This is a genomic window from Microbacterium sp. W4I4 (assembly GCF_030816235.1).
Taxonomy (GTDB): domain Bacteria; phylum Actinomycetota; class Actinomycetes; order Actinomycetales; family Microbacteriaceae; genus Microbacterium.
The window spans coordinates 1,935,414-1,993,084 of the sequence record NZ_JAUSXT010000001.1; the positions used below are offsets into that span (position 1 = coordinate 1,935,414).

Annotated in this window: 39 protein-coding genes and 2 pseudogenes (2 of these 41 cut by a window edge); 7 read left to right on the forward strand and 34 right to left on the reverse strand. The window is 68.7% G+C overall.

Annotated elements, in window-relative coordinates; translation table 11 throughout:
• Positions 1-578: the end of an aldehyde dehydrogenase family protein gene (locus tag QF046_RS09160; RefSeq protein ID WP_373425756.1), read on the forward strand. Its footprint begins 1,204 nt before the window's first position; only the last 578 of its 1,782 coding nucleotides appear in the window; its start codon lies beyond the left edge, outside the window; it ends in the stop codon at positions 576-578.
• 82 nt (positions 579-660) lie between these two features.
• Here QF046_RS09160 and pip read toward each other — a convergent pair whose 3' ends face one another.
• The gene (pip, locus tag QF046_RS09165; protein ID WP_307368857.1) at positions 661-1,629 is read right to left on the reverse strand and encodes a prolyl aminopeptidase; all 969 of its coding nucleotides are present in this window, start codon (positions 1,627-1,629) and stop codon (positions 661-663) included.
• A gap of 84 nt (positions 1,630-1,713) precedes the next feature.
• A complete protein-coding gene (locus QF046_RS09170) occupies positions 1,714-2,592 on the reverse strand; it encodes a neutral zinc metallopeptidase (RefSeq protein ID WP_307368862.1) in 879 nt (292 codons plus the stop codon).
• A gap of 52 nt (positions 2,593-2,644) precedes the next feature.
• Here QF046_RS09170 and QF046_RS09175 point away from each other — a divergent pair, with 52 nt between their 5' ends.
• Positions 2,645-3,628: a malate dehydrogenase gene (locus QF046_RS09175; protein WP_307368865.1), complete on the forward strand. Its 984-nt coding sequence runs from the start codon at positions 2,645-2,647 to the stop codon at positions 3,626-3,628.
• Positions 3,629-3,699: 71 nt separating this feature from the next.
• Positions 3,700-4,158, forward strand: coding sequence for a recombinase family protein (locus QF046_RS09180; protein ID WP_307368867.1), 459 nt, complete (start codon positions 3,700-3,702; stop codon positions 4,156-4,158).
• A gap of 109 nt (positions 4,159-4,267) precedes the next feature.
• Here QF046_RS09180 and QF046_RS09185 read toward each other — a convergent pair whose 3' ends face one another.
• From QF046_RS09185 to eccCa, 3 genes are all read right to left on the reverse strand, one after another.
• Positions 4,268-4,558 carry a WXG100 family type VII secretion target gene (locus tag QF046_RS09185; protein ID WP_307368870.1) on the reverse strand — a complete coding sequence of 97 codons (291 nt, stop codon included), beginning with the start codon at positions 4,556-4,558 and terminating at the stop codon, positions 4,268-4,270.
• A gap of 19 nt (positions 4,559-4,577) precedes the next feature.
• Entirely contained in the window at positions 4,578-4,895 is a 318-nt protein-coding gene (locus QF046_RS09190; protein ID WP_307368873.1) for a WXG100 family type VII secretion target, read from the reverse strand.
• Positions 4,896-5,040: 145 nt separating this feature from the next.
• Positions 5,041-9,045: a type VII secretion protein EccCa gene (gene eccCa, locus QF046_RS09195; RefSeq protein WP_307368876.1), complete on the reverse strand. Its 4,005-nt coding sequence runs from the start codon at positions 9,043-9,045 to the stop codon at positions 5,041-5,043.
• Between the two features lie 84 nt (positions 9,046-9,129).
• Between eccCa and QF046_RS09200 the strand changes: the two genes are divergently transcribed.
• Together QF046_RS09200 and QF046_RS09205 are read left to right on the forward strand one after the other, a co-directional pair.
• Positions 9,130-10,467, forward strand: coding sequence for a hypothetical protein (locus QF046_RS09200; RefSeq protein ID WP_307368879.1), 1,338 nt, complete (start codon positions 9,130-9,132; stop codon positions 10,465-10,467).
• Positions 10,464-11,951: an FHA domain-containing protein gene (locus tag QF046_RS09205; protein ID WP_307368882.1), complete on the forward strand. Its 1,488-nt coding sequence runs from the start codon at positions 10,464-10,466 to the stop codon at positions 11,949-11,951. Before QF046_RS09200 ends, QF046_RS09205 begins: the two co-directional genes overlap by 4 nt.
• A gap of 101 nt (positions 11,952-12,052) precedes the next feature.
• Here QF046_RS09205 and QF046_RS09210 read toward each other — a convergent pair whose 3' ends face one another.
• From QF046_RS09210 to QF046_RS09340, 27 genes and pseudogenes are all read right to left on the reverse strand, one after another.
• Positions 12,053-13,423 carry a hypothetical protein gene (locus tag QF046_RS09210; protein ID WP_307368885.1) on the reverse strand — a complete coding sequence of 457 codons (1,371 nt, stop codon included), beginning with the start codon at positions 13,421-13,423 and terminating at the stop codon, positions 12,053-12,055.
• Between the two features lie 12 nt (positions 13,424-13,435).
• On the reverse strand, positions 13,436-13,825 hold the full coding sequence (locus QF046_RS09215) for a hypothetical protein (RefSeq protein WP_307368892.1): 390 nt from the start codon (positions 13,823-13,825) through the stop codon (positions 13,436-13,438).
• Between the two features lie 92 nt (positions 13,826-13,917).
• Positions 13,918-14,655 carry a DUF2510 domain-containing protein gene (locus QF046_RS09220; RefSeq protein WP_307368894.1) on the reverse strand — a complete coding sequence of 246 codons (738 nt, stop codon included), beginning with the start codon at positions 14,653-14,655 and terminating at the stop codon, positions 13,918-13,920.
• 115 nt (positions 14,656-14,770) lie between these two features.
• On the reverse strand, positions 14,771-15,520 hold the full coding sequence (locus QF046_RS09225) for a hypothetical protein (RefSeq protein WP_307368897.1): 750 nt from the start codon (positions 15,518-15,520) through the stop codon (positions 14,771-14,773).
• Between the two features lie 2 nt (positions 15,521-15,522).
• Positions 15,523-16,314, reverse strand: coding sequence for a hypothetical protein (locus QF046_RS09230; RefSeq protein WP_307368900.1), 792 nt, complete (start codon positions 16,312-16,314; stop codon positions 15,523-15,525).
• A gap of 33 nt (positions 16,315-16,347) precedes the next feature.
• Entirely contained in the window at positions 16,348-18,204 is a 1,857-nt protein-coding gene (locus QF046_RS09235; RefSeq protein ID WP_307368902.1) for a type VII secretion target, read from the reverse strand.
• A gap of 16 nt (positions 18,205-18,220) precedes the next feature.
• Complete coding sequence (locus tag QF046_RS09240) at positions 18,221-18,961, reverse strand: hypothetical protein (protein WP_307368905.1); 741 nt, start codon at positions 18,959-18,961, stop codon at positions 18,221-18,223.
• Between the two features lie 92 nt (positions 18,962-19,053).
• Complete coding sequence (locus tag QF046_RS09245; protein ID WP_307368908.1) at positions 19,054-20,331, reverse strand: S8 family serine peptidase; 1,278 nt, start codon at positions 20,329-20,331, stop codon at positions 19,054-19,056.
• Positions 20,328-21,644 carry a type VII secretion protein EccB gene (gene eccB / locus QF046_RS09250; RefSeq protein WP_307368912.1) on the reverse strand — a complete coding sequence of 439 codons (1,317 nt, stop codon included), beginning with the start codon at positions 21,642-21,644 and terminating at the stop codon, positions 20,328-20,330. Before eccB ends, QF046_RS09245 begins: the two co-directional genes overlap by 4 nt.
• 3 nt (positions 21,645-21,647) lie before the next feature.
• A complete protein-coding gene (eccD, locus tag QF046_RS09255) occupies positions 21,648-23,000 on the reverse strand; it encodes a type VII secretion integral membrane protein EccD (protein WP_307368916.1) in 1,353 nt (450 codons plus the stop codon).
• A gap of 82 nt (positions 23,001-23,082) precedes the next feature.
• On the reverse strand, positions 23,083-23,790 hold the full coding sequence (locus tag QF046_RS09260) for a hypothetical protein (protein WP_373425682.1): 708 nt from the start codon (positions 23,788-23,790) through the stop codon (positions 23,083-23,085).
• Complete coding sequence (locus QF046_RS09265) at positions 23,790-25,445, reverse strand: serine/threonine-protein kinase (RefSeq protein ID WP_307368919.1); 1,656 nt, start codon at positions 25,443-25,445, stop codon at positions 23,790-23,792. Before QF046_RS09265 ends, QF046_RS09260 begins: the two co-directional genes overlap by 1 nt.
• Entirely contained in the window at positions 25,442-26,884 is a 1,443-nt protein-coding gene (locus QF046_RS09270) for an FHA domain-containing protein (RefSeq protein WP_307368922.1), read from the reverse strand. Before QF046_RS09270 ends, QF046_RS09265 begins: the two co-directional genes overlap by 4 nt.
• Positions 26,881-27,699 carry a PP2C family serine/threonine-protein phosphatase gene (locus tag QF046_RS09275; RefSeq protein WP_307368924.1) on the reverse strand — a complete coding sequence of 273 codons (819 nt, stop codon included), beginning with the start codon at positions 27,697-27,699 and terminating at the stop codon, positions 26,881-26,883. Before QF046_RS09275 ends, QF046_RS09270 begins: the two co-directional genes overlap by 4 nt.
• Entirely contained in the window at positions 27,696-29,120 is a 1,425-nt protein-coding gene (locus tag QF046_RS09280) for an RDD family protein (RefSeq protein ID WP_307368928.1), read from the reverse strand. Before QF046_RS09280 ends, QF046_RS09275 begins: the two co-directional genes overlap by 4 nt.
• The gene (locus QF046_RS09285; protein WP_307368931.1) at positions 29,117-31,510 is read right to left on the reverse strand and encodes a transglutaminaseTgpA domain-containing protein; all 2,394 of its coding nucleotides are present in this window, start codon (positions 31,508-31,510) and stop codon (positions 29,117-29,119) included. Before QF046_RS09285 ends, QF046_RS09280 begins: the two co-directional genes overlap by 4 nt.
• Entirely contained in the window at positions 31,507-32,766 is a 1,260-nt protein-coding gene (locus QF046_RS09290; RefSeq protein ID WP_307372793.1) for a DUF58 domain-containing protein, read from the reverse strand. Before QF046_RS09290 ends, QF046_RS09285 begins: the two co-directional genes overlap by 4 nt.
• A pseudogene (locus QF046_RS09295) lies at positions 32,766-33,738 on the reverse strand (AAA family ATPase). The gene QF046_RS09290 and the pseudogene QF046_RS09295 overlap by 1 nt, the downstream one beginning before the upstream one ends.
• 59 nt (positions 33,739-33,797) lie before the next feature.
• Complete coding sequence (locus tag QF046_RS09300) at positions 33,798-39,890, reverse strand: Ig-like domain-containing protein (RefSeq protein ID WP_307368939.1); 6,093 nt, start codon at positions 39,888-39,890, stop codon at positions 33,798-33,800.
• A 150-nt stretch (positions 39,891-40,040) separates the two neighbouring features.
• Positions 40,041-46,160, reverse strand: coding sequence for an Ig-like domain-containing protein (locus QF046_RS09305; protein ID WP_307368942.1), 6,120 nt, complete (start codon positions 46,158-46,160; stop codon positions 40,041-40,043).
• A gap of 105 nt (positions 46,161-46,265) precedes the next feature.
• Complete coding sequence (locus tag QF046_RS09310) at positions 46,266-46,844, reverse strand: DNA-3-methyladenine glycosylase I (RefSeq protein ID WP_307368945.1); 579 nt, start codon at positions 46,842-46,844, stop codon at positions 46,266-46,268.
• Positions 46,841-47,239: a cupin domain-containing protein gene (locus QF046_RS09315; RefSeq protein WP_307368946.1), complete on the reverse strand. Its 399-nt coding sequence runs from the start codon at positions 47,237-47,239 to the stop codon at positions 46,841-46,843. Before QF046_RS09315 ends, QF046_RS09310 begins: the two co-directional genes overlap by 4 nt.
• Positions 47,240-47,346: 107 nt before the next feature.
• A pseudogene (locus QF046_RS09320) lies at positions 47,347-49,420 on the reverse strand (acyl-CoA dehydrogenase).
• Positions 49,421-49,768: 348 nt separating this feature from the next.
• A complete protein-coding gene (locus tag QF046_RS09325) occupies positions 49,769-51,202 on the reverse strand; it encodes an MFS transporter (RefSeq protein WP_307368948.1) in 1,434 nt (477 codons plus the stop codon).
• Between the two features lie 78 nt (positions 51,203-51,280).
• A complete protein-coding gene (locus tag QF046_RS09330; RefSeq protein ID WP_307368952.1) occupies positions 51,281-52,093 on the reverse strand; it encodes a MetQ/NlpA family ABC transporter substrate-binding protein in 813 nt (270 codons plus the stop codon).
• Positions 52,094-52,137: 44 nt separating this feature from the next.
• Positions 52,138-52,809, reverse strand: coding sequence for a methionine ABC transporter permease (locus QF046_RS09335; RefSeq protein WP_307368955.1), 672 nt, complete (start codon positions 52,807-52,809; stop codon positions 52,138-52,140).
• A complete protein-coding gene (locus QF046_RS09340; protein WP_307368958.1) occupies positions 52,806-53,579 on the reverse strand; it encodes a methionine ABC transporter ATP-binding protein in 774 nt (257 codons plus the stop codon). The genes QF046_RS09335 and QF046_RS09340 overlap by 4 nt, the downstream gene beginning before the upstream one ends.
• A gap of 86 nt (positions 53,580-53,665) precedes the next feature.
• On the opposite strand from QF046_RS09340, the gene QF046_RS09345 reads away from it, so the two are divergent.
• Positions 53,666-54,082, forward strand: a complete 417-nt coding sequence (locus QF046_RS09345) for an OsmC family protein (RefSeq protein WP_307368961.1) — start codon at positions 53,666-53,668, stop codon at positions 54,080-54,082.
• A 499-nt stretch (positions 54,083-54,581) separates the two neighbouring features.
• On the opposite strand, the gene recQ is transcribed toward QF046_RS09345, so the two are convergent.
• On the reverse strand, positions 54,582-56,648 hold the full coding sequence (recQ, locus tag QF046_RS09350; protein ID WP_307368964.1) for a DNA helicase RecQ: 2,067 nt from the start codon (positions 56,646-56,648) through the stop codon (positions 54,582-54,584).
• Positions 56,649-56,736: 88 nt separating this feature from the next.
• On the opposite strand from recQ, the gene QF046_RS09355 reads away from it, so the two are divergent.
• Positions 56,737-57,033 (forward strand): GNAT family N-acetyltransferase, encoded by a 297-nt coding sequence (locus QF046_RS09355; RefSeq protein WP_307368968.1) that lies wholly within the window; start codon positions 56,737-56,739, stop codon positions 57,031-57,033.
• 84 nt (positions 57,034-57,117) lie between these two features.
• On the opposite strand, the gene QF046_RS09360 is transcribed toward QF046_RS09355, so the two are convergent.
• A protein-coding gene (locus QF046_RS09360) for a S8 family serine peptidase (protein ID WP_307368972.1) crosses the window boundary here: on the reverse strand, positions 57,118-57,671 show its final stretch. Its footprint extends 2,479 nt past the window's final position; the window shows 554 of its 3,033 coding nt (coding positions 2,480-3,033); its start codon lies off the right edge, out of view; its stop codon occupies positions 57,118-57,120.

Sequence of the window (57,671 nt, forward strand, 5' to 3'; positions counted from 1 at the left end):
AGATCGAGTCGGGCGAGGATGCCGCCGCCCTGCAGACAACGGAGTACTTCGCGCCCGTGCTGGGCGTCGTCGAGGCCCCCGGGATCGGTCAGACATTCCTGGACGCCGCCGTCGCGCACGCCAACGATGAACTGCAGGGCACCCTCGGCGCCAACGTCATCATCGACCCCGCAACACAGCGGTCACTGGGCGCGGGGTTCGAAAGGGCGATCGCCGAGCTGCGCTACGGGTCGATCGCGATCAACGCATGGACCGCGGTCGGTTTCATCACGCCGACGCTGACCTGGGGCGCGTTCCCCGGCAACACGATCGACGATGTCGGCAGCGGCATCGGGGTCGTGCACAACGCCCTGCTGCTCGATCACGTGGAGCGCTCCGTGGTGCGCGGCCCGTTCCGGCCGTTCCCGCGCTCGCTGCCGGTGCTCAACGGCGGCGGCCGGATGACGATCCTGCCCACACCGCCGTGGTTCGTCACGGCGCGCACGGGCGCGAAGGTCAGCGAGGGCCTGACGCGCTTCCGCGCCGACGGCGGCATCCTCAGCCTCATCCGCACGCTCATCCAGGCGCTCCGCGCCTGACCAAGCCCGTCTATATGGCGCAACGCGCCCCGAATCGTCTCGAATCAGGGCGATTCGCGCCATATAGACGGGCTCTGTGGGGTCAGGGGCGCGTGGCGAAGCGGTCGGTCGCGGCGCGCAGCGCGTGGGCGATGCCGGGTTCGGTTGCCGAGTGCCCGGCGTCGTCGACCACAACGACCTCGGCCTCGGGCCACGCCTTGTGCAGATCCCACGCGGTCATGATCGGCGTGCACACGTCGTAGCGCCCCTGCACGATCACGGTCGGGATGTCGCGGATGATGCCGGCGTTGGCGATCAGCTGGCCCTCCTCGAGCCAGCCCCCGTTGATGAAGTAGTGGTTCTCGATGCGCGCGAACGCCGTCGCGTGCGTGGCGTCCGTCGCCCCGGCGACGCGCTCGGCATCCGGGCGCAGCGTCACGGTCGACGCCTCCCACTTCGTCCACGCGACCGCCGCCGGCACGTGCACGGCAGGATCCGGGTCGAAGAGCCGCCGGTGGTACGCCTCGATCATCCGGCCTCGCTCCAGCGGCGGGATCACCGACTCGTAGTCCACCCAGAGGTCGGGGAAGAGGGCTGCGGCGCCGCCCTCGTAGAACCACTCCAGCTCATGGCGACGCAGAGTGAAGATGCCGCGCAGCACCAGCTCGCTGACGGCATCCGGATGCGCCTGCGCGTACGCCAGCGCGAGAGCGCTGCCCCAGGAGCCGCCGAACACCTGCCAGGTGCGGATGCCGAGGTTCTTGCGCAGCAGTTCGATGTCGGCGACCAGATGCCAGGTGGTGTTGAAGCGCAGGTCCGCGTTCGGGTCGCTGGCGTGCGGGGTGCTGCGGCCGCAGCCGCGCTGGTCGAACAGCACGATCCGGTAGACCTCCGGATCGAAGAAGCGCCGCTGCCACGGAGAGGTTCCGCCGCCCGGGCCGCCGTGCAGGAAGACGACGGGCTTGCCGTCGGGATTTCCGCTCTGCTCCCAGTGGATGCGATTGCCATCACCGACGAGCAGGTCGCCCGTCTCATACGGCTCGATAGGCGGATACAGTCCGTCCAGTTCCATGCTTCACTCCCCCGAGTCACCCGTGGATCGGGCACCATCACCGTATCCCGGATCCGGTATACCGCGCGGGAGAACCGCCTGGAGCTACAGCTTCACTCCCGGCGCGAACGTGTCGCAGACGCCCAGGCCGTTCTTGTAGCCGTTCGCGAACCAGTACTTGCGCTGCTCGCTGGTGCCATGGGTGAAGCTCTCCGGGCTGACGAACCCGCCGGACTGCTCCTGGATGTGGTCATCGCCGACGGTGTAGGCAGCGTTCACGGCATCCGCCAGTTGCGCATCCGTGTACGGCTCGAGGTAGCGCTCGCCGTTGTCGTCGGTGAGCTCGGTGGCGTCGCCGAGCCACGCGCCCGCGTAGCAGTCGGCCTGCAACTCGGTGCGCACTCCGTTGCTCTCCGGCCCGGTGCCGTTGTTGGGGTATCTGTCCATGACCCCGGTGATGTTCTGGATGTGGTGGCCCCACTCGTGCCCGACGATGTACAGCTGGGCGAGCTCACCCGCCGACGCCCCGAACTGCTGCTGCATGAGCTGGAAGAAGGTGGGATCGATGTACACGCCCTGCTCGGGCGGACAGTAGAAAGGGCCGACCGCGTTGGATGCCGTGCCGCACTGCGTGGGTGTCTGCCCGTCCACGACCGTGAGGCTCGGCGCCACATAGCCGTCGACGTGCTTCGTCCAGTACTCGTTGAGCACGACCTCCGCGCCGGCCATCCGGCAGTCGTCGTTCGTGTTGGCGTCCGTGCCGGTGTCGCACTCGCTGAGCGTGTTCTCGCCGGTCGCGGCCGGCTGCTCCTGCCCTCCGGGCGCTCCGCCGACGAGACCGGTCAGGTCGGGTCCGCCGAGCATGGCGACGACGAGAGCGACGATGCCGAGCACGCCGACGCCGCCTCCTGCGGCGATGGCGGTGTTGCGGCCTCGGCGACGGGTGGTGTTGCCCGAGATGTCGGCGTCGGGATTGAAGGTCATGCAGAAAAGGTACCCCGCCCATCGCCGGTATGCACGGACGTAGGCTCTGAGTATGGCGACGACGATCACGATCACGGGTGCCGGCGGACAGATCGGCTACGCGCTGCTGTTCCGCATCGCGGCAGGCGACATGCTCGGTCCGGAGGAGCGCGTGCGACTGCGACTGCTGGAGATCCCGCAGGGGCTCGGCGCCGCGGAGGGCGCGGCCCTCGAGCTGCAGGACGGGGCCTTCCCTCTGCTGGAGCACGTCGAGGTCACCGACGACGCCACCATCGGATTCGACGGCGCGAACCTCGCCCTGCTGGTCGGTGCGCGCCCGCGAGGCCCCGGAATGGAGCGCGGCGACCTGCTTGCGGCGAACGCCGGCATCTTCGGCCCGCAGGGTGCGGCGATCGCCGCGCACGCGGCATCCGACATCCGCGTCGCCGTCGTGGGCAACCCGGCCAACACGAACGCGCTGATCGCCGCATCCGCCGCCACCGGGATTCCCGCTGAGCGCTTCACGGCGCTCACCCGGCTGGACGAGAACCGCGCTCGGGCGCAGCTCGCCCTCGCCCTGGACGCCCCGGTGGCGAGCATCACCCGGGTGCCGATCTGGGGCAATCACTCCGCCACCCAGTTCCCCGACATCTCGCACGCGCTCATCGACGGCCAGCCGCTCACGGACGCCCTCGCCGCACGCGTGGGGCGCGTCTGGCAGGAGTCGGAGTTCATCCCGCGGGTCGCCAAGCGCGGCGCGGAGATCATCGACGTGCGCGGATCGTCGTCTGTGGCATCCGCGGCGAGCGCTGCGATCGACCACGTGCGCGACTGGGTGCACGGCACCGACGACTGGACGAGCGCGGGTGTCGTCTCGCACGGCGAGTACGGCGTGCCGGAGGGGCTGATCTCCTCGTTCCCCGTGCAATCGGTCGGCGGACGCTGGCAGATCGTCGAGGGTCTGGAGCTGGATGAGTGGTCGCGGGCGCGCGTGGACGCGTCGGTCGCTGAGCTGGTCGAGGAGCGAGATGCGGTGCGGGAACTCGGGATGCTGTGACCGGTCCGGCGACTGTCGACGGTCTCGGGCACAATGGAGGCCGGGGCAGAATGGATGCCGGAGGTAGGACGATGAGCGACGCGAAAAGCACGACGGATGCCGAGCTGGGTGAGGCTCTCACCAGCCCGCTGCATCTGCCGCATGCCGCCGCCACCTGCCCGAAGTGCCTGGCGAACGACGATCACGACTGGTGGTCCGCCCGCCCGGAGGGGACCCGCCTGGTCGGCCTGGTCGTCTCACGAGACGGGATGCCGTCGGTCACCCAGCAGCGCGAGGACCTGACCCGATTCGGCGTGCCGATCGAAGGATTCCGGCACCCTGCACCCGAGATCCTGGAGAGCTGGGGTGACCGGCTGTCCCGCCTGCTCGACACCCTGCAGCGCGGCGATGTGCTCGTCGTCGCGAACGTGCACGCGCTCGGCCGCGACCTCGACGAAGAGGCCCGCACCGTCACCGAGCTGCGCCGCCGCGGCATCATGGTCAAGGTCCTCAGCCACCACGCGCGGCACCTGGCCGACGCCGGGCGCTGACGGCGGCGTCCGCCCAGGACAGAACGTTCCGGACACGAAGAACCGGCTGCCATCCCCTGAGGGATGACAGCCGGTAGAAGCACTGCCCGCGAGGGCTGCGCTCAGAACATCACCAGCGGGTCTTGTTCTTGTTCTCGTTGGACTGCGCGTCCTGCGAGTCCTGCGAGACCTGACGACCGATATCGTGCAGCAGCGCCTTCATCTCGGTCAGCGCCTGGTTCCACTTGATCTTCGCCTGGACGTACGCCTCGGAAGCGTCACCGGTCCAGTCCGCCTGAAGCGGCTTCAGCGCCGTTTCCATGTCGTTCAGCTTGGTCTCGATGTTGCTCGCACCCGTGACCAGGTCGGTACCTGCCGTGTCGACAGCGCCGAAATTGACCTTGTAACCATCATCAGCCATGATCTGTATCCCTTCAGTCTCAGCCGAGACGGCCCATGAGCTTGGTCTGAGCCGCACGCGACGTGTCGTCGGTCTGGCTGTAGGTCGTCTGCGAGTCCAGCAGATTCTGCTGGAACTCGTCCAGTGCGTTCGTGATGCGACGAGACTTCTCGCCCCATGCGGCGAACGTCTTCTGGAAGGCGTCTGATCCACCACCCGTCCACGACGCATTGATGCCGGACAACTTGTTCGCGATCGCGTTCAACTCTGTGACGATCTCGATCTTCGACTCACCGACGATCTTGGCGCCACGCTGCAGGGCTCCATCCGCTGCAGAAATCTCTCCTACCACGGTCACCTCCTGATCCTGAGGGCTTGTCCGCCCCGAATACCTCAGCCCTGTGGGCCGTGACGCCGATGCCCGGCGACAGATATCACCTTACGGTTCGAATCCGACGACGCCTATGGGTAGCACTGCCCACGCAGTCCTCCCCATGACGAGATCACAAGTGGGACGGCGGTGCGTAGGCAAGCTGCATGATCTGCAGACCCCGCTCGCGGGTGACCACCTTCGCCCGGCCGGGCACGGCGATCGACGCCTTGATGTTGCCGAGCAGTCCACCTTCGTCCGGACTGCCCGAGAGCAGGATGCCGGGTGCTGCGAGGTCACGCAGGGTCTGCATCACCGGCTCGAACGTGGAGCGCGAGGCACCGCCGGAGCGGCGTGTGAGCGTCAGGTGCAGCCCGACATCCGTGGCCTGGGCCAGCAGCGGTTGCAGGACGGCGACGGGATTGCCGGACTGGGTGTTCACCAGGTCGTAATCGTCGACCAGCACGTACACCTCAGCCCCGGACCACCACGAGCGATCCCGCAGCTGCTGCGGCGTCACGTCGGTGCCCGGCAGTCGGCCGCGCAGGTACTCGGCCAGTCCGCCCAGCTCCTCGGATGCCTGCTGCGCCGTCGTGTAGTACCCCGCGAGGTATTCGTCGGGGATCTCCGAGAGCAGCGCACGCCGGTAGTCGACCACGAAGAACTGCGCTTCCTTCACCGTCTTGGTGCGCATGATCTCCCGCGCGAAACCGCGCAGGAAGCTCGACTTGCCCGACTGGCTGTCGCCGAACAGGTACACGTGCGGATTGCGCACCGTGTCGAAGGAGGTCGGAGCGAGCTCCGCCTCGTCCACACCGAGCAGAACCTGCTTCTCGGCGGGAGTGCCCGCCGCGAGACGCTGCAGCTCTGGGAGCTCGAGCATCTCGGGCAGAAGGCGCAGCTTGGGTCCGCGCGGGCCCTTCCAGGCCGCGTTGACGCGCGTGATCATGTCTTCGACGCCTTCGCTGAGCATGCCGGGGTCTCCTGACCCGTCGATGCGCGGCAGCGCTGTGAGCATGTGGTGCTTGGAAGGGGCGAGGCCTCGACCCGGGCGCCCCGTCGGCACGTTGGCGGCGATCTTGCGGTCGATCTCGGAGTCGCTGGTGTCGCCGAGGCGCAGTTCGAGCTTGGAGCCGAACGTGTCGCGGATGGCGGTTCGGAAATCCATCCAGCGCGTGGTCGTGGCCACGAGGTGCACACCGTAGGTGAGCGCCCGCCCGGCCAGCGATTGGATCTCGAACTCCATCTCGTCGAACTCGGACCGGATTGTCGGCCAGCCGTCGATGATGAGGAACACATCGCCATAGCCGTCGTCCGCGCGCCCCTGAGCCCGCATCCGCCGATAGGTCTCGATGGAGTCGATCGCGTTGGCGGTGAAGTACCGCTCGCGCGCGTTCACGATGCCGACGACCTCCTGGAACATCCGCCGGAGCACGTCCGGCTGGTTCCTGCCGGCCACGCCGGCCACGTGCGCCAGTTTCGAGAAAGGCGCGAACGTGCCGCCGCCGAAGTCCATGACGTAGAACTGCACCTCCTGCGGAGTGTGCGTCAGGGCGATGCCCGTCAGTACGCTGCGCGCCAGGGTGCTCTTGCCACTGCGCGCCCCGCCGACGATGGCGAGGTGGCCGCCGGCGCCGACCAGGCTCATGACGAGGCTGTCGCGACGCTGCTCGAGCGGCCGGTCGACGATGCCCAGCGGGATCGTCAACGGGCCCGCCTGGCGCCACCGCGCCGAGATGAGGCCCATCTGCGGATCCTCGGCGAGGTCTCCGAGCATCTCGTCGAACGTGGGCGGCACCTCCAGCGGAGGCAGCCACACCTGGTGCGCCGGAATGCTCTTGCCCTTCATCAGCGAGACGGCGATGTCGAAGGTCACCCGCTTCTCGGGTGGCTCGCCGCCCGAGATCTCAGGGACCACCGCCGGCTCGTCCTCGGGCTGCTCCTCGACGATCACCGGCGCCGCAGTGAAGGCGCGCGCCTCGATCGCACGCACCGGCTGATCGCTCCCGATCACTTCCGGCGAGGGTCCTCCGCGGCGTCTGCGCGTCTTCGGCGATGCGGAGACGTACGCGGCCCGGAACTGGGTGAGCGTCTCGGCATCCGACTTCAGGATGCCGTGACCACCGCCGCCCGGCAGCGTGAACGCATCGGGAACGCCGATGACCGCACGCGAATCCGCGCCCGAGAAGGTCTTCAGACCGATCCGGTAGGACAGGTGGGACTCCAGCCCGCGCAGCTTGCCCTCCTCGAGGCGCTGCGTCGACAGCAGCAGGTGCACCTGGAGCGAGCGGCCGAGTCGACCGATGGCGACGAACAGCTCGGTGAAATCGGGCTTGGCCGCCAGCAGCTCCGAGAACTCGTCGGCGACGATCAGCAGTGCGGGCAGCGGCTTGAGGTCTGTGCGACCGCCCTTGCGCGCGGCCTCGTAGTCGGTGACGTTGGCGAAGTTGCCCGCGTCGCGCAGCAGCTCCTGGCGACGGGTCATCTCGCCCTGGATCGCATCCTGCATGCGATCCACGAGCGTCAGGTCGTCGCCGAGGTTCGTGATGACGGCGGACACGTGCGGCATGTCGGCCATGCCGGCGAAGGTCGCACCGCCCTTGAAGTCGATCAGCACGAAGTTCAGAGCCTCCGAGGAGTGCGACATCGCCAGTGCGAGCACCAGCGTGCGCAGCACCTCGGACTTTCCCGAACCGGTCGCACCGATCAGCATGCCGTGCGGGCCCATGCCCTGCTGAGCCGATTCCTTGATGTCGAGGATCATCGGCTGGCCGGCCGCGGTGAGGCCGATCGGTACGCGCAGGCGGTCGCGGGCCGATCGCGGCTTCCACGCCACATCGGGGTCGAAGTCGCGCACGTCGGGCAGCCCCAGCAGATCGGTGAGCTCAGCGGAGATGGTGCGGGCTCCACCTCCCGACGCGTCCTCCTCCTCGACGACGTCGACGAGGCCGGTCAGCCGCCTGGCCACCGCTTCCGCGGAGGCGATTCCCAGGAAGTCCGGCGATGCCTGAACCGCCCCCACTCCGCGCCGCGCGACGGTGAGCCGTGGTGCACCCTCGGCCGTATCGTCGATGACGAGGCGGATCGTGAACGAGTCCGTCAGCTCACCCCAGCTGCGCGGGATGTCGAAGACTGTGACGCCGTCCACCCCGCCTTCCTCTGTGAGCGGGTGACCGGCGGGAAGGCTCACGCCGTCGGTGATCACGACGAGGTGCGGCAGAGAGCGACCTGCCTGGCCGCTGACCGGACCGCGCGAGCGGATGTCCGTGACGAGGGGCTCGATCTGCGACCACGCCGATCCGATCCGGCGCGCCCCGCCGACGGCATCCGAGACCGTGTCGGAGTGCGCGTGCGGAAGCCACTTCATCCACTCCCAGTAGGGCAGGTCCTCGGGCGCCGCGATGACGGCGATCTGCAGGTCCTCAGGCGCAACGAAGGTCGCCAGGTGCGCGACCACTGCGCGCACCTGACCACGGGCGCGGACGGTCTCGCCGACGATTTCGAGCTTCGCGCAGGTGGAGATGTTGACGGAGAACGGCAGGTCGGTGACCTCGTCATGGGTGAGGACGAAGCGATGGGCGGCCGACGCGCTCACCGGGTCGAGCTGCGCCAGTGCCGGGATCGGCGCCTCGTCCAGAGTCATTGCGAGCGGTTGCGTGGCCGTGCCGAGCCGCGCCGTCAGCATCTCGGGATCGCTGACGGTGCGCTCCCACACCCGCGAGCCCTCCTCGACGATGAATGGCAGGGTCTCGGGTGCCGGCAGCATCCACTCCTCGTACCTGCGCTGACGGCTGGCGACCTCGCGGACGGCATCGCGCGTCTCTGAGAGGTACGCGAGATACTCGCGTCTCGTGTTCTCGACGTTCGTGGAATGCTGCGCCTTCTGCCGCCACATCTGCCCGCCGACCATCGACAGTGCCATGAAGATGAACATCCCGCCCATGATGTACGTGCGGGTGGGATCACCGCCCTGGGTGAGCGAGAGCACGGCGACCGAACCCAGGCTGCCCACCATCGGCAGCGCCATCATCAGCGTGTTGGACGCACCCTCGGGCTTGGGAAGCTCCGGCGCCTGCTGCAGGGTGAGTTGGCCGCCGGCCGGGGGTTTCGGCGCACGTCGGCTGGTGGTGTTGCTCACGACAAGCCCTCCTCAAGTCGCTACTATTGTGTCAGGATGCGGGCATGAATCGGTGTCGTGCCGAAGAACGTCAAGGGGCTGGGCATGGCAGCGAAGACAGTTCGTCTCACTGTCGCCGATGCGCACAGCCGTCATGATCTGGTCGTTCCGTCCGATTCCACCGTCGCAGAACTGCTGACCGTCGGGGGCGTGGATCTGACCCGTTTCGTCGGGACGACCACATCCGGTGCCGCCATCGAACTCGACAGCGAGGTCTCGGTCACTCCCGGCGACGGCGGTGTGATCTGGCTGTTCGACCGCACTGCCGCGTCCGCGGCAGAGACCGGCCCGTCCCAGCTGGCGTCCACCGCTCGCACCACACCGGTGCGCGGTCGCTGGTCGATGCTGAGCCTGCTCGTGGCGGTCGCCGCGAGCATGATGCTCGGTGCGATCATCACGCGCTCGCCCGTCATCATCGTGGTCGCCGCCGTGTCGCTGCTGGCCGGCTCCGTGGCGCTGCTGGCGCACCCGGTGCGGGACGAGAACACCTACATCGCGTTCTTCGCTCCCCTGCTCGCCGCTGGCGGCGGTGCCGTGGCGCTCTCCGGGTTCGGGGATGCCGGTGCGATGATGGCGGCCGGCATGGTGGCCGGTGCGACCGTCGCCTGCATCCGACACGCCCGTGCGCAAGTGCACGGATTCTATGCCACCGGCGCGACAGCGGTGATCGCCGCCCTGTGGGCCGTCTTCGCCGTCGTCAACGCGGCGGGATTCATCGCCGGGGTCTCTGCGGCGGCCCTCACGGCGTTGCAGCTCGCCTGCGCCGCACCGATCTTCCATTACATGCGCGGCGGTGCACTGGATGCCGACGCCGATGATCTGATCGACACGCCCTTCGTCATCCGCGACGCCCTCGGCATCCGCGCCGGCACGCCCCGCGAACCGGCCGCGATCCATGCTGATCGCGCGGCGCGGCAGATCCTCCGCGCGCGCAGGCGCTCCGAAGCGGGCACCGTGATGGCCTGCGTGCTGGCCGTTCTTTCCGCGATGCACGCACTGCAGTCGGCCCGGCCCGGCACCGTCGAAGGCTGGTGCGTTCTGGGCGGGGCACTGGGCATCGGATGCTACTTCCTGCTGACCTCGCGCAAGGTGCGCGACGGACTGTCGAGGGGCGCCGCACTGATCGCGGGCACGCTGATCACCGTGCTCTCGGCGATCGCCCTGGTCGCGGCGCTGCAGGTGAGCCCGCTGATCGTCGCACTCCTGCTGGTCGTCGCCGGCGTGATCATCGGATGCATGACGGTGCCGCTCTCCCGCGATTGGCGCTCGTTGGGCTGGTCGAGAACCGGCGACATCGTCGAAGCGCTCCTGCTCGGGCTCTCACCCGCCGCACTCGTGTACGGTTCCGGAATCGCCGGACAGATCCTGGAGGTCTCCCTGTGACGCTCTCCCCGCCCGCTGCGCGCCTCTCCCCGCCTGCCGCCCCGCCGCTGCGCACGCAGGGAACGGCGAGGGTGAATGCCTCGGCGGGCAAGCGCGCCGGCGCGTACCTGATCGACGTGGCGATCGTCGCAGTGGTCGGACTGCTGGTCTGGTTCTTCACCGGTTCCGTTCTGCTCGTCGCGGTCTCCGTGATCGAACTGTGGGTCGCCGCGTGGATCTGGGAAGGACACACCGGTGCGACGCCGGGCAGCCTCGCCTGCGGCATCCGCACAGTCCAGCGCGGCAATCTGCTCAGCGTCGGGGCGCCCCGGCTGCTGCTGCGCAGCCTTCTGCTGGGGCTCTCGCACGTCATCCCGGTCCTGCTGCCGGTGGGGCTCGCCGCATCCGGTGCTCTGGACGGAGTCGCCCGCGCGCGCGTGATCGACGTCCGTCTGGTGCGCCGGGCGGGCGGAGCAGCGCTGGGCGGCGCTCCGAGCCTGGAGACCCGCATCAGCGACACCACCCCGGATGCGGCATCCGGACAGAAGGTGATCACGCGCGCGCCACTGGATGAGGCCCGCGCAGTCGGCGCCGTGCCCGTCGTCCCGGCTGCGCCCGCGGCGCCGGCCGAGGCCCCGTACATTCCGACGGGAGCCGCCACCGTGCCGGTGTTCGAGCTCGCGGACGGCACCGTGATCCGCGTGACGGGCCTGGGCTTCGTCGGCCGCGCGCCCCGCGCCCCCGAGTCGATCCCGGAGGCCATCCTGGTGCGCGTGCCCGACGGCGCACGATCGCTGTCCCGCACGCATGCCTCCTTCGGCGTGGAGGAGGGCGAGCTCTGGGTGCAGGATCTCGGGTCCGCCAACGGCGCCTCGGTCCGTCACCTCGGCGGCAGCGTCACCGAGCTCAGGCCGCAGACGCCGTTCTTCCTGGTTCCCGGGGACGTGCTCGTCCTGGGTGGGGATGCCGAGCTCGCGTTCCGCCGTGTCGTCGACCGCTCCGCGGCCGCCCCGAACACTGCCTCGCCCGCCGTGCAGGTGCCCGCCGCGCCGGTCGTCGCCGTCGCGCCCGAAGCGCCTGCAGCGGCCGCCGCCGTTCCGGATCAGGTCGCACCACGGCAGGCCGCGTCGGAGTACGCACCCCCTGCGCCTCAGCCCACGCCGGCGCCCGTCGCCGCGGTGACGCTGCAGTTCCAGAACGGCATGACCGTGCCGATCACCGGGATCGGATACATCGGTCGCGCCCCGGCTCTGCCGGAGGGGGAGCGCGCGGATGCCGTGCTGGTCGCGGTGCCGGACGGCGACCGCTCCGTCTCGCGGACACACGGTCGATTCGGCGTCGTGGACGGTCAGGCCTGGTTCGAGGATCTGGGATCGGGCAACGGCTCCCTGCTGCGCACCGAAGACGGACGTTCAGGGCCGATGACGCCGCACCAGCGATTCAGCCTCATGCCCGGCATGGCACTGCAGCTGGGCGACTGCGTCATCCGCGTCGCCGCAGAGTGACCAGGGGCTGATCGCCCGCCCGTGCGCCCTCCGCCGCATGCGGCGTCCGAGACACGAGAACCGCCCACCCGCTCGGTGGGCGGTTCTCGCCTGTCAGTCGGTCACCAGCCGAGATCTTCGCGGCCGTCGGAGTCCGAGCGTCCTGCGGATCCTGCGGCTCCGATGTCCGTGATCACGTCGTCGTCCTCATCCTCGAGCTCGTAGGCCGTGAGGTCCTGGCCCCGGCGGCGGTTCTTCTTACCGCCCTTGCCGCCTCCGGCTCCTCCGGCAAGCCCGCCACCGCCCATCATCCCGCCACGGCCGGTGCCCCCGGCGGATCCAGCCGCACCCGCGCCCCCGGCGACACCGGAGCCGGCCGTGCCTGCTCCCGCTCCACCGTTGAGGCCTCCGACGCCGTTGACTCCGCCAGGGCCTCGACCCAGCCCGCCTGCGACACCGCCGCCGGCTCCGCCGACGCCTCGGGGTCCGCCGACTCCTCCAGGGCCGATCCCGCCGGGGCCGATGCCACCCGGGCCGATCCCGCCGGGGCCGATCCCGCCCGGGCCGATCCCTCCGGGTCCCGTGCCGACACCGGGTCCGGGGAAGCCGATCGGTGCCGGTCCGCCGGTACCGGGAGTCGGCACCACGCCGGTCCCACCGTCGATGTTGGGGCCTTCGGGCGGGTACCAGGTCGGGTATCCGGGCGGCAGTTCCGGCCGGTTCGGGTCGCGGATGATCGTGTCCGTGCCCGGGGGATTGCGGATGGTCGTCTGGTTGGACCCGCCGTCGTCCGTTCCGGTGTTGTTCCCTGTGCCGGTGTTCGTTCCCGGGCCGGTCACACCAGGACCGGTCACACCAGGACCGGTCACACCCGAACCCGTTCCGGACTCATCGGCGGTCGGGTCACCGCTGGTTCCGCCACCGTCCTCTTCCTCAGAGGCCGGCGGTCTCTCGTCGTATGCCGACACGGGCAGACCACCGATGATCTCCAGGAGCCGCGCGTCGAGCGCGGCGGCGAGCTTGCGGGCGGCTTCCTCCTGCTCGAGTTCTGCCTGCTCCTGGTAGTGCATCGCTGCCTGCGCGGGAGTCATCGTGACACCCGGAGAGACCTGAACGGGGCTCTCCGTCTTGGTCGCCATGTCGAGTGTGTTCTGCTGGGTGGAGGTCAGACCGGCATCAGGGATGCCGCTCGCACTGACAGCGGTCTCCTGAAGCGCCTCGTTGGCGAGCGTGATCGCCTGATTGAGCTTCGCCTGATACTCCGTGAAGTTCTGGATGTCCTTGTGGATCTCGACGAGTCTCGCCCTGATCGCGTCGCCGAGACTGCCCTCGAAGCCCTCGGTGCGCGCAGCCTTCTGCACTCCGGCCGAAGCCGTGTCTATCACCTCGGCCGTGGTCTTCCGCTGCACCGTCTGCACGTTGCGGAAGACTCCGACGAAGATGTCGCTGCGATTGATCTGCAACCGTCCGAGTCGTTCCAGATTCTGTCCCATGATGTCCTCCGGTCAGACCGCGATCGGGCCTTTAGGCGTGGTCGTGCCGACAGCGCGGTACAGCAGGTTCTGGTACTGCACCTTCTGGTCGGCATCGAGCTGGGTGGTCTCCGAAATGGCCTTGTTCAGGTTCCGTGCCGCCTCGTCGAGGCTCCTGTCGATCGAGTCGAGCCACAGCTGCGCCGCGTCGTACCGCGCCTTCAGTTCCCTCATGAGGTCGACGGACCTTCCGTCGTCCGTCCAGAGCACCGCCGTCTGCCCCTCGCCGAGACTCGCCATCACCTTGCGCGATTCCGCAACGGACTGGCGGCTCTCGATGATGAGCTTTGTCTGGCTGTCGGCCGTGTCTGCGTCCATCTGCACGCCACCACCACCGCCGCCTTCCATAGCGTTGACCATCACGTACTCCCTCCGTCGATCCTGCCCGCGACGATCCTAACGCGACCGTCTCACGGTCTCCATGGGGAGCATTCCCCATGGAGACCGTGAAGCGCCTACTGCGAGACGCACGCGAATCCGGCTTCTGACAGCACCTTCTTGAGGAGCTCGGCGTCCTGCGGCTCCACGGACTCCTCGGTGATGGACTCACCGGAGGCGACCCGCTGAAGCAGTCCATCCGAAAGGTCGGAGTCGTAGAGGTGCTGGCCGATGCATGCGGCCGCCTCCGGGGTCTTGAACTCGTCCAGGTCGGCCTCATCCGCCAGGTTGGCGACATAGCCCTGACCGATCGCTTCCGGAGAAGGACGGCCTTCAGACGCGTCGGCGCCGGGGCTTTCGGAGGGCTGCTCGATGGATGTGGGGGCGTCCGTCTGCAGATGCTCGTGCACCGTGCCGGCGATGTTGAGCAGCAGCACGGTCGTGAACACGATGGAGCCGATCACTCCGCCCACCACCGAAAGTATGATGCCGACGATCGACGGCCACTTCTTCGTGTTCTTCTTGAACACCGCGATCAGCGACACCACGAAGGCCGCAAGCAGTACCACCAGTCCGATGACGAACGTGGCCACGTGGGGGATGCAGGCGAGAATCGTGCCGAGCACGGCCAGGCCGAGCCCGATGAACCCCAGCGTCGGAGCCAGCGCCGGACCGGATGCCGCCGGAGCCGCCGACTCGAGGAGCGCACCTTCGCCGTTCCCCTGCGCGGGAGCGTAGTTCTCGGTCCATTGCGCGCCGTCCCACCACCGCTGCCGCCCGGATCCGTCGTCGTACCAGCCTGCCGGAGTGCTCATCCGGGTCTCCTCCTCGTCGTCCTGCGCGTCAGCGATGCGCAGCCCCTCCTCGCGGCGCGGAATGCGCCACTGCGTGTCTACCAGGTCTGGCCTGTGTTGTCCCTCCGCGTGGCGCTCATGCGCCGACGACGACGCGATCCTGTGCGACGAATGCATCGAGCAGCGCCAGATCTTCCGCCGTCACGATGCGCGCACCGACGGCGTGCTCCACCAGACGGGAACGCTGAGAGGCGAGGATCTCGCCATCCTTGCCGCGGCTCAGACCTCGGATGCCGAGACGCGAGAACTTGTCGCACAGGCTCCCGACCCGGCGTTCGAGCTTCTCCACGGTCCAACCCAAGCGCGCGGCCACGTCCGGGATCGACGACAGCGCCACCGCGCCGTCTGCGCGGTGGCGCAGCAGAGGCTCGGCGAGGGCTGTGAGGATGATCCGCTGCATCGGCGAGAGGAGCTCGGCCACGCCATCCGTCGCCGACACGGCGCTCCACGATGTGGACACCTGATAGAACGGCGACGCTGCTCGGAGCGCGACCTCGTAGGTCGTCGATCCCGCGGTGAACATCACCGTCGTGGAGTCGAACACCAGCGGCATCGACGCGCCGGGGGCCAGCCATGACTGTGCGAGTCCGTCCGCGGAGGCCACCGAGGCGGTGAGGCCGGAGCCGACGTTCGTCAGCCACCAGATGCCGTCGCGCTCGGCGATCTCGAGGAACCGCCGGTGCACGTACGGGTTCTCGTCGATGGAGAGATCCGTGCCGCGCCCGATCACGAAGGTCGTACCGGGTGCGATGCTCTCGCTCCTGCCGCCGAAGTCCAGCAGCAGCGAGTGCTGCGTGGACCCCGGGGCCTGTTCGCTATCAGCCACGATCACGCAGCCGTGTGACGCGGCCAGGCTCCGCCCGGGAAGGCGCTGGTCGACGCCAGTGTGTTCGTGACACCCACCACGAACGACGAGGTGGCCTGGTTCGCCGAGATGATCGCAGAGATCGCCTCGACCAGGAAGGTGACGAACAAGCCGACGGCGCCGATGATCGTGACGATCGCAGCCGGCGCCGTCACGACGCCCGCAAGCTCGACAGCCGTCGCGATCACGCCGATGACCAGAGCGGCGACAGCACCGAGCATCCCGATCCAGAAGTTCTCGATCGCGCCGGCGAAGCTGTCGAGCTGGGTGTTGATGTCCTGGCACTTCGCGAGCACGTCATCCGAGGCGGGCCCCTGCTGGTCGACGCGAAGACGGTACGCGTTGTACGCCTTGCCCTCCCAGTTGCCGGTCGTCGGCAGCACGGTCGGCAGCAACGTGGCGGTGCACTGCTGCGCCGGCGTGCCGACGTCCTGCACCCAGTCCAGACCGGAGTTGCGCAGGGTGGAGGGGCTTCCGACGTAGGCGAAGACCTGCGCGGCCTTGTCGATCGCCTCGTTCACCTTGGAGAACATCTTGTCGAGCCAGGAGTTGATCCTCTCCATGATCCCGTCGGGCAGCACCAGATCCAGCATGCCGGATATGCCGCCGTTGATGATGTCGACGACCGTGTTGATGAAGTCCGTGAATCGCTCGAATTCCGACTGCGACTCCTCCGCATTCTGGGCGGTCGAGTCATTGCCGTCAGCGTGCCTGCGGCTCGTGGAGTGGCTGCTGGGGCCAGGAGTGGGACGCATGTCAAACCTTCCTTCTGCTTCGTCGATTCACGTTCACTGGCCGAGCCGGCTCTGCCATGCCGCCCCCGCCGATCCGGAGACGGTGTCTCCGGTCGCGCGAACAGGCTGCACCCCGACGCCGCCTTCTGCGGGCAGGGTCCCGGGTGCCGGCTCGGCGAGCAGCGGCGCGCTGTCGATGCCGCCGTCACCGGGGATCGGATCCTGGTCGACGCCGATGGGGTCGACATCGACGTGCCCGCCGGGGGCCAGCTCGCCGTCGGGCGTACCGTCGACGGGAGTGCTGTCGTCGGGCGTGCCGTCGACAGGCTGTGCCGTCGGGTCGCCTTCGACGGGCTGTGCCGTCGGGTCGCCTTCGACGGGCTGTGCCGTCGGGTCGCCTTCGATCTCACCCTCAGCGGGCAGAGTCGTGAGGTCGTCGTCACCGGCGGCATCCGGCTGTCCGTCGGTGCTCGCGTCGGGCACCGGCTCCGCGTCGATGTCCGTCTCAGGTGCCGGCGCGATATCGAGGTCGCCGGAGACATCCCCGTCGACGTTGGTCTCGGTTCCCGCATCGACGTCAGCCACGACCTGGGCTCCCGAGTCGTCGCCTGCAGCCTGATCACGAAGTTCAGCAGCCTGATCACGCAGTTCAGCGGCCTTGTCGCGCAGCTCGGCGGCGTCCTCGCGGGCGTCGGTCATCTCCTCCGTCGCCTCGTCCTGCTGAGCCTCGAGCTTCTCGACCTGCTCGCGGATCTCTGCGGCTTCGGCGCGCTGAGCGGCTGCGTCGGCGCGCAGCGCAGCCGACTCGGTGCGAGTCTGCAGCGCCCCGGAGGAGTCACCGGCCTCCATCTGCTGCTCGGACTTGAGGTCCAGTTCGGTCGCGCGCCGCTCGGTGTCCGTCGCACTGCGATCGAGCTCTGCGGCGCGCTCCTCGAGCGCGTCGATCTGCTTCTCGATCGCCTCGCTGTGCTCCTGCGCCTTCTCGGCATGCGCGTCCGCCTGGTCGGCCTGCTTGTCGAGCGCGTCGGCGCGGGCATCGAGCTGGTCGGCCTTGGCGTCGATCATGGCATCCTGAGCCTCCTCACTGAGCTCTCCACCGACCTCGCCGTCGATCTTGGGCTCGTCGAGTTGGGCTCCGCCACCGCCACCGACGCTTCCGCCGCCGCCGCCGCCGCCACCACCTCCACCGACGCTTCCGCCGCCGCCGTTGCTTCCGCCACCGTTGCTTCCGCCACCGTTGCTTCCGCCGCCGTTGCTTCCGCCGCCGTTGCTTCCGCCGCCGTTGTCGCCGCCGCCGACATCCTTCTTCTGATTGGTCGCGGATTCGGCGTCGTTCTTGTCATAGGCGTCGGCCGTCAGACGCAGCGAGTCCGCGAAGCCCGTGTGCGCATCCGGCGCGGTGTGCAGCAGCTGAGCCATCGTCACCTGGAAGTTCGCGTACGCCTGAGCCGCTTCGACTCCGAAGAAGGTGAATGCCGACGGATCGATCGTCAGGCCGTCGGCCGCGCCGGCGATGCCCCCGTAGGTGGATGCCGCTGTATCCCAGATTCCCGCATCCTTGCGCAGGAACTCGGTCTTGACGTCGAACTCCCCCTCGGCGCCGAACGACGAGGCTTTCGGCTGCGGCGAGGGCTCGGGAAGAGCCGACTCCCCCTCGATCACCGGCAGCTTCTCGTACACGCCGTCGGTGAGGTCCGATATCCCCACGTCGTCCGGCCCGCCGAACAGGTGGGATCCCGCGCTGACGATCTCGTCGACCGGAGTCAGCGCATCGAGGATGTTGCCCCCGGCCCCGATGATGTCGCCCTCCATGATGTTCTCGCCGAAGTCGACGATCTCGTCGATCGGTGTGGCCGCGTCGAGGACGTCGCCCGCTGCCCCTTTGACGTCATCCCAGCTGGGAAAGCCCATGTCTCTGCTCCTTATCTCAGCGGATGCTGCCCATGCGGCGCAGCATCTCGCGAGGATCCTTGGTCATCTCCATCAACCGCTGCACGGCCGGGAAGTCTTCGTAGCTGCTCTGCCGGTCACGGGCGGACATCGCCATGACGTTGTTCATCGCGCGGACGATCTCGCGCTCGATCACGCCGTCGTTCGTGTTGCGCACCCAGCGCTCGTCGAGCGTCACCCCGGTGATCGTCGCGCCGCGACGCGACACGACGACGGTCTTGGCCGAGTTCACCGCATCCCGCGCCTGACTGCCCTTCTGATTCACCTTGGCGAGGTAGTCCTCGCGCTGGTCCTGTGCCTGGTGGATCGCGTCGAGGATGCTGCTGCGCCCTTCCTCCGCCGAAGTCGTCGTCGGATCGCCCAGAGCGACCGGCGCGGGTGCGGGCGTCGCGATGCGGGCGTCGTCTTCAGGCTGCTCATCGACCGCGGTCATCATCTGGTCGAGTCGCTTGCCGAGCGCCGTCTGGTAGCACAGGCTCACCGACGCGCCGAGGCTCTCCTCGCCGATCGTGTCGCGCCAGTCCTCATCGAGGACGAGCGCCTCCACCGCACCGTTCTTCGCAAGGGTCAGCTTCACTGCCTTCTTGTCGTCCTCAACGGTCACGGGCGTCATCTGCTCCGCCGCGGTCGCAACCGTCCTGAGCTCACGCTGCAGCTCCGCCGCGCTCTCGCGCAACTCCGTCATCAGACGATTGGCGTCTGCCATCTCAAGGCTCACGATGGTCTCCTCTTCTGTGGACCGTTGTGGCAATCCTACGAAGAGAGACGCGTGCGCCATAGGGGGAGGACTCCCCATGCGCTCGCCGCGGGTCAGACGCGCGTGCGGCGCGAGCGTCCTCGGGCGAGGAGGAGCACGATCGCCGAGATGGTCGCAGCCGCACCGAACGACCATCCGATGATCGCGCGGGCCGGATCCAGCGGATCCGCGACCGGCTCGAGGGATATCGTGCGATCGGCATCCGGCGTCGGCGTGGGGGCCGGATGCGCTGCGGATGGCGGGCCGGGAAGCATCCCGTCGTCGACCAGCGCGAGTGCCTCGGCCGGGCGGACCTCACCCCAGCCCACGGTGTCGCTGCGCTGAGCGGGCGAGACGCGCATCGCCGACTGCGTCAGGCGGAACGCCCACTGATCCGGCGACTCCTTCGGGAAGCGGGATGCGACCAGCGCGGCGGCACCGGAGACGACCGCCGTGGCGTAGCTGGACGATGCCGAGTCGCCGTTGAAGATGCAGTCACCGCCGGAGATGTAGGCCGAGGGCACGGCCTGGCCGGGCGCGGCGATGTCGACGTGCCCGCCCGCGAACGAGGAGTCGCTGTCCCAGTTCCCGTCGCGCAGCACTCCCGCCACCGCCAGGGCGCCGGGGAGCTCACCGGGATAGAAGTGCTGCGGGTCGGGTCGGTCGGAGTTCGCCGTCTTGCGGTTGCCGGCGCTGGCGATGACCAGCGAGCCCCGGGAGTGCGCATAGGCGACCGCACTGCGGTACTTCTCGGCCGACTGATCATCCGACAGGGAGACGTTGATGACCTGCGCGCCGTGCTCCGCCGCCCATCGGATGCCCGCCGAGACGGAATCCGCCGATGGCGGTGTCAGATCGCGGGAGGACTGGCCGTCCTCCGGTGCGGACTCGAATGCCCGGACGGGCATGATCTTCGCCTCGGGTGCGATGCCGACGACTCCGGAGCCCTTGACCTGCCGGGCGGCGATCAGGCCGGCGATGGCTGTGCCGTGTCCGAAGAGGTCGTCCTCCGGCGGGGCCGAACCGTTGCCGAAGGTCGTGCGCCCAGGCACCATCGCACCGGAGAGGTGCACATTGCCCGCTTCGACGCCGGAGTCCACGACGGCGACGGTCACGCCGGCGCCGCGGCTGAGCGCCCAGGCACTCTGGAGACCCAATCGCTCGACGAGGTAACTGACACCAGGGGCAAGGATCCGCTTGCCCGGCGTGCACTGCTCCGAGGTGGCGTCGACCGACGTGGATGCTGCGGATGCCGTGCTCGCGGCGTTCGGCACAGCGACCCCTGCAGTGACGAGCACCGCGAGCAGCCCGGCTGCGGCGACTGCACCGCGCAGCCCCCGGGGGCGCATCATTTCGCCTGCCCCGGCGCCGTCCTCTGCGCGGTCGCCTGGCTGAGCGTCGGGCCCTGCTCCAACAGCTGCGTCCAGGCGACCGGAACCGTCACGGACTGGGCGGTCGTGTACCCGAGCAGCTGCAGGTCGGTGGCGGACTCGACCGGGAAGAACACACCGGCCTCGGACACGAAACCGTAGGTGGAGCCCTGGCCGCTGCCCTGGGCGGTGACGGCGGCTCCTGCTCCGGGCTTGACGCTCGTCCCCGGCGCGAGCTCGGTCGGAGCCGATGCGACCGACACGACGGGTCCGTCCGCTGTCGGCTGCATCTGCAGGCAGGACGAGGACGGGTTCTCCGAGGCTGCCGGCACCTTCGTCGGCCAGTCCTCGGGCACGGCCTTGGAGTTCACGTTGCGCAGATCAGTCGCCTCGGCGACGGTCATGACCGCGGGATCCACGCGGACGTACGCGGTCAGCAGCGTGCGTGCGAACGGGGTCGCGGGCACGAGGTCTCCGTGACCGTCGACGATGTACTCGGCCACGATCGCGCCGTCGGTCTGAGTCTGGACGGCCTGCCCGACGAGCAGACCTGCCGTGCCGGCATCCGTTCCGAGCTCGCTGCCGAGGTCCACGCCCAGCGGGCTGCCCGGCACGAGCAGATTGAGCCAGAGCGCCGACACCGTGGGCACCGACTGCACGTCGTCGATCCCGAGGAACACGCTCGCGACGACGGCGACGTTGTCTTCGGCGACCGCGTAGCGGTGCGCGCCCTGGATGAACCAGTACTCGCCGTCGTCGTCCTTCACGAGGCTCGCCTGGTTCTTCGGCCCGGACGGATCATCGAGCAGGCGCGTGGAGATCTCCAGCGGCCGGTCGGCCGCGACGCAGCCGAGCCATCGACCGGTGTACTGCCGATCGGGGGCGGGCAGGTAGTCGGGGGCGCCGTCGATTCCCACCGGGTTCGGGTCGCGGTCGATCCCGTCCAGCTTGCTCGCGGGCACCGAGGTGATCTTCGCGCTGCCGACGAGCAGCCGGGCGCTCGCAAGGTTCTTGACGGGGTACAGCGTGTCGCTCAGGGCGACGTAGCGGGAGCCCTCACCCTGCACCACGATGATCGACCCGTCACCCCAGCCCTTGGGCAGGCTGCCGGTGAACGTGCCGATCAGCAGCGAGACGATGACGGTGAGGATCGCCAGCGCGACGCTGACCACGACACCGCGCAGGGGCTTTCCCGGGGGCAGTTCGCGCCCGCCCGGGGCACCGCTGGTGAACGCGGTGCGCAGGCGACGACGGTTGAACGCCTGCGCCTGAAGAAGTTCGGACTTGGATGCCATGGGCTAGAACCAGCCCCCGGCGATGATGGCCAGAGGCAGCAGGAGGGCGATCGTGGCCCATTCCGCGAAGTCTGCGAACCGCGTGAGCCCCAGCCGCACCCGGGGGCTGAGCAGCACGATCACGATGACGCAGATCGCGGTGGCCGTCAGGCCGATCACCAGTCCGCCGATCCACTCCGGGTGCGTCAGTATCGCGGTCACGACGCCGATCACGACGCCGAGGAGGACCCCCGAGGCCACCGCGATGATGTCGAAGCTGGAGTACACCTGCCTGGTTCCGAGGAACATCCCGATATACGTCACGGCGCACAGCACCAGTCCCCAGATGCCGGACGCCGCCACGGGCGCCGTGGCCACGAGCACGATCAGGCACACCGCGATGCGCAGCGAGACCTGATACCGGTGCGCACGGACGTAGAGCTTCGCGACCTCTTCGGGCGAGATGCGCGTCGGCGCGTCGTAGACCTCGGAGTCGTCGCGTGCGGAGGTCACTCGCAGCGGCACGGATGCGAGCGCGATCCAGGGCGCGCCGAGCCCGGCGATGCCGGCGACTGCCATCGCCGCCGCGAGCGTGGCAGCCGGAGGCGCATCGAGCCAGGCGATCACGGCGCCGATCGCGAGCAGGACGCCGCCGACCACGACGGGGATGAGTCCGTACTCGCGCAGGCGTTTCAGAGCGAGCATGGTGACGGCGCCGAAGACCAGCATGGCGCCGCCGCCGATGACCAGGGGCGTTCCCCACCCGGTGTCGGACGCCATGACCGTGTACCCGGCCACACCTGCGTACACCGAGGAGACCAGGGCCAGCGCCATCGACGCCTGCTGCGGGGCGCCCGTGCGTCCCATGACCAGGGCGCAGATCAGCAGCACCACTGCGGCCGCACCCGCACCGGCCGCCGTGATGATCGTGCCGGTGTCCAGCCACGACCAGACCGCCGGGGCGAGGCCCAGCATCAGCAGGACGGATGCCACGACCGTTGCCGTCGTGACGGTGTTCTGCGCGGACCATGCGGGAGCGTTCTCCTCGACGACGTCCGCCACTGCTTCGACCAGGTCGTCGTACCGCTTGGAGGCGGCGACCGTGGCACCCTGCTCGAGCACCAGGAAGTCGCCGTCGTGCACGGCCTGCGCTGCCAGCGTGCGATCGCCGTCCAGCGTCGTCCCGTCAGCGCGCACCAGCCGGAAGCCGGAGGAGGCGGAGACGCTGTCGAGGAGGCGAAGTCGTCGTGTCAGCGAGGGGAGCAGTTCGGCGACGGGAACACCGCCGGGAACGGACACGTCGATGCGCTGGGACTCGCCCTGCACCGAGATGCGCATGAGCTGCGTCGGCGCGACAGCTGTCGTCTGAGGCGACATGAATCCCTGCTTTCATTGAACACGCGCGCTTCACATTATCGCGTGGCCGACATCCTCTGCATCCGCCGCGCGCCCTGCGGCGTCATTCCTCGGCGGTGGCTCCGCGTGCGGCGACGTCCAGCAGTTCGAGGTCTTCCCTGGTGACCAGACGGCTCGACACGGCGTGCTCGACCAGGCGGGCGCGCCGATTGGTGGCGAGCTTGCCCTGGCCTCCGCGCATGCCCTGCACGCCGATGCGGTCGAACTTGTCGCAGACGTTGTCGAGCTTGCGGTTGAACCGTGTGCTGGTCCAGCCGAGCCGTTCAGCCGCCTGAGCCGAGCTCGGGATCTCGCTCGTCCCCGTGCCCTCGCGCCGCAGCACCGGCTCGGCCAGTGACAGGATCAGCAGCTTCTGGCTCTCGGTCAGCGGCACGTGCCCGATCGTCGACTCCCCCGCATCCGCGCTGTCGCGCGGTGCGATGCGGAACGCCGGACCCTTCGCGTGGATGGTGAATTCGTAGGTGGTCGGCCCGGCCGTGAACACGATCGTGGTCTGCTCGAACACGATCGGCAACCGGGCTCCCGGCGCCAGCCACGCGTTGACCCCGCCGGACGAGTCGGTCACGGTCGCCGTGAGCCTCGCCCCCACGTTCGAGAGCCACCACAGTCCGTCGGAGTGGGAGATCTCGAGGAAGTGCCGATGCAGGAAGAGGTTGTCGTCGAGTTCCAGGTCTCCCTGGCGTCCGACATAGAACGGCTCGTCCTCTTCGAGGGAGAAGTACTCCCCCGCGTATTCGACTGTCAGCTCCATCAGCCCACGCACCCCCTGACCGGTTGCGGTGACGACCGGCCGTCGTCCCGCTTCAGAACCACCTCGATGCAGGTGCGCTCGGAGCGCGCCCCCTCCAGCGTGACGGTGTCCTCTGCTGTGTTCTTCGGCTCACCCGGCCCGTCCAGCGTCACCTCGTACCAGACGAAGGAGTCGCCCTTCTCGGGGTCGGGATTGGTCCAGCTGAAGCTCACGATGCCGGCGGCGCTGCTGCCCTTGAGATCTTCGACGGGCGGCACGATGCCGGCGATCGGATCCTGAGGCTCGGGGGTGTCGGATGTCGTGGACTCCGGTTCCGGCACCAGCGCGTCGGTGATGGCACCGGAGAACACGATGCCGAGCACGAGCACGGTCACGCCCAGCGCAGCGATGACCCAGCCCCACCACGGCATGCCGGAGCGCTTCGGCGCGGGCGGCGCGTCGGGCGCATCCGACGATACCGGCGCCTGACGGCTCGACTGTCCGGATCCCACCTCGGGTGCGACGACCACGGGCCGACGCAGCAACGTGGCCTCGTCGTCGTCCGAAGACCCGGCGGGGGCTGCCGGAGGCGCGGGCATCGACGGCGTACGCCGTTGCGTCTCGTCCAGAGCCGACGGCGCGGGCGCACTCTCGAAGCGGGGCACGTTCGCCGTCGCGTCCGGTTGCTTGCGCAGGGTGGTGGCCGACGGCCGGGTCGCGGACTGCGTGTCGGGGTTGATGGACCGGACCTCGCGGACGCGCGTCAGGCCGTCGTCGTCGTCATCGTCGCCCTCGTGCTGGGGATGCTCGTCGACGATGTCGATCGGCGTCACCGAGTGCGCGAGCTCGATCTGCACCTTCTGCAGGGCACGGGCGAATGCCACCGCGCTCGGATAGCGGTCATCGGGTCGCTTCGACATCGCGCGAGCGAGAGTCGCCTGCAGACTGTCGGGCACATCGGCGCGCCCGAGGGACGGCACCGCCATGCGCTCGATGCGCTCGATCAGGTCGGCACTGGTGTTGCGCTCGCCCTTGCGCTCGAACGGGGATCGGCCGGAGAGCAGTGTGAAGACGGTCGCGCCCAGCGCGTAGACATCGGTGCGCACGCCCGTGGTGGGAGTGTCGGCGAAGGACTCCGGCGGCGACCACGGGATGGACATCCCCGCGGCCTCACCATCGGTTGCGGAGCCGGCAGTCGACGCGATGCCGAAGTCGGTCAGGGCCGGACGGTTGTATGCCGTCACGAGAATGTTCGCGGGCTTGATGTCGCGGTGCAGCACTCCGGCGCGATGCGCGGTCTCCACCGCGCCGCTGACCTGCACGCCGACCCGCAGCGCCTCGGCCACCGAGAACGGCTCCTTGCGCGTGCGGATCTGCAGGTTGGGCTTCGGGCAGTACTCCATCACCAGGTACGGACGACCGTCGGCCGCCACGCCCGCCTGATAGATGGTGACGATGGCGGGGTGCGTGGACAGCAGCGCCATCACGTTCGCCTCGTTGGTGAACTCCTCCGCAGCACCCGCGGTCAGGCGGTCCGCCAAGAGCACCTTGACGGCGACCTCGCGCTTGGGGAGCTGCTGCTCGTAGAGGAAGACGTCGGCGAAACCGCCGGTGCCCAGGGGGCGCAGATAGCTGAATCCCGGGAGCTCGGGCGGCGGCGAGGGGGCGCGCGTCATCCGAATTCCTCGATCGCGACCGTCACGCCGTCACCCACGTCGATGACGTCGCCGCCCAGCACGAGCGTCGGCTCGCCCGGATGCAGGCGCACCGGGTCCGCCCCGGGGCGCAGGAGCGTGGAGCCGTTGGTCGTGTGCAGGTCGATCACGACCACGGAATCGCCCTCCGGCCGCACCTCCAGATGGTTGCGGGAGATGTCCGACTCGGGACTGTCCACTGCGATCAGGTGCGGCATGGTGGTGCCGCTGGCGCGGGTCGAGCGGGGCTTGCGTCCGATGATCACCGTGCGGTCCAACTCGACCACCTGACCGGTCGAGAGTCGAATCCGGGCGGAAGTCGATCCCGACGCGACATCGGGCAGCGTCGGCATGACCTCGGTCGGCGCGTCCGGTGCGGACGTCGCAGCTCGCAGGCGTCGGGCCTCGGCGAGAGAGATGGTCGCCCCGTCGTGGTCGCCGATGTCCGGACCGGATGCCGCCGGCGGCGCAGGCGGCGTCGCAGCGGACGCGAACGAGGGCGGAGAGGGCGGCACGATCGTCGCGGAGAGGTCCGGCTGGGCGAGAGGATCGTTCCACGAATCCTGGGGCTCACCGGCTCGGGCACGCGCGACTTCATCGGGCGCGATCGTGTCGGTCAAGACCTCTTCGGACGCGATCGTGTCGGTCGGAACCTCTCCGGGCACGATCGTGTCGGTCGGAACCTCGTCATCGAAGTCGGCTTCGGTCGGCATCGCGGAATCGGGGGACTCGGACGATTCCTCGTCCGACTCCTCGGCCGACTCCTCGAACGCCGGGTCCGGCTCGACGTCCGGCTCCGTCTCGGCCTCGGGCTCGGGCTCCGTCTCGGGCTCGGTCTCAGGTGCCGGCTCTTCATCGGGTGCCGGCTCGGTCTCAGGTGCGTCGTCCGATTCGAGCTCGGCATCCGCCACCACAGGAACCGCGACGATGTCGGCGGCCTCCTGATCCGGCTCCTCGACGACGTCGACCACCGGCTCTTCGACCACCGGCTCTTCGAACGCCTCGCCGACGCGCACGCCGGAGGCGAGCACCACACCGGATCGGATCGGGTACGCGACGGACTCGTCCGATGCGCCGAAACCGATCTCGAACCGTGCCGGCTCCGCGATGAAGCGCTCGCTCCACGTGGTGATGTCCTCACCGGAGAAGCTGACGTCCCATCCGGTGGTCACCGTCACGGCCCCGCGCACGGCGAAGCGCGTGCCGGTCGGACCGATCAGCGCAACGGCGAAGGAGCCCAGCCCGGTGATCGCGCCACCGGAGAGCACGTCGATCACCTCGGTCAACTCGGGCACGCCGTCACTCAGCATCGCGGAGAGGGCGACGACCTTGTCGGCGCCGGCATCGGCGGGAAGCGCGGCGACACCGGATTCCTCGACGACGACCTGCCACTCACCGGGTCGGTAGACAACGTCACTCATCGCATTCCTCCATCCACTGCGGCACGCGGACGCGTGTCGGCAAGGTCATCGGCTTCATCTGCCCGCACATGAACGCCGCGGACGGATGCCACCGTCACCGCGTCGACGATCACCACGGTCACGTTGTCGCGCCCTCCGGCGCGCACGGCATCCGCCGTCAGGATGTCGGCCGCCCGCTGCGGGTCCGGCTCGGTCCTGAGCACCTCGGCGATGCGTTCGTCGGACAGTTCGGTGGTCAGGCCGTCCGAGCACACCAGCATCCGATCACCGCACTCGGCGGGGAACAGCCAGTAGTCGGCATCGCCGACGCTGCCCGCCCCGATCGCACGCGTGATGATGTTGCGGCGGGGATCGGATCTGCCCTGCTCGGGCGTGATCTCACCCTCCTCGATCAGCTCCTGGATGTAGGAGTGATCCACGGTGATCTGCTCGAGCTCGCCGTCCGAGAACTGGTACGTGCGCGAGTCGCCGATGTTCAGCACGAGCCAGTAGCCCAGGCCGTCGACGGCCGCGACCGCGACCCCGCTGAGGGTCGTGCCCGCACCGGCCGCACCGTACTGCCCCAGGGCGCCGACGGCCTCCCTGGCCGCCGCCAGCGCATCCCGGACCTCTTCGATCGACAGCGCCTCGCGTCCGACCAGTCGAGAGAAGTGCTCGATGACGGTCGCGCTGGCGACCTCACCCGCGTCGTGCCCGCCCATTCCGTCCGCGACGATGAACAGCGGGGCGGTCGCGAGATAGGCGTCCTCGTTCAGCTTGCGCCGGGCGCCGACATCTGTGGAGCCGGCGCTGGCCGTGATGATGGGGGCGCTCACACGTACCCCCCGATGGTCACGATGCGGTCGCCGATCTCGAGCGCGTCACCCAGCCGAACCGGCACGCGCTGCCCGGGCGGGCACGCGATCCGGACGCCTTCGCGCACGATGGTGGTGCCGTTGGTCGACTGGCGGTCCAGCACCCAGCCGCCCTGGGCGTTGGCCCCGGCCTCGAAGTGCGTCTTCGACAGCGAGCGGGTCTCGTCGCGGACGGCGACGTTGGTCACCGAACCGGGCTCCTCGGGGTTGCGACCGAAGATCGTGCGGCCGGAGACGGTCGCGCGCTGGCCGTCATCCCACGTGAACACGAGGCGATGACCGGGAACGCTGATGCGTGTGGACTCGATGTCCTCGACCTCATCGTCCTCGGGGAGCGCCTCAGCGGGCCGCACGATGGCCGCCGTCTGCGGCGGGACGATCGAATCGGGGGCGGTCGTGGGAGCGGTCACCGGTGCGGGGAACGCCTGAGGAGCGGGCTCGACGGGTGCCGACGGAGCGGGAGCGGCATACACCGGCTGCACGGGCTCCGACTGAACGGGCTCGGGCTGAACGGGCTCAGGCTGCACGGGTCGGCGCAGCGGCTCCTGCGTCACTCCGGGCACGAAGGAGATGAGCGGGTCATCCGGCAGATCGCGATGGATGCGGGGCGAGAGCACGGTGTGCTCGGCGAACTCCTCCTCGGCATCCTGCGGCTGCACAGCGGCGGGCTGGGATGCGGCAGCGGGGAAGGGCGGAGCCGCGGGCGCGGCGACGGGCTGCGGCGGGACGGAACCCGTCGACGGCGGAGGGAACGCGCCCGGCGCCTGCCCGAACCCGGGCATCGAGGTCTGCGGCGCCTGAGGCGCCCCGAACCCGGGCATCGACGTCGGAGCCGGCCCCGCGGCATCCGCCCGACGGTCTCCCGGGACGAGCGGCGGCTGGGTGGAGTCCAGGAACTGCGGTGCGGATCCGCGCTCGAGAGCGCGCTGATCCAGCATCACGGAACCGGCGACCTTGTCGTGCCAGCCCTGGAACCGACCCGATCCGTCGAACAGCACGGTGAAGTAGCCGACGACGATGGAACCCGCCAGGCCCCAGATGACGTTGCGCAGCAGGGTGCGGCCGAAGCCGAGCGCAGACCCGTCCGAGACGCCGGCGAGCCGGAGGCCCTGAGAGCGCATGCCGATGGATCCGCTGCCGGACTGCATCACGGTGTAGACGATGAACCAGGCCAGGGTGAGCGCGCCGATCAGCGGGAAGGCGACCATCATGATCCCGAGCATCCCGGCTGCGGGGTCCGGACCGCGCAGCGCCGAGGTGACCGCGACGACGGTGATGATGGTGCCGACGACCGGGATGACGGCGGCGATCAGGGCGTCGATGATGTACGCGACCGCGCGCCTTCGGATCGGTGCAGGATCGCCGAAGGGAAGCATCGTCATGGGGTCTCGCTCTCGGATCGCGTCTTCTTCTTGTCGATGGTGCCAGGTTCGCGGCGCACGCGCGCGGTCGCGGCATCCCTGAGCTCCTGCATCCGTGCGGCCATCCGCCCCTTGCCGGTGAGCGAACGCAGGCTCAGACGCGCCTTCATCCGCTTCCAGAAGCCGGCCTCGCGGCCCATCCCGCCGACGGCGTCGTCCACCTCTGCCCAGAACGCGTCGACCTCTGCCTGAGTCGGCTCCCCGGGCCCGAAGACCTCGCCGTCTGCGCGATCGGCCAGCGCCGTCGCGGTCGGCAGTGCGAGCGCCGTCGAGACGGTCGCCGCCTCCTCGAAGCGGGTGGCACCGGGCGTGAGCCGGGCGCCGTAGTCGATCGCACGGTCGGTCAGCTCGTCCCAGCCCCCGCTGATGCGGTCGGGCGCCGTCTCGGCGTTGCGGCGCTTGCGGCGCTTCGCCGCCTTCCACGCGCCGATCACGATGAACGGCGAGCTGAGGATCAGCAGAACCAGCAGCGAGACGCCGCCGACGGCGAGGATGAGACCGATGATCCCGAGGATGTTCGGGGCGTCGTCCTCGGCTTCGCGGTCATCGGGAACCGTCGGGGGCAGGTCGACCGGCTCCTGCGGCGGAGGCGGCGGCTGCAGCACCTGCGGCTTCGGGTCGACCCGCGGCTTGGTGTTCTGATCCTGCGGCACCTGATCCTCGGGCGGCGTCGGATCGAACGGCAGCCAGCCGTAGCCGGAGAAGTTCACCTCGACCCAGGCGTGCACGTCATCGCCGGTGGCCTTGAACACGCCGCCGGCCTCATCCTTCTTCGGGTAGTAGCCCATCGCCACGCGGGCCGGGATGCCGATCGCACGCGCCATCAGCGCCATGGTCACCGCGTACTGCTCGTCATCGCCGACCATCTGGTCGCCACCGATGAGGGTCGCGATGCGCTCCGCCGTGTGACCGGCGCGCGACAGGTGCGCCTGCGAGCCCAGGCCGTGGCTGAAGAATCCGGACTTGGAGAGGTAGGTCTCCAGTGCCCGCACCTGCGCGATCGGGGTCTTGGCGTCGGTGACGGTCTCCGCGGCGAGCGTGCTGAGCTCCTCGGGCACATCGTGCAGCTCCGGCAGCTTCATCTTGACGATCGGTGTATCGCCGAGCTGCTCGTCGGTGGGCACCTTCGGGAACACACCCTCTATGACGTAGGTGTCGCCCTTCTTCAGCCCGGCAGTGACCACCGTCGTGCCGGTGGCGCTGTTGTGGAAGCCGCTGCGACGCAGGGCGTCGGCGCGATCCCCCTCGAACGTGATCTGCTGCACGTCCTCCGGGCCGGGAACCCAGACTCCGCTGTAGTCGCCGATGACGAATTGCACCGTGGCCGCGTCCCCCTCGACATCCGCCGCCATGTTGGAGCGCAGCGGGGTGAAGGCGCTGGAGGTCCCTGGACCGCCGTCGGTCACGTTGTAGACCACGCCATCCCAGTCGTCCATCGCGGCGAGCCGCAGCCGGGCGCCCTTCGGCAGCCCGGTGGCGGTGAAGAGGTTCTTGTCGACCTGGTCGCGCACATTCTTGCGGAACGCCTGCAGCGGGCTGACGTAGTCGCGGATGTTGAACGGCGGGATGATCGTGTCGCGGAACACGTGACGCGGCTCCGACGGCGAGGCGATCGCCCCCAACCCGGCGCCGGCGACACCGGCCACCACGAGCACGGCGACGCCGCCGAGCATCCGGCGGTTGCGCATGTGCGCGGCGCGCGTCGGATCGGCTTCGGAGACGTCGACCGCGGTGTTCTGCGGAGCCCACCAGGTGCGCAGCGACATCCACACCACCGTGACGGCTGCGAAGATCACGCCCTGCACGAGGGGGAAGGCCGGGTCGGGCACGCCGAGCGCGATGATCAGCAGCAGAGCGGATGCCGTGGGGATCAGCGCCCACCACACGTGGCGCAGGCGCAGTGCAAGAGATGCGGCGGTGACCGCGGTGATCAGGCCGAGGATGAACGGCACCACGAGGTGACCGTCGGATGCCGAGACCGGAGCGACGGTGGTCAGCAGCTGCTTCCATGACGTGATCGCCCCGAGCGCGAGCCCGCTCAGGGTGTCCAGCGTGGGCAGGAAGCCTGCGATCGTCGTCGCGGGCAGGGCGAGCGCCCCGCCGAACAGGAAGTAGACGGCGACCGTGAGCCCCGCGATCACCAGGATCCCCCAGCGGCGCCACGCGCATACCGCCGCGACCGCGAGGCCGAGCAGCACGCCGCCCAGCGCGGCTCCCAGGAAGGAGGGGCCGGCGAAGCTCGGCCAGAAGCCGAGCAGCGCGATGACGGCGAGCACGGCTGTCGCGGAGAGGTCGAGGATCCAACGACGCCGCGGAAGCGCGGCGGCCGTCGAGGTCGGCGCGGAGGTCATGCGAGCACCTTCTGAAGAGCGAGCGGGAGCTGGTCGAGTGCGCCGATCGTGACCACGTCGGCGTCGCCGATCCTGCGCAGCGCGGGCTGGTCGATCCCGGAGTCCACGACCACGGCCATGGTGCGGGCGCCGAACGGCATCCGGGAGCAGGCCAGGCGCAGGTCCTCGGTGGAGACGGCGGAGCCGCACACCAGCGCCACGACGCTCGCGGAGGGCATGGTCGCGGCGAGCACGCCGGCGAGCTCCGGGACGCCGCCCTCGCGGGGCTTGGAGTGCTCGACCATGGCGAGCGAGTCGAGCAGGCGCTTGCCCGTGCCGGATGGCAGTTCGCGGCCCTGCACGCGCACATCCACCTTCTGCGAGTCGAGCAGCGCCCGCAGACCGATGGACCCGGCGACCGAGATGGCGAGCTCGAAGTCCTCGTCGGTGCGGTAGTCGCGAGGCGAACGGGACAGACCGATCACGAAGTGCGAACGGCGGGTCTCCTCGAACTGGCGGACCATCATGGTGCCGGTGCGTGCGGTCGAGCGCCAGTGCACATGGCGCAGGTCGTCGCCGGGCTGGTACTCGAGGAGCGCATGGAAGGACACGTCGTCGCGGGACAGATCAGCGGCGGGCAGGCCCTCCAGGTCGCGCAGGAAGCCCAGCGACTGGCCGCCGAACAGGGTGGTCTTCGGGTGCACGTAGAGGTCGACCGGGTCGTCGCGGCGATGCGCGCGCTCGAACAGACCCAGCGGATCGCCGCGCACCACGCTGACGGGACCGACCTTCACCACGCCGCGGCGCTGGGTCGGGATCGTGAACAGCTCCTCGGCCTCCTGGCCCGGTGCGAGCCGTTGGATGGAGAACTCTCCTCGTCCGCCGCCGACAGGCAGCACCACACGGGAGGGCAGGATGGCGCGCGTGCTGCTGTTGTGCAGCGTGAGTGCTCCGACGGCGCGCTCACCGACGACGACGCGGTTGCGCGCCAGGTCGAGCGAGACCTCGTACTCGGTGCGGCCGATGAGGAACAGGGCGCACACGACGGCGATCATCGCGAGCACGAGGCCCGTGACCACGAGTTCCTGCCAGCCGAGCAGCTGTCCGGTGATGAACGCCGCGAGCGCGAGCGCCATCACCGTCCAGCCGAGGGGACGGATGACGGCCGCGATGCGCCGCAGACGCTCGAGCACGCGAGAGCCGATGACCGCGACGACGTCGCGCCATCCTGCCTCGCGGTCGGCCGTCCTGGGCGCCGCGATCGCATCCGCCGTCATCACGCGGCGGTCCGGGCCTGAGGTGCGGCGACCGTCTCGAGAACGCGGGCGATGACGGAGTCGGGCGTGGAGCCTGCGAACTCCGCCTCGGCGTCGAGCATGAGACGGTGCTGCCAGACGGGGCGGGCGAGCGTCTTGATGTCGTCGGGCAGCACGTAGTGGCGCCCGTGCGCGGCAGCCCACACCTTGGCGATGCGGATCATCGCGATCGCACCGCGCACCGAGACGCCGAGCTTGATCGAGCTGTCCTTGCGCGTCGCCTCGGCCAATTCTGCGGTGTAGCGCAGGACAGCCTGCTCGACGTGCACGGTCGCGGCGAGGTCGGCCATGTCGGCGACCGCGCCGGTGGTGATCACCGCGGACAGACCCGACGCGGGGTTGCGCTGCGCGGCGCCGGCAAGAATGCTCTCGGTGACGGCGAGGTCGGGGTACCCGATCGACGTCTTGATCAGGAAGCGGTCGAGCTGCGCCTCGGGGAGCTTGTAGGTTCCTGCCTGCTCGACGGGGTTCTGGGTGGCGACCACGAGGAACGGACGACCCGCCTCGTGGGTGACGCCGTCGACCGTGACCCGCGATTCCTCCATGACCTCGAGAAGCGCGGACTGCGTCTTCGGCGAGGCTCGGTTGATCTCGTCCGCGAGCACGATGGATGCGAAGATCGGCCCCTTGTGGAACTCGAACTTGTGCGCCTGCTGGTCGTAGATCGTCACACCGGTGACGTCGGAGGGCAGCAGGTCAGGGGTGAACTGGATGCGCGAGCTGGAGCCCTGCACGGTGGCGGCGACGGCCTTCGCGAGCTGGGTCTTGCCGGTGCCCGGGTGCGTCCTCGAGCAGCACGTGCCCCTCGGCGAGCATGGCGGAGAGCACCAGGCTCACCACTTCGGGCTTGCCCTGCAGCGCCTTGTCGATGTTCTCCACGAGCCGCTGGAAGGTGCTGTGGAACCAGGCTGCCTGTTCCGTGGTCATTGTCATGTTCGGTTCTCTTCTTGTTGAGTGATGAGGTCTGAGGGCTCGAAGCTTCTGTCCATCGGTCAGTAGAACGTGCCGTAGGCGTTGCCCGGGTTCCCGCTCTTGATGACGAGCTGCTTGTCATTGGAGTACCCCGACCAGCACTGGACCTGAGCGCTGCCCCCGGACGGAATGTGGAATTTGTATCCGGCGTTGTTTCCGACGTACGAGCCGCCCGCCCGGCACTCGACGTAGTAGTCGCCCCCGTTGAAGTACTGGTTGGTCGTCACCTTGTAGTAGTGACATGAACCGCCGCCGACAGCAGTGCATCCGGACACCGTCGAACCCTCCGACAGCCACGCCTTGGGAGTCGTGTCCGGCTTGGGCCCTGAGGTCGCACGGTACGTACCCGATTCCGCCGAGCCGCCTTCCGTCGCCGTCGCGCGCACCTTGATGGTGTGCTCGGTGCTGTACGTGCTGCCGACGGTCCGCTCACCACTCGTGGCGACCTGCTGCCAGCCGCCGCCGTCCACGCTGATGTACGTGGTGACCGGGCGGCCGTTGTCTGATCCACCGGCGTTCCAGGTGAGCCTTACGGACTTGTCGCCCGACCTGGAGGCGGACCCGGTGGGCGCGAACGGCGCGCCGTACGGGATCACCGCGTTCGAGGGTGCCGATGCGGGACCTGGTTGCGACTGCTGTCCGTCGATGACGGAGTAGGCCCTCATCCGAACCGTGTACGTGTCGCCGTTGGTCGCAGCGATCGCCGCACCGTTCCAGTTGACCCATGTCCCGCCGTTAAGCGAGTACTGGTAGTGGATCTCGCTCTCGTTGGCGCCGTTGCGCGCGGAGCTGGGAACCGACCCGCTGATGGTGATCTTGCGGTCGCCTTCCTTCGCTGTCACGTTCGTCGGCGCTCCCGGAGACCCGAACGCACGCTGCGGGGCGGACTGAGGACTGAGGTCACCTGTGCCGGCCTTGTTGGTGGCGCGCACGGCGTAGGTGTAGTCCGCCGAGTTCGTCGGCACCGACACCGTCTTCGATGTCGCCGTGCCCACGGCGAGTGTCTGGAAGACACTGCCACCGCGGTAGATGACCAGGTCGTAGTTCTTGACCGCGTCGCCGTTCGGATCCGCGTTGCCCCAGCTGACCGTCATCTGCGCCTCGCTGCCGACCGACGGCGCGCTGTTCACGGCCGGCGCCGCGACCGTTCCAGGCTTGCCTGCGGGGATCTCCGCGAGAGACAGCATGCTGTAATCCGACGGGTCCGGAGCCTTGTTGTGCGCCTGCACCCGCACCTGGTAGCTGGTGCCGTTCTCCAGCCCATCCCAGGTGAGACTGTTGCCGGTCACACCGGTCTTCTCCGACGAGCCGCTCAACGGCGCCGGCGAGATCTGAAGCGTGTACGACTCCACCGGGGAGCCGTTGGACTGCGGCGTCTCCCACGTCACCAGCAGCGACTTGTCACCGAAGGCCAGCTTCGGCGGCAGAGGTCGCTCGGGCCGCACATCCGGGCGCGCAGGCTCGGACGCCGGCGACGGCTCACCGTCGCCGACACGGTTGTGCGCGACCACCTGGAACGTGTATTCGACGTTGTTGGTCAACCCGTCCAGCGTGCACGTCGTCGTCTCACAGACCTTCGTGTACGGACGACCGCCCACCGAGGTCACGGTGTAGTGGTCGATCTCGGCGCCGTTGTTCGACGGAGCCGACCAGGCCAGCACCACCGTGCGATCCTCGACCGTGGTAACCCGCGGAACACCTGGCGCATCCGGCACGCCTTGCACGATCACCGTGATGCGGCCATCGACCTCACGGTCCGGGTCCTTCGTCGCATCCTGGATCCGGTACCGCACCACCATCACCCCGACGAACGACTTGTCAGGGGTGACCTCGACCTGATCGCCGGCCACGCCGGCCAGACCGCTTCCGCTCTCCACCAGAGCGGAGACGATCTTCAGCGGTGTGCCCTCGTCCTCGAACGGGTTGATGTCATTGATCAGCACGGGAACCGTGATCTTCTTGCCCTGATCGGCCTGATCGATCTTGTCCGGACCGGCGACCGCCAGTTCGCGCGTGGAGGCGGTGACCGTTACGGCCACCGTCCCCTCGACGGGCTCGGTGGTGCCGTCGGTGATGGTCAGTCCGACCATCGTGGCCGTGCCCTTCGGCGTGGTCGTGGAAGCATCGACGAGCAGTCGACTGCCATCCAGCCGCGCGTTGACCCCCTCGCCCGGCTGCCCGGAGATGCGGTACTCGATGTTGTCCGCGTCATCCTCGTCGGGGTCGGTCGTCAGGGCCGCGAGATCGAGGGAGGTGGCCTCCTCACCGGGTGCGACGTCGACCTGTCCGTTCACGAACACAGGGGGCTGGTTCTCGGGCGGCAGCACGAGGATCGGGATCGAGAGCGTGCTCTTGCGACCCTTCGGATCCTCGACGGTCTTCCCGTCTGTCACCTCGAAGTTCAGAGCGTCCTTGCCGAAGTACCCCTTCTGAGAGGTGTAGATCAGGGTGGTCTCGTCCTTGATCAGCGTGTCGCCGTTGCCGTGCGCGGAACTGACCTTCGACGCCTCGGTCAGACGAACAGTCCCGCCACCGGCAACCGTCACGTAGTCCGACAGCGGCAGCTCCTTCGTCTCGCCGCTCTTCACCTCGACGGGCTTCGTGGACAGCAGCGCCGGACGCAGCTCGCTGATCGCCGGCACGAAGATGAACGCCGACGCCACCAGGTCGTCCTGATCCGTCACCGTGTACTTGATCAGTTGACGGTCCTCCGTCACGGTGACGCGAGCCTTGTCGTCGCCGACGAGCTTCGCGCCGTCTCCGACCGCGATCGTCAGCCCGTCCGCCGTCCCATCCGGATCCTCGTCGTTGGCGAGGATGTCGAGATCGGTGGTGAGCGTGTCCTTCAGGTCCTCGACCCGCACCCAGTCGTCTCGGGCGATCGGACTCATCAGCGGCACATCGTCATCGACCGTGACGAGGATGGCGGCCTGCGCCTCGGCGCCCTTCGCATCGCGGATCGTGTACCGCAGCGACGCCTCCTGCTCACCGGCGGGCACGGTGACGATCACCCGGTCACCGCTGATCCTGGCTTCGACCCCGCCGGCCTTCGGGAGGGTCAGTCCGTCCTTGACGAGACGGATCTCATCGCCTTCCGGGTCGGAGTCGTTGGCCAGCACCGGCACGGCGACCGAGCGGTTCGGCCGCACCACGACGGTGTCCTTCACTGCGAACGGCGCCTGATTCGTGGCATCCGCGGGAGCGATGCCGATCCGGAGCGTGGCGGTCCCCTCGGCTCCCAGGCGGTCGCGCACGCGGTAGACCAGTGTGTCCACGCCGGTCGAGCCCTCGAAGGCCTCGTACTCCAGGTAGTTGCTGCCGGTCTCGGTGATCTGCCCCTTGATCGGCGCGATGTCCTGACCGAGCAGCTCGACGGAGTCGCCGTCGACGTCGATGCCGTCCAGCGGGACCGGGATGCGCACGGTGGTGCCGGACAGGGCACGGGCGGTGAGGTCGCGCGGCCGAGGCGGCGCGTTGACCTCTTCGTCCAGCGGCAGCACCTGCACGGTGATGTGGCCGCCGGCCTTCTGCCCCATCGAGTCCACGGCCTCGTAGGTCAGATACACCGTTCCGGGCTCGTTGTTCGCCTGGAAGCGCACCTTGTCCTGCGAGACGAACGCCTCACCGTCCTTCGGATCCGCCAGCGGTTCGATCAGGTCGGGTGCGACATGCATGACGTCGCCGTTGGGGTGCACGTCGTTGTCGAGCACCGGGATCGTCACGACATCGCCGACCCGGACCACGGCCTCATCATCGTGGGTCACGGGCGGTGAGATCTTCGACGGAGCCGGGATCGGCACCACGGTCACATCGGCGTCCGCGGACTTCGAGCCGTTCGAGATGCGATAGCTGATCTTCACCGGCTCGGTCAGGCCGCCCTGGTCGCTGATGCGCAGCGTCTCATGGTTCAGCACGGACACCGCGATGCCGCTGCGCGGGGGCAGCGTCACCGACTGGATGACGAGAACACCGCCCGAGGGGTCGGAGTCGTTGGCCAGCACCCCGACCAGCGCCTCGCTGCCCTGCGGCAGCAGCGCCACGTCGCGCACGGCGACCGGCGGGAGCTCGGACTCCTGCTTGTCCAGCACATCCACGCGCACGATGCCCTTGGCATCCGCCTGCCCGGCGGAGACCAGATACTGCACGTAGAAGACGCCCGCCTTCTGAGACTGGAACGCGAACTGCTTCTTCGGATAATCCGGCTGGATGCCCACGCCGTCGAGCGGGTCGACTCGGGTGAGCCTCAGCTCGTCCAGCCCGGAACTCGTGTCGTTCGCCAGCGGCGACACGGTCGCGGTCTCGCCGACGCGCGTGACGATGTGATCGGCGTTGGTGACAGGAACGGTCGTGCCCGGCGGCTTGACGTCGAGCAGGATCTTGCCGGTGGCGGTCTCGCCCAGGGAATCCGAGACGATGACGACGATCTCCTTGCGCCCCTGCAGGCTGCCCAGAGCCCGGTACGTCATCTGACCGTCGGTGGTGTAGTCCACTTCGTCGCCAGCTGCCGCGACGACCTCCTTCAGGTAGACGTCGTCGCCCTGCGGGTCGATCCAGTCCGGCAGCAGGTTGTAGGAGAGCGTTCCCCCGGATTCGACCGACAGCTTCGTGGGTCGTTTCGGCTTGGGAGCGCTGTTCGTGTCCCAGTCGAAGACGGTCGCGGTGACGGTCGCACTGTCCGTCCCCGCAGCTCGACCGTCATCCACCTGATACGTGAACGATGCGCTGCCGGTCGCGTCCTCGGGCACCATGATCTGCAGAGCACCGCCGTTGAGGATCGGCTGAACCTCACCGATCGACGGCTGCGCACCCAACAGCGACGCCACCAGTACGTCGCCGTCCGAGTCGTTGTCGTTGTCCAGTACCGGAAGCAGCGTCGTGCCGCCCGGACGCACGCCCAGCCGGTCGTCCTCGGCCACCGGAGGAGTGTTCTCCTCCTTGCGCTCGGGAAGCGAGGACTCCACCGTCTCCTCGGTCGACTCGTCCTCATCCTCGGACTCGCCCTTCGGCGGAGTGAGGATCGACCAGTCGTCGACGCGCTGCAGGCTCTCATCGGCCAGCCACGCCTCGCCGCCGATGATGTCGTTCAGCACGATCACATCGCGGTTCACGCGGAAGACCAGAGACGAGCTCTTCTCCCCGCCGGGGATCTTCTCCGCGACGTCATCGCGTTCGCCGGCGCAGTCCCGCAGGAATCGTCCGGATCCGCCCCAGGCGGCGTAGGAGCAGCCCTGGAGGAACACGGGTGCTGCCGGAGTTCCCGTCCCCCCGGCCCGGGTGGTGACGATGTCGCCGCCGCCGAGCGGGACGGCGAGCAGTGCGGAGCTGTTCGCGAGGATGACGGAATCGGAGGCCGTCGACGCCTGCTGCAGGACGGCATCCTCGCCGCCGTCGATCTTCGCGTTCACACCTCCGGGAGCCACGACGCGGCCGCTCCTCGAATCCAGGACCACCGGCACATCGCCGACTGCCGTGATCGTGGGCGTCGACTTCTTGTCGATCCCCTCGACGGATGCCGTCGTCGGGTCCTCGGGCTCGCCCTGCGCGTCCACGGGGACCGTGACGATGTCGCCGTCCTTCGCCGAGACCGCGTACACCGTCCCGTCGCGTCCGACCGTCACATCGGCGTTCTTGCCGAGCTCCGCGATGGGCTCGGTGGCCTTGATGTCGAAGCCGGCGACCTCATCCACTCCGATGACCCACAGATCGCCGGAAGCTCGATCCAGCACAGCCGCGGCGCGGTTGCCGAGCGCCACTTTGGCGTCGCCGGGAATCGTGGTGCTGTCGGTGAGGGAGACGCGCGCGGGGTCGATGGCCGTGAGCGTGGAGCTGCCCTGATCGACGACCAGTACCTTGTCGCCATCCTGGAGGATGTCGTAGTTCTCGCTCGCGGTGCGCAGTCCGCCATCCAGCACGGTGGACTCGTGGTTGAAATGCCCGACCAGAAGGCTGGAGGACTTGGTCAGCCAGACGCCGGCGTCGTTGAGCTCGACCTTCGCAGTGGGCAGCCCGTCATAGGCGAGTGCCATGCCGGTCAGAACGACACTGCCTGCCAGCACTCCGGCGGTGGCGGCAAGGGTCTTCGGACGCGCCCGAAACCACGACAGGACCTTCATTCAGCAATCTCCCCCCGGACGCCGACCGTGCGCGCCCGTGTTATTGTAACCGGCTGATCGCGTGACGAAAGAGGCGCGGGGATGGGCAGAAGTACCCGTGGCGTGGCCGGCGACCGCTGCGTCCGTCTCATCCGCTTCATGGACAATCGATCAGTACCAGGTCATCGCCGCGGCGTCACCCCAGCCGCCTATCGTCGCCCAGACCGTCGCGCCAGGGTTCCCGAAGTAGCACGTGAGGTTCACCGTGCCGTTGGCCGGCACGTATACGGTTCTGCCGCCCCAGCGCTGGCCCGGGTTCGGACCATCGTTGCAGTACAGCGGATAATTGCCCGCGGGGAAATCGGTCACCGAGATCGCCATGTACGCGCAGGAGTAAGTCGTGCATGCGTCGCCGTTGCCCGTCCCAGGCCAGTATCCGGGGGTGCCCTTCACGGTCGTGGCCCTGGGAACCGGGGGCGCATCGGTGGTTGCGGAGTATGTCCCCGATTCCGCCGCGCCACCCGGGGAGGCAACGGCCCGGACCCGGATGCTGTGCGTTTGGTTGTACCCGTTGCCGACAGTCCGACTTCCGCTCGTCGCGACCTGCTCCCAGCCCCCGCCGTTCACGCTTATGTACGTGGTCACGGGGCGGCCGTTGTCGGATCCGCCCGCGTTCCAGGTGAGGTTGATCGCGGTGGCGCCCGACTTCGACGCCGAACCCGTCGGTGCGAATGGTGTGCCGTACGGGGTCACCTGGTTGGACGCAGCGGAGGCGTCGCCAGGTTGCGACTGCTGGCCGTCGATCACCGAATACGCCCTCAGCCGCACGGTGTAGTCCGTCCCGTTCTCAGCGGGGATCGCCCCGCCGTTCCAGTTCGTCCACGACCCGCCGGTGATCAGGTACTGGTAATGGAGCTCGCTCCGCTTGGCGCCGTTGAGGTCCGAGTCCGGAACCGAACCGCTGACCGTGATCTGCCTGTCGCCTTCAGTCGCCTTCACATTGGTCGGCGCACCCGGTTTGCCGAAGGCGCGGCGCGGCGCGGACTGCGGGCTGAGGTCGCTGTCGCCGGCCTTGTTCGTCGATCGCACGGCGTAGGTGTAGTCGGCGGGATCGGTCGGAACCGAGACCGTCTGCGATGTCGCCGTCCCGACCGACACGGTCTTGAAGACGCTGCCGCCGCGATAGATGACCAGGTCGTAGTTCTTGACCGCGTCGCCGTTCGGATCCGCGTTGCCCCAGCTGACCGTCATCTGCGCCTCGCTGCCGACCGACGGCGCGCTCTGCACCTGCGGTGCGGCCACCACGCCGGGCTTGCCGGCGGGGATCTCGGCCAGGGAGAACTGACTGAAGTCGGATGGGTCGGGCGCCTGGTTGTGCGCCTGCACCCGAACCTGATAGCTCGTGCCGTTCTCGAGTCCGTCCCAGATGATGAGGTTGAGGGTGCCACTGACGGACTTCTCCGAGGATCCGCTCAGCGGCGCCGGCGAGATCTGCAGCGTGTACGACTCCACCGGCGAGCCATTGGACTGCGGTGTCGTCCACCGCACCTTCAGAGACTTGTCGCCGAACTCGAGCGTGGGCGGCAGCGGCTTCTCGGGACGGACATCGGGTCGCGCAGGTTCGGACACCGGCGAGGGCTCACCATCGCCGACGCGATTGTGCGCGACGACCTGGAAGGTGTACTCCACGTTGTTCACGAGACCGTCAAGCGTACATGTGGTCGTCTCGCACGTCTTCGAATAGGGACGCCCACCGACCGAGGTCACGGTGTAGTGGTCGATCTCGGCGCCGTTGTTGGACGGAGCCGACCAGGCCAGTACCACTGTACGGTCCTCGACGGTCGTCACCCGGGGAACACCCGGTGCATCCGGCACACCCTGCACGATCACGGTGATCCGACCGTCGACCTCACGATCGGGGTCCTTCGTCGCGTCCTGGATGCGATAGCGCACGACCATCACCCCGACGAACTTCTTGCCGGGGGTGACTTCGACCTCATCACCCGCCACACGTGCGTCGCCGTCACCGCTCTCCACGGCGGCTGCGAGCACCTTCAGCGGAATGCCCTCCTTGTCGAACGGATTGATGTCGTTCCCCAGAACGGGCACGGTGATCGTCTGTCCCTGATCAGCCTCATCGATCGTGTCGGGGCTCGCCACGGCGAGATCACGAGTGGATGCGGTGACCGTCACCGACACCGTGCCCTCGACGGGCTCCGTCGTGCCGTCGGTGATCGTCAGGCGAACGGCCGTCGTGGTGCCCTTCGGTGTCGTGGTCGGCGCCTCGACCAGGAGTCGAGTGCCTTCCAGTCGCGCGCTGACGCCCTCGCCAGGCTGGCCGGAGACGCGGTACTGGATCTTGTCCGCGTCCTCCTTGTCGGGATCCGTGGTCAATGCGGCCAGATCCAGCGACGTCGCGTCCTCGCCCGGCGCCACCTCGACCTGTCCGTTCACGAAGACCGGGGGCTGATTCTCGGGAGGCAGCACCAGGATCGGGATCGAGAGGGTGCTCTTGCGACCCTTCGGATCCTCGACCGTCTTGCCGTCGGTCACCTCGAAGTTCAAAGAATCCTTGCCGAAGTAGCCCTTCTGAGACGTGTAGACCAAAGTGGTCTCGTTCTTGATCAGGGTGTCGCCGTTGCCGTGCCCGGAACTGACCTTCGACGCCTCCGTCAGGCGGACGGTGCCGCCGCCGGCGACAGTGACATACTCCGACAGCGGCAGCTCCTTCGTCTCCCCGCTCTTCACCTCCACCGGCTTCGTGGACACCAGCGAGGGGCGCAACTCACTGATCGAAGGCACGAAGATGAACGCCGAGGCCACCCTGTCATCCTCATCGGTGACGGTGTACCTGATCAGCTGACGGTCCTCCGTCACGGTGACCCGGGCCTTGCGGTCGCCGACGAGTTTCGCGCCGTCCTCGATCGCGACCTTCAGCCCCTCGGCGGTGCCATCCGGATCCTCGTCGTTGCCGAGAATGTCGAGATCGGTGGTGAGCGAATCCTTCAGATCCTCCACGCGCACGCGATCGTCCCTGGCGATCGGCGTCATCAACGGGACGTCCTCATCCACCGTCACCAGGATGGGGGCGTCTGCTTCGGCGCCCTTCGCGTCACGGATGGTGTATCTCAACGACGCCTCCATCTCGTGGTCCGGCACGACGACGATGACCCGGTCGCCCGAGAGGGTCGCCTTCAGCCCGCTCTTCTCGGGAACGTCGAGGCCGTCCTTCACCAGGCGGATCTCGTCGCCCTCCGGGTCGGAGTCATTGGCCAGCACGGGCACGGCGACCGAGCGGCCGGGCCGCACGACCACGGCGTCCTTCACGGCATAGGGCGCCTGGTTCGTCGCCTCGGGAGGGGCGATGCCGACCCGGATCGTGGCGGTGCCCTCGGCGCCCAGGCGGTCTCGCACACGGTAGGTGAACGTGTCCACACCGGCCGAGTCGGCGAATGCCTCGTACTCCAGGTAGTCGCCGCCGGTCTCGGTGATCTGACCCTTGATGGGGGCGATGTCCTGGCCCAGCAGCTCGACGGAGTCGCCGTCGCCGTCGATCTCGTCGAGCAGGACCGGGATCCTGATCGTCCCGCCCGCCAGGGCACGGGCGGTCAAGTCACGGGGCCGCGGCGGGGCGTTGACATCGGCATCCAGTGGCAGAATCTGCACGGTGATGTGACCACCGGCCTTCTGCCCCATCGAATCCTCGGCCTCGTAGGTGAGATAGACCGTGCGAGCCTCGGACCCGGCGCGGAAGCGCACCTGGTCCTGTGAGACGAACGCCTCGCCGTCCTTCGGATCCACCAGCGGCTCGATCAGTTCCGGTGCGACGTGCATCACGTCCCCGTTGGGATGCACATCGTTGTCCAGCACCGGGATCGTCACCACATCACCGACGCGGACCACTGCCTCATCGTCGTGGGCCACGGGCGCGGCGAGCTTCGACGGTGCGGGGATGGGCACCACGGTCACATCCCCCTCGGCGGATTTCGAGCCGTTCGAGATGCGGTAGGTGACCTTCACCGGCGCGTCCAGGGCACCCTGATCGCTGATGCGCAGCGTCTCATGGTTGAGCACGGACACGGCGATCCCGCTGTGCGGCGGCACCGTCACCGACTGCACCACGAGCACTCCCCCGGAGGGGTCGGAGTCGTTGTCGAGAACCCCGACCAGCGCCTCGCTGCCCTTGGGCAGCAGAGCGATATCGCGCACCGCCACCGGCGGCAGCTCCGACTCCTGCTTGTCCAGCACGTCCACGCGCACGATGCCCTTGGCATCCGCCTGACCTGCCGACACCAGGTACTGCACATAGAACACACCGGCCGCGGCCGCGTTGAACGTGAACTTCTTCTTCGGATAGTCCGGCAGCACCCGGGCCGTCTCGAGCGGATCCACGCGGGTCAGGCGCAACTCGTCGCGACCCGAACTCGTGTCGTTCGCCAGGGGGAACACGGTCGCCGTCTCGCCGACGCGGGTGACGATGTGGTCCGCGTTCGTGACCGGGATCGTCGTCCCCGGCGGCTTGACGTCGAGCAGGATCTTTCCGCTCACGGCCTCCCCCAGGGAGTCCGAGACGACGATCTCGATCTCCTTGCGGCCCTGCAGACTCCCCACCGCGCGATAGGTCAGCTGACCGTCGGTGGTGAAGTCGACCTCATCCCCTTGCGCGGGGATCACGTTCTGCAGGTAGACGTCGTCGCCCTGAGGGTCGATCCAGTCGGGCAGCACGTTGTAGGAGAGCGTGCCACCGGACTCGACGGAGAGCTTGGTGACGCGCTTCGCCTTCGGCGCCGAGTTCGTGTCCCAGTCATAGACGGTGGCGGTGACGACGGCGGTGTCGGTGCCGTTCGGGCGACCGTCATCCACCTCGTAGGTGAAGGACGCCTGCCCGGTGGCGTCCTCAGGCACCATGATCTGCAGCGCCGCGCCGTTCAGGATCGGCTGCACCTCGCCGATCGACGGCTGTGCATCGGCGAGAGAGGCCACCAGGACGTCGCCGTCGGAGTCGTTGTCGTTGTCGAGCACGGGAAGCAGCGTGGTTCCGCCCGGCCGCACTCCGAGGCCGGGATCGTCCTCGGCGACCGGAGGAGTGTTCTCCTCCTTGCGATCGGGCAGGGAGGTCTCGATGGTCTCCTGCGTGGACTCGTCCTCGTCCTCGGTGTCGCCGTCGGGCGGCGTCAGGATCGACCAGTCGTCCACGCGCTGCAGGCTCTCATCGGCCAGCCACGCCTCACCGCCGATGATGTCGTTCAGCACGATGACGTCGCGGTTCACCCGGAACGTCAGGCGGGTGCTCTTCTCAGCGCCGGGGATCTTCTCGGCGACATCGCTGCGCTCTCCGGCGCAGTCGCGGATGAACCGAGCAGAGCCTGCCCAGGCGCCGTACGTGCAGCCCTTCAGGTACACGGGTGCGGCGGGGATGCCCTCGCCGCCGGCTTCGACCGCCACAGGGTCGGATCCGTCCATCGGCACGCGGACGAGCTGATGCACGCCGGCGAGCGCCACCGCATCGGTCTCGGCGGATGCCTGCTGCAGCACGGCGTCCTTCGCGGACCCCATGCCCAGCTCGCCGAGCTCGGTGCGGAAGCCGCCGGGAGTGGTCACCACTCCCGCAGCGGCGTCCAGCACCACCGGGGTAACGCCGACTGCGGTGATCGAGGGACGCTCGGATGAGTCGATCTTGCCGACCGAATCGGACTTCGGCTCCAGAGGATCACCCTGCGCGTCCACGGGAATGGTGACGACTTCGCCGCGCGCGGCGGACAGCGCAAAGACGGTGCCGTCGCGTCCGACGACGACGTCGGCGTTCTTCCCCAGCTTGATCAGGGGTTCTTCGCCCTTGATGTCGAAGCCCGAGATCGCCGTCGTGCCGACCACCCAGAGGTCGCCGGAGGCGCGATCCAGCACGGCGGCGGTGCGTGCACCGAGGGAGACCTTCGCATCGGGAGGGAGCGGAGCACTGTCATCGAGCGACACCCGTGCGGGGTTCACCGCCGTCAGCGTCATGCTGCCCCGGTCCGCGACCAGAACGGTGCCGCCGTCCTGGAGGACGTCGTAGTCCTCGCCGGCCGTGCGCAGTCCGCCGTCGAGCACCGTGGACTCATGATTGAAGTGGCCGACCAGCAGGCTCGAGGTCTTCGTCAGCCACACGCCCGCATCGTTGAGCTCGACCTTCGCGGTCGGCAGCCCGTCATAGGCGAAAGCCATGCCGGTGAGCGCGACCGCACCCACCACGACCCCCGCCGTCGCCGCCAGTCTCTTCGGGCGCGCCCGCACCCACGTCAGTACTCGCATACTGGAATTCCCCCCTTGGCGCGCACTGCACGCCGCGGAAAGCCTAGCGTGCCCTCGCCGATCGCGCAGATAGCGAGATCAATCCATCACACGCCTCAGCAGTGCTCAGTCCGCGATCGCGCGCCAGCATCCGTCGACATGATCGTCGACCATCCCCGATGACTGCATGAGCGCGTACATGGTGGTCGGTCCCACGAATCGGAAGCCGCGCTTGCGGAGGGTCTTGCTCAGGGCAGTGGATGCGTCGGTCACCGCGGGAACGTCGCCGAGTTCCCGAGGGCGGCGAGCGGATGCGGTGGGCGCGAACGACCACATCAGCGCATCCAGCTCGCCGTCGGCCATGTCGCGCACGAGGACGGCGTTCGAGATCGTGGCCAGGATCTTCGCGCGATTGCGGATGATCCCTGCATCCGCCATCAGCCGATCCACGTCGTCCGGCCCGAACTCCGCGACGATCTGCGGATCGAACCCGGCGAACACCTCACGGAAGCGAGGGCGTTTGCGCAGGATGGTGATCCAGCTCAGCCCTGCCTGGAAGCCCTCCAGCGCCATCTTCTCGAACAGCGCCCGATCGCCGTGCAGCGCAGTGCCCCACTCCTCGTCGTGGTAGCGCCGATACTCGGGGTCGTCGCCGGTCCACGCGCAGCGCGCCCGTCCGTCCGGGCCGGTCAGCAGCGAGGTCATGCGTGCCAGGGGAAGGGGCGCTCGCGGTCGAGCTCGGCATCGCCGGCCGTCTCGCCGAGCGCCATGCCGGCGGCGCGCACGCACACCCAGCGCATCGGCGTCGGGCTGTCGGGCAGTGCGCGCAGCGCGTGCATCACGCCGGGCTCGACATGGACGACGGTGCCGGCCTCGAGGGGAAGCACCTCGTCGCCGAGCGCGAACTCGCCGCGGCCGTCGATCACGATGTAGATCTCCTCGAGCCTCCCGTGCGAATGCCAGAACGGCGCTTCACCCCCGGGCTGAGTGGTGTTCACCGATACGCCGGCGAACTGCGAACCGATCTCCTTCTCCAGGAACTGCTTGCCCCGCTCGCCGCCCCAGGCTGCGAGTTCGCCGATCTGCGTCACGTTGCTCATGAGGATCACGCTACCCGGCAGGTGCGACATCCCATGCCGACCATGTGGCACACATGGCCGTATCACGCAGGGCGATTCCGACCATGTGGCACACATGGCCGGGTGATTCAGCCCTGCTTGCTCTGCTTCTTCTTCGCCTTGTGCAGCGCCTTCTCGGAGAGCGGCGCCGTGCCCGACGCCTCAAGCGCGGCATAGTGCGCGCGGGCCTCGTCCTGACGCTGCTGCTCGATGCCGCTCGCGATGGGTGCACGCACGTGCTCGGGCTCGTAGGCGAACGCGCCGACCAGTTCCAGCGCGTGCGGACGCAGCCGTGCGCACAGCCGGTCGATGTAGCTCGAGACGGCGGCGGCGCGCTGCGTCGACAGGCGCCCGTTGATGAGATGCCAGGCGAGGTGCTTCTCGATCACCGTCAGCCCGAACAGGTCGCGCAACCAGGTGAGCACCGTCTTGGTCCTGGGGTCGTCGACGCGGTTGACGGCGTCGGTGAACGCCTCCCACATCAGCAGCTCGCCGTGGGCGCGGGCGGCTTCGATCAGCTCGGCCTGGTTCTCGTTGAAGAGCTTCTCACCGAGGACCTTGTCCTTGCCCGCGGGGCGCAGACGGCCGGCGATGTCAGCGACCATCTGCTGCACGCGCTCGGTGAGCAGCTCGTGCTGCTGTTCCTCGCGCAGGCCCAGCTCCACTGAGCGCGCGGTCGAGCCGAGGTCGGCGACGGCCTGCCCGAGCGTGCGCAGACCCGCGCCGTGGAAGACCTTGCCCGCGGTCTGACCGACCGCGTACTTGGCGAGTGCCGCCGCATCCTTACCCGTGAACTGCTGCGCGAAATCCGTCAGCAGTCGCTTGCCGACCAGCTGCAGCAGCACGTTGTTGTCGCCCTCGAAAGTCGCGTAGATGTCGAGGTCGGCGCGGAGTCCGACCAGGCGGTTCTCGAACATGTAGCCGGCGCCGCCGCAGGCTTCACGCGCCTCCTGCAGCGTGTCGAGGGCGTGCCAGGTCGACAGCGGCTTGAGCGCGGCGGCGAGGGTCTCGAGATCCTCCCGGTCGTCGGGGGTGTCCGTGCGACCGGAGAAGACTCCGTCGAACTTCTGCAGGAACTCGTCGTGCGCGAAGATGTGCGCGTACGTGGTCGCCAGGCGCGGCAGCAGCCGGCGCTGGTGCTTGCCGTAGTCGAGCAGCACCACCTCCTGCCCGTCGGCGCCGTCGAACTGGCGGCGCTGGGTGGCGTACGTGATCGCGATGTGCAGGCCGAGAGCGGATGCCCAGGATGCCGCGCCGTCGAGGGAGACGCGCCCCTGCACCAGGGTGCCGAGCATGGTGAAGAAGCGACGGCCGGGGCTGTCGATCGGACTGCTGTAGGTGCCCTCGGCGTCGACGTCGCCGTACTTGTTCAGCAGGTTGGTGCGCGGAATGCGCACGTGGTCGAAGGAGAGCCGGCCGTTGTCGATGCCGTTCAGGCCGCCCTTGAGCCCGTCGTCCTCGCGGGTGACGCCCGGCAGGTCGACGCCGTCCTCGCCGCGCAGCGGCACGTAGAAGCAGTGCACGCCGTGATTGACCCCGTTGGTGATCAACTGGGCGAACACCGTCGCCGCGACGCCGTGCAGCGCGGCGTTGCCGAGGAACTCCTTGGTGGCCGCGCGGAACGGGGTGTTGATGACGAACTCATCGGTCTCGGGATCGAAGGTCGCGGTGGTGGCGGCCGCGGCGACGTCGGAGCCGTGGCCGATCTCGGTCATCGCGAATGCGCCGGGGATGGAGAGGTCCATGATCCCGGGCAGCCACTTGTCGTGGTGCGGCGCTGTGCCCAGCTGCAGCACGGCGGAGCCGAACAGCCCCCACTGCACACCCCGCCTTGATCTGCAGGCTGGGGTCAGCGGTCACCATCTCCTCGAACCCGGCGACGTTCGCGCCGTTGCTCTCCTCGCCACCGAATCTTTTCGGGAACGCGCGGTGCACGGCGCCGTTCTCGACCAGCAGGTGCAGCTGGGTGAGCACGCGCTCGCGGTGGGCGTCCTTGCCGAGGCTGTCGTCACGCCAGAACGCCGGATCCTTGATCAGCTCGCGCGACTCGCGGCGCGTGTCTGCCCAGGTGCCCATCAGCAGCTCGGTGATGCGCGCGACGTCGACGCTTCCACCTTCAGCGGCGGCGGTTGCGGCGGTGGATCGGACGGCGGCGTCGACCATGACGATTCCTCTCAGAACGGAGCGGGGTTGCGTCAATGGTAGGTCTGCGACAAATCAGAGTGAAGTCGTCTGTGCCACTCCGACAATCATCGAGGGGCGCGGGCTCCGGTCGCGTTGTCGCGACCCCACAGCATCCGCCCACACGTCGGCTCACGCCGGGGCGCATCCGCCTCTCCTCGCCTGCCGTGTCTCAGCAGTGGCGGATGCGCAGCGGCGCCAGCCGCCACATCTGAGACACGAGCCTGACCGGGTTCCAGAAGATGCGACTGCGCCTCGCCGACACCCGCCCGTTCTGGAACATTGGGCGCGCGAGTCGTGTGAGGACCGCGGCCCCGGCATCCGATCGGCTCAGCCGTCGAGGTCCTCGGCGTCGACGTCCTTGCCCGTCGGGTCCCACTTGATGATCAGCAGCGAGACGAAGCCCACCAGCGGCGCCAGGGCGACGATCCAGAAGACGCCTGTGGACAGCGATGCGGCCAGCACCGGGAAGAAGACCAGCGAGACGATCGAGAAGACGCGCTTGACCGCCTCGTTGAAGCCGACGCCGACGCCGCGCAGGCGGGTCGGGTACGAGAGGGTGGCATAGCTCATCAAGTTGGCGCCCGGCCCGCCCGCCTGGGCGAACACGAACGCCGCGAGCATGGCGATCGAGATGAGGACGAGAGCGCCGGTGGGGATGCCGACCAGGGCGAGCAGCAGTAGGGAGACCGCCTGGATCGCGAAGCCGATGATCGTCATCCGCCGCGCCCCGACACGGTTGATGAGGCGGACTCCGAGGAGTCCGCCGGCCGCACCGAAGCCGAGGTTGATGACGAGGGCGGAGAGGATCGTCACCAGCGGTCCCTGCTGGAAGAGCATGGCGATGATCAGCGGCGTGCCATAGGCGACGGCGTTGTACCCGAAGGTGGAGAACACCGAGACGCAGAGCGCCGCGATCGTGCGCAGCCGATAGCGCGCCGCGAACAGTTCGCCGTACTGGCGCCAGTGGCCGGTGCGCTTCGCCGTGGTACGGATGGTGTCGGCATCCGCACCCAGTTCGACGTCGAGCCCGTGGTGCGAGCGCATGACGTCGACCGCGCCGCGCAGGTCGCCCTGATCGGCCAGCCACTGCGGAGACTCGGCCATGTACTTGCGTCGCACGAGCAGCACGATGATGGCAGGGACCGCACCGAAGCCGACGACGACCCGCCACAGCAGCCCCTGCTGCGCGACCGGGAGGATGAGGAAGACCGCGAGCACGAGCAGGTATCCGAAGCCGGTGGCGATGTACCAGGCCGGAGACCAGGCGTTCACGCGCTGCGAACGGCTGCCCGACCCGGTCAGCTTGGAGAACTCGGCGAGGAAGGCCATCGCGACCGGCAGATCGAGACCCACCCCGACGCCCATCACGAATCGGAAGACGATGAGGACCCACTCATTGGGCGCGAGCGCGCAGCCGATGGCGGCGACCACGAAGAAGGCCATGTCGGCCATGAAGAGCTTGTAGCGACCGAACCGATCGACCAGCATCCCGCCGAACAGCGCACCGACCACAGAGCCGACCATGATCGCCGCATTGACGAAACCGGTCATCAGCGGATCGAGGCCGAACTCCTCCTTGACTGCGGTGATGCCGAAGGCCAGCGACGAGAAGTCGTAGGCGTCCATGAAGATTCCGCCCAGGGCGAGGACGATGATCGCCTTCGTCCTCCTGCCCTGCGAACCGCGTTCGGCCAGCAGCGCGTGCACATCACGTGCGGTGCGGATCGTCACCCTGGTGCCGGTGTTCTGGTCGATGCTCATGAGCATCAACGCTAGAACCGTATGACGCCGCATGACGGCCCGCGTCGTCATGCGGCGTCATAGAGTGTCGCCCTGCTGTCACCAGGCCGTCTGGATGGTTCCGTTCCCCTCGATGACTTCGCGCACCTGATCGCTGGTGAACGCCTTCTTCAGCGCGGCCGTCGCGGCGCTGTCGGCATCCTTCTTCTGCACGACGAGGTTCAGCGCGAACCGGTCGTCGAGCTCGGTGATCAGGCCGTCCTTCTGCGGGGTCAGCCCCAGGGCGATGATGTGCGAGGGCCACTGGAACACCAGGTCGGCCTCTTCGTACGCGGCGTTCAGCGAGGCGATCGGCACCTGCAGGAACTCCACGTGCTTCGGGTTGCCGACGACATCCTTCACGGTCGCGGCGTAGGGGTCGATCTTCGGGTCCAGCGAGATCACGTCGTGCGCGGCGAGCAGCTTGAGCGCGCGCCCGGTGTTGGACGGGTCGTCGGGGATCGCGATGGTCGCGCCGTCGGGCAGGTCGGCGATGTCCTCGAGCGTCTTGGAGTAGAACGCGATGAGGAAGTTGTACACCGGCTGCACACCGACGAGCGTGCCGTCGTTGCCCTCGTTGAAGGTCTCCATGTAGGGGACGTGCTGCGAGAAGTTCGCGTACACGTCGCCGCTGTTCAGGATCGTGTTGGCGGTGATGTAGTCGCCGACCTCGACGAGCTCGACCTTGTAGTCGCCTTCGATGGCCTCGCCGGCCGCCTTCACGACATCCGTCATCGGCGCGGTGACCGCGGCAACCTTCAGCACCTGCGGCGACTCGGCCTTCTGATCGGCGGGCGCGGATGCCGCACAGCCGCTCACGACCAGGGCGAGCCCCAGTGCCGCCGCGAGCACTCCGATGCGTGACTTCTTCATGGTTCTGTTCTCCTTGGGGGTGTTCGGGTCGGTGGGTGCGGCGATCAGCGGCGATCGAGGCGCACCGAGGTGCGGTGCCCGATGGCCTGGATGGCCAGCACGCACACGATGATGATGACGATGACGAGGTACATGAGGTTGTCGTTGTAGACCTGGTAGCCGTAGCGCATGGCGAAGTCGCCGATGCCGCCACCGCCGACCACGCCCAGCACCGTCGAGTACGACAGCAGGCTGATCGCCGCGGAGGTGAGCGCGTAGACGAGGCCCGAGCGGGCCTCGGGCAGCAGCATCCGGAACACCGCCTGCGGAACCGTCGCGCCCAGCGCCCGCGCGACCAGCGGGATGCCGGTGGGGATCTCCCGCAGGATCTGCTCGGTGAGCCGGGCGTAGATCGCGACGGCGACGAAGCACAGCGGGAAGGTGGCGGCCACGGTGCCGAAGCTCGTGCCGATCACGGCGCGGGTGAAGGGGATGAAGAACACCACCAGCAGCAGGAACGGGAAGGAACGCACCACGTTGATGTAGAGGTTCGCGCCGATGTTCACGGCGCGGTTCTCGGCGATGCCGCCGCGCTCGGTGAGGTAGACGATCATCCCCAGCGGCAGGCCGATCAGCACCGCGGCGAGCAGCGAGGCCAGCATCATGTACCCGGTCTCGGCCAGGGACTTCGCGATGTCCTCGCCGTACTGGGCGAGCAGGTCGGTGAGCCAGCTCATGACATCAGCTCCCGCTTGACCTGCTCGTAGTAGCTGGGGAGGGTCCGGGCGGCAGCGGTGCGCGTGATCGGGAACACCTCGCGCAGTCGCCCCTTCTCGAGCAGTGCTGCCCGATCGCAGAGCACCTTGACGACGTCGAGGTCGTGAGTGATGACGATGACCGTGGTGCCGAGCTTCTCGCGCGCGTCGGCCAGCACACGCAGGATGTCTCCCGTGGTGGAGGCGTCGAGCGAGGAGGTCGGCTCGTCGCAGAGCAGCAGGGGCGGTCGGGTGACGAGGGCACGCGCGAGCCCCACCCGCTGGCGCTCACCGCCGCTGAGCTGAGCCGGGAAGTGGTCGACACGGTGGGCGAGGCCGACGAAGCTCAGCATCCGATCGACCTCCTCGTGCTGCTGCTTCCGACTCAGCGCCGGCCCGCCGTCTCGGCGGCCGAGGCGCAGCGGCAGACGGATGTTGTCACGCACCGTGCTGTTGCTGAGCAGGTGCACGCCCTGGAAGACCGTGCCGATTCCGCGACGCAGGGTGCGCATCGCCCCTGCGTCGAGGGAGGCGACGTCGGTGCCGGCGACGGTGACCGTTCCGGAGGTCGGCGCGGTGAGCCCGTTGACCAGCTCGAGGAGGGTCGACTTGCCGGCTCCGCTCTCGCCGACGATGCCGAAGATCTCGCCGGAGCGGATGCTGAGGGTGACGTCCTCGAGGGCCGCCGACTCGCCGGGACGGAACCGCTTGGTGATGCTGCGGAACTCCACGATCGTGGAGGAGGTGGACATTGCGGGGCTCTCGCGTCGATGGGCGGGCCGCAGGCCGCCAGGGCCCGCGCAGCCCTTTCTGTACGTGATCCAATTATAGTTGAAGGATGAGTGCCAGGTACCGGACCGAAGCGATCAACACCGAGGGCGGAGACGGCATCAGCCGGATTCTCGACGGCATGTCCGTCGATGTGTCGTCACCGCTGGCCGCGGATTTCGACGCATCCGCCTCGAACCCGGAGCAGCTGCTGGCGCTCGCCTGGGTCACCTGCCTGAACGCCACCGCGCAGGCGATCGTCCGCGGTGAGCGGCGCACCGCGGTGCGGGTCGAGGTGGAACTGCACGCCGCCGAGGCGGGCTACGAGTTCCACGTGGACGGCTACCTCTCGGCCGAGGGACTCTCGGATGCCGGGACCGCCGACCTGGTCGCCGCCGCGCATGCACGCTGCCCGGTGTCCAAGCTCATCGGCGGTGCGGCCACGGTGCACGTGCACGCCGAGGCCTACGCCGGCGCATCCGCCTGAGCCGATCTTCCATCCGCGGCTCGCGGCGGAGATGGAAAGTGCGGGTTCCCGGCATCCGCCACCGACGTTTTCCATCCGCGACTCGCGGCGGAGATGGAAAGTGCCGGTTCCCGGCATCCGCCACCGACGTTTTCCATCCGCGACTCGCGGCGGAGATGGAAAGTGCCGGTTCCCGGCATCCGCCACCGACGTTTTCCATCCGCGACTCGCGGCGGAGATGGAAAGTGCGGGTTCCCGGCACCCGCCACCGACGTTTTCCATCCGCGACTCGCGGCGGAGATGGAAAGTGCGGGGTCCCGGCACCCGCCACCGACGTTTTCCATCCGCGACTCGCGGCGGAGATGGAAAGTGACGGTTCCCGGCATCCGCCTCCGACGTTTCCATCCGCGACTCGCGGCGGAGATGGGAAGTGCCGGTTCCCGGCATCCGCCACCGACGCTCTTCGGCTGCCGCCGAGAAGTCGGCGGCGCGCCTGACGCAGCGCGAACGGCCGCGTGGGTCAGTGGCCCGCGATGACCTCGAGCACGGCCTCGCCGTAGGCGTCCCGCTTCTTCTCGCCGATGCCGGTGACTCCGGCCAGCCCACCCATCGTGGTCGGTCGCGATTCGGCGAGCGCCCGCAGCGTGGCATCCCCGAACACGATGTACGCCGGCTTGCCGATCTCGCGCGCGGTCTCGGCCCGCCAGGCGCGCAGGGCCTCGAACAGGGAGCGATCACCCTCGGCGACGGCGTCCGAGGCGGCGCTCGTCTTGCGGGTGCGACCGGCGCTGACCCGCCCGATCGTATCCTTGCGCAGCGGCACCGGGGTCTCGCCGCGCATGACGCCGCCGGCGACCTCACCCGGCGCGAGCGTGCCGTACTCCCCCTGCGCGACGAGGATGCCGCGGGCCAGCAGCTGCCGTACGACGCTGCGCCAGTCCTGATCGGACAGGTCGGCGCCGATGCCATAGGTGGCGATCTGCTCGTGCCCCATCTTGCGGATGCGCTCGTTCGACGCTCCGCGCAGGATGTCGATCAGGTGCCCGGCGCCGAATGCCTGGTTGCGTTCGCGCTTGAGGCGAACGACCGTCGACAGCAGCTTCTGCGCGGGAACGAGCCCGTCGAAGGTCTCGGGCGCCTCCAGGCACGTGTCGCAGTTGCCGCACCGGCCGGACTCCTGCCCGAAGTAGCGCAGCAGGTTCTGGCGGCGGCAGGCGACGGTCTCGCACAGCGCGAGCATGGCATCCAGATGCTGGCCCATCCGCATCTTGAACGTGCGGTCGCCCGGGCTCTGATCGATGAGCCGGCGCTGCTGCACGACATCCCCGAGCCCGTACGCCATCCATGCCACCGCAGGCTCGCCGTCGCGGCCGGCGCGACCGGTCTCCTGGTAGTAGCCCTCCACGGACTTGGGCAGATCGATGTGCGCGACGAAGCGCACGTCGGGCTTGTCGATGCCCATCCCGAACGCGATCGTGGCGACCATCACGACGCCGTCCTCGCGCAGGAACCGCGACTGGTTGGCGGCGCGCACCTCGGCGGGCAGGCCCGCGTGGTACGGCAGCGCGTCCAGCCCCTGCGCGGCGAGATAGGTCGCGGTCTGCTCGACCGACTTGCGGCTGAGCGCGTAGACGATGCCGGCCGCGCCCTCGGGCATCGAGCGGATGAACGCCACGAGCTGCTTGCGCGGATCTACCTTCGGCACGATGCGGTACTGGATGTTCGGCCGGTCGAAGCTCGCCACGAAGTGCTCGGCGGCGTCCAGGTGCAGCCGCTCGGTGAGCTCCTGGTGGGTGGCGTGCGTCGCCGTGGCCGTCAGCGCCATGCGCGGTACGCCGGGGAACCGCTCGGCCAGGTCGCCCAGCGCCAGGTAGTCGGGGCGGAAGTCGTGACCCCACTGCGACACGCAGTGCGCCTCGTCGATCGCGATCACGCTCAGCACGCCGCGCTGCAGCAGCCGCGTCGTCGCCGCGGACGACAGCCGCTCGGGCGCGACGTAGATGAGATCCAACTCTCCGGCGACGTAGGCGCGCTCGACCTCGCGGCGCTCATCGGGAGCCTGCGTGGAGTTGAGATAGGCGGCGCGCACGCCGTTGGCGCGCAGCGCGTCGACCTGGTCGTGCATCAGCGCGATCAGCGGACTGATCACCAGCCCGGTGCCCTCGCGCACGAGCGCGGGCACCTGGTACGTGATGGATTTGCCGCCGCCGGTGGGCATCAGCACGACGGCATCCCCGCCGCCGATCACCTGCTCGACGATCGCAGCCTGGTCCCCGCGGAAGGAGTCGTAGCCGAAGACCGTGCGCAGCGCCTCGAGCGCGGTCGGATAGCGGGACGGGGTCGCGGTGCCCTTCGATCCCCACGCCCCACTCGGATCGTCGCTTCGCGACGTCCCGAGCCTCCGGGGCGCGTGGGCCCGGCTCAGGGACCCATTCCGGTTCGCCGTGACCGGCGTCATCGGTGCGGTGCCCCAGTCGACGGGAGGCGTCCAGCCGTCCTCCGGCGGAACCCAGTCCATCTCCTCCGGGTCGCCCCAGGGCTCATCCGCGTAGGGCAGGTCCTCGTACGGATCGGATGAAGTCGGCATCCCCCCAGCGTATCGACCGTCGCCGACGTCGGCTTCGGCCCTCCACAGGCCAGGAGCACGTAGGTTGGACGCAACCGAAGGAGGAGCAATGCCCGACATCACCGTCAGCCGCAACGATGAGGCCTCGCGCTACGAGATCCATTACGACGGCACGCTCGCCGGCTTCGCCGAGTTCGACCGACGTCCCGGAGAGTTCCGGTTCATCCACACCGAGATCGACCACGCCTTCCAGGGGCGCGGGCTGGCCCAGCAGCTGGCATCCGAGGCGCTCGCGGATGCCGCGGCGACCGGCGACACGATCGTCCCCTACTGCCCCTACATCGCCGGCTACCTGGAGAAATTCCCGCTCGACGGCGTCGAGGTGCGCGTGCCCAAGCAGGGCTGACGCCGCGCACCCGCTTCACATTTCGGGGCACGCAGAACGGGGCCGGATGCTGTTCAGCATCCGGCCCCGTCGTGTGCGGTGCGACTAGCGGGCGTCGACCGTCACGATCGTGCGCACATCGGAGTCGCCGTACTGCACGACGCCGAGGTACTTCGAGGCATCCAGTCCCGACCAGGAGAGGTCGTACGAGACCTTCTCACCGCGCGTGACGCTCAGCGGGTTCGGGGTCGCGGTGAACGCGCCCTGATCCGCACCCGAAGCCACGTTGGCGTAGGTCATGTCCCACGTCATCGGGTTCGGTGCCGAGTAGATGTTCGCGATCACCAGGTAGGTGCCCGCGGTGGGTGCGGAGATCGTCACCTGCTCGTCTGCCGATGCCGTCGCCGACTGCCACTTCGTGTAGTAGCGCAGGTCGGTGGGCGAGACGACCCGGTAGACCGTGAGGTCGAGGTCGCTGCCTTCGTCATCCGACGAGTCCAGGTCGAAGCGGCTGAGCGTGGTGCCCTTCGGCACGTTCACGACCCATGCCACGTCCTTGTTCTCGTCACCGGACTCGCCGTCGCCGGAGTGACCGTCGACGGGGTTGTCCTCGTCGACGAGCAGCTGCAGAGGGGTGAGGCCGTTCAGGTTCAGCGGCA

Coding starts and splice junctions, on each gene's coding strand:
- QF046_RS09355 (WP_307368968.1), top strand. CDS start 56,737: ATGCCCGACATCACCGTCAGCCGCAACGATGAGGCCTCGCGCTACGAG.
- QF046_RS09175 (WP_307368865.1), top strand. CDS start 2,645: ATGGCGACGACGATCACGATCACGGGTGCCGGCGGACAGATCGGCTAC.
- QF046_RS09220 (WP_307368894.1), bottom strand. CDS start 14,655: ATGAGCACTCCGGCAGGCTGGTACGACGACGGATCCGGGCGGCAGCGG.
- QF046_RS09340 (WP_307368958.1), bottom strand. CDS start 53,579: ATGTCCACCTCCTCCACGATCGTGGAGTTCCGCAGCATCACCAAGCGG.
- QF046_RS09210 (WP_307368885.1), bottom strand. CDS start 13,423: ATGGGACAGAATCTGGAACGACTCGGACGGTTGCAGATCAATCGCAGC.
- QF046_RS09230 (WP_307368900.1), bottom strand. CDS start 16,314: ATGCGTCCCACTCCTGGCCCCAGCAGCCACTCCACGAGCCGCAGGCAC.
- QF046_RS09180 (WP_307368867.1), top strand. CDS start 3,700: ATGAGCGACGCGAAAAGCACGACGGATGCCGAGCTGGGTGAGGCTCTC.
- QF046_RS09270 (WP_307368922.1), bottom strand. CDS start 26,884: ATGAGTGACGTTGTCTACCGACCCGGTGAGTGGCAGGTCGTCGTCGAG.
- QF046_RS09345 (WP_307368961.1), top strand. CDS start 53,666: ATGAGTGCCAGGTACCGGACCGAAGCGATCAACACCGAGGGCGGAGAC.
- QF046_RS09305 (WP_307368942.1), bottom strand. CDS start 46,160: ATGCGAGTACTGACGTGGGTGCGGGCGCGCCCGAAGAGACTGGCGGCG.
- pip (WP_307368857.1), bottom strand. CDS start 1,629: ATGGAACTGGACGGACTGTATCCGCCTATCGAGCCGTATGAGACGGGC.
- QF046_RS09245 (WP_307368908.1), bottom strand. CDS start 20,331: ATGATGCGCCCCCGGGGGCTGCGCGGTGCAGTCGCCGCAGCCGGGCTG.
- QF046_RS09185 (WP_307368870.1), bottom strand. CDS start 4,558: ATGGCTGATGATGGTTACAAGGTCAATTTCGGCGCTGTCGACACGGCA.
- QF046_RS09285 (WP_307368931.1), bottom strand. CDS start 31,510: ATGACCTCCGCGCCGACCTCGACGGCCGCCGCGCTTCCGCGGCGTCGT.
- QF046_RS09235 (WP_307368902.1), bottom strand. CDS start 18,204: ATGGGCTTTCCCAGCTGGGATGACGTCAAAGGGGCAGCGGGCGACGTC.
- QF046_RS09330 (WP_307368952.1), bottom strand. CDS start 52,093: ATGAAGAAGTCACGCATCGGAGTGCTCGCGGCGGCACTGGGGCTCGCC.
- recQ (WP_307368964.1), bottom strand. CDS start 56,648: ATGCCGACTTCATCCGATCCGTACGAGGACCTGCCCTACGCGGATGAG.
- QF046_RS09315 (WP_307368946.1), bottom strand. CDS start 47,239: ATGAGCAACGTGACGCAGATCGGCGAACTCGCAGCCTGGGGCGGCGAG.
- QF046_RS09200 (WP_307368879.1), top strand. CDS start 9,130: ATGGCAGCGAAGACAGTTCGTCTCACTGTCGCCGATGCGCACAGCCGT.
- QF046_RS09325 (WP_307368948.1), bottom strand. CDS start 51,202: ATGAGCATCGACCAGAACACCGGCACCAGGGTGACGATCCGCACCGCA.
- QF046_RS09310 (WP_307368945.1), bottom strand. CDS start 46,844: ATGACCTCGCTGCTGACCGGCCCGGACGGACGGGCGCGCTGCGCGTGG.
- QF046_RS09280 (WP_307368928.1), bottom strand. CDS start 29,120: ATGACGATGCTTCCCTTCGGCGATCCTGCACCGATCCGAAGGCGCGCG.
- QF046_RS09260 (WP_373425682.1), bottom strand. CDS start 23,790: ATGGAGCTGACAGTCGAATACGCGGGGGAGTACTTCTCCCTCGAAGAG.
- QF046_RS09170 (WP_307368862.1), bottom strand. CDS start 2,592: ATGACCTTCAATCCCGACGCCGACATCTCGGGCAACACCACCCGTCGC.
- QF046_RS09265 (WP_307368919.1), bottom strand. CDS start 25,445: ATGACGCGCGCCCCCTCGCCGCCGCCCGAGCTCCCGGGATTCAGCTAT.
- QF046_RS09290 (WP_307372793.1), bottom strand. CDS start 32,766: ATGACGGCGGATGCGATCGCGGCGCCCAGGACGGCCGACCGCGAGGCA.
- QF046_RS09335 (WP_307368955.1), bottom strand. CDS start 52,809: ATGAGCTGGCTCACCGACCTGCTCGCCCAGTACGGCGAGGACATCGCG.
- eccD (WP_307368916.1), bottom strand. CDS start 23,000: ATGTCGCCTCAGACGACAGCTGTCGCGCCGACGCAGCTCATGCGCATC.
- QF046_RS09300 (WP_307368939.1), bottom strand. CDS start 39,890: ATGAAGGTCCTGTCGTGGTTTCGGGCGCGTCCGAAGACCCTTGCCGCC.
- eccB (WP_307368912.1), bottom strand. CDS start 21,644: ATGGCATCCAAGTCCGAACTTCTTCAGGCGCAGGCGTTCAACCGTCGT.